Here is a 41,558-nt window from a genome sequence, read left to right as displayed (position 1 = left end):
GGTAGTTCAGTTGGTTAGAATACCGGCCTGTCACGCCGGGGGTCGCGGGTTCGAGTCCCGTCCACTCCGCCACTTATATTAAGCCTCAGTCGAAAGACTGGGGCTTTTTTCGTTTTGGTTACCCGACATCCCTTAACCCTCATTTCCATCATATTGAAATCTTGTATCGAGAGATATACTCCTTTCTTTTTATGATTTCTAGGCCCTTTCATGAACGAGTTGATGCGCAGTTCTGTGTGATTTCTAGTCCGTTTGGATAGTGATTCGCAATCATCCTAAATGTCTCTTTCTCATAAAAATACAAACTCGCTCATTGCTAAGTATTGTGAAAGTTTAGCTTTGATGTTTGCGAGGAGCCTAATTGCCAAGGAAAGAGAAGTGATACAGATGAAAACGGGTAAATTAAAAGGCTCGTCTATGAACACTATCTATCGGCAATAGTTAGTATCTATGAAAATGTAGCGTAGCGATTCTTCGTATATTTGATGGTATATCAAAGAATAAGGAGCCTTCGTTGTTGAAGGAGAGTCTGAAAATTAGCTATGAAAAAAGCAGCTACCTAGCTGCTTTTATCTATTAAGTTACGTGTCTTAAGAGTCCACTGGCTCCGTATGTTCCGGAGTGGTTATTGCTTGGTTGTTCTCTTCCATTTTCTTCTCTTCATCTTTTGCTTTTTCAATCATTGGGGTGATTGTTGAGCCTTGAATGAGGATAGAGAAAACAACGACGGAGTAGGTCATTACAAGAATAATCTCTTTTACATCGATTAACTTATCTTGAATCACCCAAATACCTGATGGAATAGAAAGTGCCATCGCTAGTGCCAGGCCTCCGCGTAAACCGCCCCACGTCAAAATACGCACTGACCATGGATTATATTTTCTGTAACGTTTAAAGCCTATGTAAGAAAGAAATACACTTAGATAGCGAGCTGCTAGTACAAGAGGGACTGATATAGCCATCATGATCCAGTCTTCTTTGTGGAATTCAAATAGCAGCATCGACATACCGATAAGTAGGAATAACACGCCATTCAAGAACTCATCGACGAGCTCCCAAAAGTGGTCAAGGTGGTCTTCACTCTCTTTCGAAAAGCCAATAAAACGTGTCCAGTTGCCAATCATAATACCAGATACAACCATCGCTAATGGTCCTGATACATGGATGTATTCAGCAAATGCGTAACCTGCCGTTGGGACACCAATGGTAAGTAATAACTCCATTGAGTGATCATCGGTGGCACTGATTAAGTAGTGGAATAGCAAACCGAGTACGAAACCATAAGTGATACCACCGATAGCTTCTTGGATGAAGAGTAAGGTGACACTACCTACAGTTGGTGCCTCAGTACCAAATGCAATCGTAAATAGAGTGACAAAGATAACCAAACCGAAGCCATCATTGAAGAGCGACTCTCCTTCAATCTGGGTGGAGATACGCTTGGGAGCGTCGAGCTTTTTAACTATAGCGAGTACAGCGATTGGGTCAGTTGGCGATATAAGTGCACCGAAAAGTAAGCAGTAGACTAAATCAAATTGGATGCCAATTAACTGACAAAACCCATACAGCGCAAACCCGATAAAGAAAGTGGAAAACAGGGTGGCTCCAAGAGCCAAAACGGTAATTTCCCATTTTTGATCCTTAAGGTTCGGGAGTTTGATGCCTAATCCACCCGCAAATAGTAAGAAGCCAAGAATGCCTTTGAGCAAGAAATCTTCGAAGTTGATCCTTGTGACCGTCTCCGTCGCAATTTCGGTGAGATGGAACCAGTTGTTTTGACCCGCAATTAAGATTAGAAGTGAAAGCACCATTGAACCTGCGGTAATCGCAATGGTGGTTTGCATCTTTCCTATCTTGCTGTTTACAAAAGCAATTAGCATTGCAGCTGCGGATAGAAAACATAAAGTATGATAGACCGACATAGAGCTCTCTATTTGTAACATTTTATGAATGGGATTCTCGACTGATGCTGCTTAAATAGCAAACATTTTTTCGCGATTATTTTGTAAGTTAAGAAGGAGATAAAATAATCATTAATTCCACGTTTAGACGTCTAGACTCCTGAAGTTTGTGTGATAGGATGGAATGATAACTAAAGGAATGAGGTTGTACTGTGGGAAGTAATGTAAGACAACAGATTGAAGCTCAATTGAAGCAACGTATTCTTTTGATTGATGGTGGTATGGGAACCATGATTCAGGGATACAAACTTGAAGAGCAAGACTATCGAGGAACGCGCTTTGCGGATTGGCATTGTGATCTAAAAGGTAACAACGACCTGTTGGTTCTAAGTCAGCCTCAACTTATCAAGGAAATTCACGCTGCATATTTAGGAGCGGGTGCAGATATTCTCGAAACCAACACGTTTAACGCAACAACCATTGCGATGGCTGACTACGAGATGGAAAGCCTAAGTGAAGAAATTAACTTTGCTGCTGCCAAGCTTGCACGTGAAGTTGCAGACGAATGGACCGCAAAAACACCCGATAAACCGCGTTATGTCGCAGGGGTTTTAGGGCCGACGAACCGCACTTGTTCTATTTCTCCTGATGTAAATGACCCCGGATATCGAAATGTTTCTTTCGACGAGTTAGTTGAGGCTTACTCTGAATCGACTCGAGCGCTGATTAAAGGTGGTTCTGACCTTATTCTTATCGAGACCATCTTCGATACTCTTAACGCTAAGGCTTGTTCATTTGCTGTTGAAAGTGTGTTTGAAGAGATGGGTATTGAGTTACCTGTGATGATCTCGGGGACTATTACTGATGCTTCCGGTAGAACATTATCAGGTCAAACTACAGAAGCGTTTTACAACTCATTACGTCATGTTAAACCGATTTCGTTTGGTTTGAACTGTGCGCTGGGCCCAGATGAGCTTCGTCCTTATGTTGAAGAGCTCTCGCGTATATCAGAATCTTTTGTTTCCGCTCACCCAAATGCCGGGCTTCCGAATGCATTCGGCGAATACGATTTGTCGCCAGAAGATATGGCTAAGCATGTTAAAGAGTGGGCTCAAAGTGGCTTTTTAAACTTAATTGGTGGGTGTTGTGGTACAACTCCTGAGCACATTCGCCAAATGGCACTCGCGGTTGAAAATATCGCCCCTCGTCAATTACCTGAACTTCCCGTTGCTTGTCGCTTGTCTGGCCTAGAGCCACTCGCTATTGATAAAGACTCTTTATTTATCAATGTCGGTGAGCGTACGAATGTTACTGGTTCTGCGCGTTTTAAACGCTTGATTAAAGAAGAGCTGTACGATGAAGCGCTCGATGTGGCTCGTCAACAAGTTGAAAATGGCGCTCAAATTATCGATATCAACATGGATGAAGGCATGTTGGATGCACAAGCTTGTATGGTTCGATTTTTAAACCTTTGTGCGTCAGAACCTGAAATCTCAAAAGTACCAATCATGGTCGACTCTTCAAAGTGGGAGGTTATTGAAGCCGGTCTTAAGTGCATCCAAGGTAAAGGCATTGTTAACTCGATCTCTCTCAAAGAAGGTAAAGAGAAATTCGTTGAACAAGCTAAGTTGATCCGCCGTTACGGTGCGGCTGTGATTGTGATGGCGTTTGATGAGATAGGGCAAGCAGATACACGTGAGCGCAAAGTGGAAATTTGTACCAACGCTTACCGAATTCTCGTTGATGAAGTGGGCTTTCCACCAGAAGACATCATTTTTGACCCAAACATTTTTGCCATTGCTACGGGTATCGAGGAGCATAATAACTACGCGGTGGATTTCATTGAAGCCGTTGGCGATATCAAACGTGATTTACCACACGCTATGATCTCGGGTGGTGTTTCTAACGTTTCCTTCTCATTCCGTGGCAATAACTATGTACGTGAAGCGATTCACGCGGTGTTCCTCTATCACTGTTTTAAAAATGGTATGGATATGGGGATTGTGAATGCGGGTCAGTTAGAAATCTACGATAACGTGCCTGAAACGCTGCGTGAGGCTGTGGAAGATGTCGTTCTTAACCGTCGCGATGATGCCACTGAGAGGTTGTTAGATATCGCGGCGGAATACGCAGGCAAAGGGGTAGGTAAAGAGGAGGATGCCTCTGCACTTGAGTGGAGAACTTGGCCTGTTGAAAAGCGTTTAGAACACGCGTTAGTGAAAGGAATAACCGAGTTTATCGTTGATGATACCGAAGAGGCACGTGTCAATGCTTCAAAGCCATTAGAGGTGATTGAAGGCCCACTCATGGATGGGATGAACGTCGTCGGAGACTTGTTTGGTGAAGGTAAAATGTTCCTTCCTCAGGTCGTAAAATCTGCCCGAGTGATGAAGCAAGCGGTAGCGCATCTCGAGCCCTACATCAATGCAGAAAAGCAGGTGGGACAAACAAACGGTAAGATCTTGTTAGCGACGGTAAAAGGTGATGTACACGATATCGGGAAAAATATCGTAGGCGTTGTATTGCAGTGCAATAACTATGAAATTATCGATCTTGGTGTCATGGTTCCTTGCGAAAAGATCTTAAAAGTAGCGCAAGAAGAGAACGTCGATATTATTGGTTTGTCAGGGTTGATCACGCCTTCATTAGACGAAATGGTGCATGTTGCAAAAGAGATGGAGCGTCTCGACTTTAACTTACCTCTTCTCATCGGTGGCGCAACAACGTCAAAAGCCCATACAGCAGTTAAGATTGAGCAAAATTACAAGCATCCAGTGGTTTACGTGAACAACGCCTCACGTGCAGTGGGCGTATGTACTTCTCTATTGTCAGATGAACGTCGCCCTGAATTTGTTGAAAAACTTGAAGCTGATTACGAACGAGTACGTGATCAACATAATCGAAAGAAACCGAGAACTAAACCAGTGACATTAGAAGCGGCTCGAGCGAATAAAGTTGCGATCGATTGGGAAGCTTACACTCCTCCAGTGCCTGTTAAGCCTGGTATTCATATCTTCGATGATTTTGATGTGGCTATATTACGTCAATACATCGATTGGACACCATTCTTTATGACTTGGTCACTTGTGGGTAAGTATCCAACAATTTTCCAACATGAAGAAGTTGGTGAAGAAGCAAAACGTTTATTCGAAGATGCCAACGAGTTACTTGATCGAGTTGAGCGAGAAGGCCTGTTAAAAGCGCGTGGAATGTGTGGCTTATTCCCTGCTGCGAGCGTGGGGGACGACATTGAAGTTTATGCTGATGAAACTCGTACCGACGTTGTGAAAGTACTGCGTAACTTGCGTCAACAGACCGAGAAACCAAAAGGATTCAACTATTGTTTATCTGACTACATCGCACCTAAAGAGTCGGGTAAACATGATTGGATAGGGGCATTTGCTGTCACTGGTGGTATTGGTGAACGAGAGCTTGCTGATGAATACAAAGCACAGGGAGATGATTACAACGCAATTATGATTCAAGCGGTGGCGGATCGCCTAGCCGAAGCGTTTGCTGAGTATTTGCATGAGCGTGTCCGTAAAGAAATTTGGGGTTATGCTGCGGATGAAGATTTATCAAACGATGATCTCATTCGTGAAAAATACCAAGGTATTCGCCCTGCGCCGGGTTATCCAGCGTGCCCTGAGCATACTGAAAAAGGACCGCTTTGGGAGCTACTTAATGTGGAAGAGAATATTGGCATGACTCTAACGTCCAGCTATGCAATGTATCCGGGCGCGTCAGTCTCTGGTTGGTATTTCTCTCATCCTGACTCACGTTACTTTGCGATCGCACAGATCCAAGAAGATCAGCTAGAGAGCTACGCCGATCGCAAAGGGTGGGATAGGATCGAGGCTGAAAAATGGTTAGGGCCAAACATTAACGGTTAAATTGATGTTTACCTCGTTCAAATGTAACAACTATTGAAACAACAAAGGGCTGCAGATACGCAGCCCTTTGTTTTATTAAGTTGAACTTACTTCTCAAACAACTCAGTGTGGAGTTTTTGTATGGCTTGTTTCGATACCGATTCATGGAGCAAGAAGCATAAGTTGTGAGGGCTAGCGCCATAACAAATCATGCGTAGGTTAAAGTCTTCTAGCGTGCCAAAAACCTGTTTCGCGTAGCCTTTACTCTCACTCATGTTGTTACCAATGAGAGCAACGAGGCATAGGTCATGTTCAACTTCTACCTTACATAGCTCTTCTAACTCTTCTCGTACAGCTTGCGGCAGCTGCGGCGCGCCGCCGGATGTATCGGTTTGATCAAGTGTTAACGATACACTGATTTCAGATGTCGTGATCAAATCGACAGAGATCTTATGCTTTGCAAGGATCTCAAAGACCTTTGCTAAGAAGCCGTATGCGTGGAACATATTGGCGCTGCGTAGCGTTACCATGGTTTGGTTACAACGCAAAGCTAGCGCACGGAATAACGGTGAGCTTTCGACTTGGTGGCGAATCCAAGTGCCCCCTTTTTCTGGATCTTTCGATGACCCTACAAATACCGGAATGTCGTGGCGCAATGCGGGTACTAGCGTAGAAGGGTGAAGGATTTTAGCGCCAAAGTTAGCCATTTCTGAAGCTTCACTAAAGCTGATCTCGGGAATTGGTGAGGCTTTTGGCGCAATTCGCGGGTCTGTTGTGTAGATGCCCGGAACATCAGTCCAGATTTCTAACCCTGCCGCTTTGACGCTCTCAGCAATTAAGGCGGCGCTGTAATCGCTGCCTCCTCGACCTAGTGTTGTTGTATTACCGGCTTCGTCAGATCCTATGAAGCCTTGAGTAACAACAACGGATTGTTGGCAAAGTGGTACGAGTTTATCTTGCGCAAGCGTCGAAATTGCTTCAATGTTTGGCTCCGCGCGACCAAAGTTGTCATCAGTACGCAGCACATCGCGTATATCAAAGCGCACTGCTTGAATGCCTCGCTCACACATTAACTGAGCTAGAATGTGCGTCGACATGAGCTCACCACATGCGACTAAATGATCGGTTAACTTCGCACTAGCTTGGATAGATGCAGCCTCGGCAAGGCTGGTTACGGTATCTAATATGGCATACACCTCGGCAGCAGTTTTTGTGCTGTCTTCGAGCTGAGTTAAAATGGCGTCATGAATATTGGCCAGATTTTGCAGCAGCTCAGTACGGTGCGTTTGATCCTGTACACCATTGGCGAGTTCCACCAATAGGTTGGTGACGCCAGAACAAGCGCTGATCACGACCAAGCGAGTATTTGGATTGTTTTCGATAATGGTGGCACAACGACTCATTGCCTCAAAGTTGGCAACACTGGTTCCACCGAATTTAGCTACGTTAAATGCGCTCACTGCGTTCTCCCACGACTTCCTAAAAAATTGTACATCCAATGTTTAGTGAGAAAAGGAACAGAGCAAAAAGAGAGGTATTTAGAATGCTATTTGAAAAATTTACCCTCAGAAGCCCTTCATCAGACTGCGCTGATGACAGTTGATGGGATTCAGCCCAATTCAACCGACAAGTCAAATCCTGCAACTTTGACTTACCTCGGCACTACTCCCCCTCAATGATTGGTGTTGGAATTGCGGTTCCACAAATCATCTACCTGGGTAGCGCTCCTCTTCTACATAAAGCTCAAACATTGAACGGTTTTGAGGCCTTAATGTCAATCAATATTTCAACCTTTATGGTGTTTTTTATTAACGATTTTGTGACACTGGTTTGACCTCCATACTTACGGCTAATTGCTGATAGAGGAAAAATCTATTAGGGTGAAGAACCCTACACCTGAGCCATGTTATTGAATAGAACTTTTAGAATGCTCAGGATAAAAGATAATCAAGGAGCTGACATGTCGATCCAAAGCTTTATTCCACCTCACCGTATTTTAATGGGACCTGGTCCTTCTGATATTTATCCTCAAGTGTTACAAGCACTAAGCCGTCCTACGGTAGGTCACCTTGATCCTCTGTTTATCGGTATGATGGATGAGCTCAAGCAGCTATTGAAGTATGCCTTTCAAACTGACAATGAATTCACTATTGCAGTTTCAGCGCCAGGTAGTGCAGGGATGGAAACCTGCTTTGTAAACTTAATCGAGGAAGGCGATAAAGTGATCGTCTGCCGTAACGGTGTATTTGGTGAACGCATGCGCGAAAATGTCGTCCGTGCTGGTGGTGAAGTTGTTATCGTCGATGATGAATGGGGGACGCCTGTTTCCATTGATAAAGTCGAGCAAGCACTCGAACAGCACCCAGATACAAAAATTCTTGCTTTTGTGCATGCGGAAACCTCAACTGGTGCAGTCAGTGATGCTCAAGCATTGGGTAAGCTGGCGAAACAGCATAATGCATTATCTATTGTTGATGCGGTGACGTCACTTGGTGGTGTGCCGTTAAAAGTGGATGAATGGCAACTGGATGCGGTTTACTCTGGCAGTCAAAAATGTTTGTCATGTGTACCAGGGCTCTCACCAGTGACGTTTTCTCCTGCCGCGATTGAAAAGATTCAAGCAAGAACAACACCAGTACAGAGTTGGTTCCTCGATCAGAGTTTAGTATTGGGGTATTGGAGTGGAGAAGGTAAGCGTAGTTACCATCATACGGCGCCAGTTAATAGCTTGTATGCGCTTCATGAAGCTTTATTGATACTGAAAAATGAAGGATTAGAAAACGCTTGGGCTCGTCATCAACTGATGCATGAAAAACTCAAAAATGGCCTACAAAAGCTAGGTTTTGAATTTGTTGTGGACGAAGCCCATCGTTTGCCGCAATTAAATGCGATTTACGTGCCTGAAGGAATTGATGAAGCAAAAGTTCGTGCTCACTTGCTAGAAACCTATAACCTAGAAATTGGTGCAGGCCTCGGGGCATTAGCTGGTAAAGCGTGGCGTATTGGCTTAATGGGTTACGGCGCTCGACCTGAAAACGTTGCACTGTGCTTAAAAGCGTTAGAAGAGTCACTCACTGAATAAAGCTATACCGCAATGAGATAAAGAAAAGCGAAGGCCATCCCTTCGCTTTTTTGTACTTATTACTCTGCTCTTGAAGTGGGGGCTGGTGAGGCAGAGATTGCTTGAGAAGGTGGTCGGTAATTGACGTCACTGAAATCAATCTTCGGGAACAAAAACTGCGCTTCAGCTCTGATTTGCTCCGCTTTACTTGAGTCATCTAAGCCTTGGTAGGCCAAAATCAAATTATTATAAAATGCAGGGCGAGGCTTATCTTTGATGATTTTTAGCGACCAATCGATATAAGGCTGAATCAAGGTTGCGTCTTGTTGGTACAGCCCAATGTTTAAAAACGTGCTATAGACATCCCAATCAAACCTGTCTTTCCAAACTACAGGGTTACTGACTTGATTCAGAATATCAGGGTTAGTTGGCCTAGTGGTCTCAAACTTCGTCAATACATAGTTCGTATGCAATGCGCTTACCATGTAAAACGTAAACGTAACGGGAATTACCAAACTAAAGACTCGCAGCAAGCTTTTGGTCACATTACTAAAGCCGACTTGTCGATAACGAGAGACGCGCTGATCGACCCAGTACAGCAGGATAACGAAGATCAACCAATGTACGAGAGAGTGGTAGAAAGGGTATTCCAGTTGTGAGTGCAATACGATAGGTATAAACAAGGCCAGCAACGCAAGACGAGTTCCGCGTTTGGCTTGATAGATTCGATACAGTACCAGTGCCATCGCTAAGAAGATGCCGAGTATTGGCAGCAAACCACCTTCTACTCCCCAGTAAAGTAGCTCGTTATGCGGATGATCCATGGCTGGCAAACCAGCTGGGTAATTCTCATTTAGGGCATGTTGACGAGCCGTATACAGCATGTACTCAGATTCAAACTTGCCATATCCATAGCCAGTAAAAGGCTTTTCAATCACCATGTCTAATGTTTGCGGAAAAGTATACGCTCGAGGAGACTCCATGTTTACTTTTTCTGCGGCTAACCCACTTCCATCAGGAAAGGCAAGATACATGACAACGACTGAGAGTGCGAGCCCAGTGACAAGCGACGTAACCCAGCGGATAAAGCGCCCTTTGGTCGCAAAGCGATACATGTATGGGATGACCAACAACACGGCGATGATCGATGCTAACCAACCAGTGCGTGAAGCCAACGCCACAATTAGTGGTAAGGTTAAAACTGGCACGGCATAGAGAAGATAAACATCGCTTAACTTACGGTCGTATTTGTAGGGCTGACGTGCAAGTAAATAGCTGGCAATCACCAATCCTGTCGCAAGAAAGCTGGCCATTACATTGGGCTGTTGGAAAATACCATAAGGACGATTGGCCACAGTGTCGTAGCCAAACGGATTGCCTGGTTTGAGATACAGATATTGTGTCAGACCAAAAATGGCTTCGATAACAACCGCAAGGACAATGAACCATAACAGGCGTTGGCGATGTTTATTACTGAAATGAAATTGTTGTAAGACAATAAAAAACAGGATGCCACACCACAGGCCAATGAGCTTATTGGCTGCCAAACTGCTATTCGCATTTGGGTACAGAATGGGCACCGTCATGATAAAAGCACTAATGAACAAGCCGATGGTTAATTTTGAGTAACGTAGCGCTCGATTACTCGAGAGTTGGTAGCACCCAATACCTAATGCAAAGCTAAAAGCAATCCAAGTTGTCGCATTGAAGGAAAGTGAAAGCCCTGAACCGCCGGGGTTGGGCATGAAAAAGTGCATTGCCAACACAAATAGTGTTGCCAAGGCAATGAGAAACTTGCGATTGAGGGGAACCTGTACTTTTTCGGGAGAAAGCTTTGTTCCACTTACATGTATAGTAGCCATAGTTATTGCGTTGTTTTGAATGAAAAAAGACCAGCACTTGCTGGTCTCGGTACTTTACCTGTTTTTTCTACTTCAACATAGGCTTAAGGAAGTGAGCTGTGTGCGAGCCCTCGATTTGCGACACATCTTCCGGTGTGCCTTGAGCGATTATCTCGCCGCCACCCTGTCCCCCTTCAGGTCCTAGATCGATAATCCAGTCCGCAGTCTTAATGACATCTAGGTTATGCTCGATCACCACGACAGTATTTCCGTGGTCGCGAAGTCTGTGCAATACAGTGAGCAACTGCTGGATATCATGGAAGTGCAGGCCGGTTGTTGGTTCATCCAAAATGTACAAGGTTTTTCCTGTATCACGCTTGGATAGCTCTCTCGCTAGTTTCACACGCTGAGCTTCACCACCGGAGAGTGTCGTTGCCGCTTGACCTAGGCGAATGTAAGACAAGCCAACATCCATTAGAGTCTGTAGCTTACGTGCTATAGCAGGTACGGGTTCAAAGAACGTTCGGGCGTCTTCGACCGTCATTTCTAGCACTTCATCAATGGTTTTGCCTTTGTAACGTACTTCAAGTGTTTCACGGTTGTAGCGCTTACCTTTACATACATCACATGGCACATAAACATCTGGTAGGAAATGCATTTCAACTTTAATGACACCATCACCCTGACAGGCCTCACAACGACCACCGCGTACGTTAAAGCTAAAACGTCCAGGCTTGTAACCGCGAGAACGCGACTCTTGTGTGCCTGCAAACAGTTCACGGATTGGGGTAAAGATCCCCGTATAGGTTGCAGGGTTAGAGCGAGGTGTACGACCAATTGGGCTTTGATCGATATCGATAACCTTGTCGAAGTGCTCTAGGCCTTTAATCGATTTATAAGGTGAAGGTTGAGCCGTTGTTGCTCCGTTGAGTTGGGTGTGAGCAATTTTAAAGAAAGTATCATTAATCAGCGTTGATTTACCTGAGCCAGATACCCCTGTAATACAGCTGAATAACCCAACAGGAATAGAGAGATTAACGTTCTTAAGGTTATTACCTGTTGCGCCTAAGAGCTCAACCGTTTTTTTCGGATCACGCGGCGTGCGATCTTTCGGTACTGCGATTTCTTTAACGCCACTTAAGTACTGACCTGTCAGAGAATTCGGATTTGCGATTATCTCTTCCATGGTGCCTTCCGCGACAACATTACCACCGTGTACGCCAGCGCCAGGACCGATATCTATGACATGATCCGCACAGCGAATAGCATCTTCATCGTGTTCTACCACGAGTACGGTATTCCCCAAATCGCGCAAATGAGTAAGCGTTTTTAATAAGCGTTCATTATCTCGCTGGTGGAGACCAATCGAAGGTTCGTCCAGAACATACATCACACCAACAAGACCCGCACCAATTTGGCTGGCTAAGCGAATACGTTGAGCTTCACCACCAGAGAGCGTTTCGGCGCTGCGAGACAGGTTCAGATAGTTCAAACCAACGTTAACCAAGAACTGCAGGCGATCGTTGATTTCCTTCATCACTTTTTCAGCGATTTGGGCGCGTTGACCCTCCAGTTTCAAGGAATGGAAGAATTCCAATGCATCAGCAATGCTGAGTTCAACAATCTCAGGCAGTGTCGTATCAGCAATAAACACGTTACGTGCTTCAAGGCGCAGACGAGTACCACCACAGCTTGAACAAGATTTAGTGGAGATGTATTTCGCAAGCTCTTCACGGACAGAGTTGGATTCTGTATCACGATAACGACGTTCTAGGGTATTCAGAATACCTTCGAATGGATGGCGTTTAACGCGAATATCGCCACGATCGTTGATGTATTTAAACTCAATCTCAGTACGACCTGAGCCCTTTAGAATGACATCTTGCGTTTTCTTTGGCAGAGAATTAAAAGGTGCATGGAGATCAAAACCATAATGATCAGCCAATGACGTGAGCATTTGGAAGTAGTAATAGTTCTTTTGATCCCAACCGCGAATCGCACCTTGTGCCAAGCTTAATGAATCATCTTGAATTACTCGGCTTGGATCGAAGTATTGCTGCACACCCAAACCATCACAAGTGCCACATGCACCAGCAGGGTTGTTGAATGAGAAAAGTCGCGGCTCTAACTCTTGCATGCTGTAACCACATTGTGGACAAGCGAAGTTGGCGGAGAAAATAATCTCTTCACCGTCTCCATCCATTGGCGCGACAACCGCAATTCCGCCTGATAACTCGAGCGTGGTCTCGAAAGATTCCGCTAAGCGCTGTTGCAGATCGGGACGAACTTTAAAGCGGTCTACCACGACTTCAATGGTGTGCTTTTTATGTAGCTCTAGCGTTGGAGGATCTGAAAGATCGCAAGTTTCTCCATCAATACGCGCACGAATAAAGCCCTGAGCCGCCAGGTTCTCAAGCGTTTTAACATGCTCACCTTTACGCTCTTTGACAATAGGGGCCAACAGCATCATTTTGCTGCCTTCTGGCATCTCTAGGACTTTGTCCACCATTTGGCTGATGGTTTGCGCAGCAAGAGGGGCATGGTGCGTTGGACAGCGGGGTTCGCCCACACGAGCATACAACAGACGCAAGTAGTCGTAGACTTCGGTAATTGTACCGACGGTTGAACGCGGGTTATGAGAAGTAGACTTCTGTTCAATAGAAATTGCGGGTGATAACCCTTCAATATGGTCGACATCGGGTTTTTCCATCAGAGACAAAAACTGACGAGCGTAGGCAGAGAGAGACTCTACGTAGCGTCGTTGGCCTTCTGCATACAATGTATCGAAAGCGAGAGAGGATTTACCGGAGCCACTTAGTCCAGTAATGACAATCAGTTTATCGCGAGGGATTGTAAGATTAATGTCTTTGAGGTTATGGGTTCGGGCACCGCGAACTTCTATTTTATCCATCGTTTTTGCTCTATGTATAACCAAGTGGGGCAAGTATTACATAGTGTGAGAAATGTGCAAAGAAAATTACTGGATAAAAAAACAGTAAAAATAAAAGCCCAACATAATGCTGGGCTTTAGAAACAATAATTTCGTACTACGACGATGCTTTATACCGCTTTTTGTGTTGCGTGTTTACCTAACTCTGAGGCTTTTTCATCTTTTAGATAAAGGTTTTCAAAACAGTAGTTGGTTGCTTCGATGTAACCTTCAACACTACCACAGTCAAAGCGTTTGCCTTTGAATTTGTAAGCCAAGACACAGCCCGCTTTTGCTTGTTTAAGTAGCGCGTCAGTGATTTGAATTTCACCACCTTTACCTGGCTCTGTGTTTTCAATCAGTTCGAAAATATCAGGGGTCAGAATGTAGCGACCAATGATCGCAAGGTTGCTTGGTGCCGTGCCTTTCTCAGGTTTTTCTACCATGTCGTCTACGCGGTAGATGTCATCTTTGATCATTTCACCAGAGATAACGCCGTATTTGTGAGTCTCATCTTCTGGGACTTCTTGTACGGCAACGATAGAACAACGGAACTGTTTAAATAGCGCCACCATTTGAGCTAGCACGCCTTCTTCTTCGTTGACACAAAGGTCATCAGCAAGAACGACGGCAAATGGTTCGTCACCCACCAGTTCACGCCCGGTCAGAATCGCGTGGCCTAAGCCTTTCATCTCGCGTTGACGGATGTAAGTGAAGTTTGCAGATTCAATGATTTCACGGATATCTACCAATAGCTCTTCTTTATTGGTACCGCTAATCTGGTGTTCTAGTTCGTAGTTCTTATCAAAGTGGTCCATGATAGAGTGTTTGCCACGACCTGTCACAATACACATGCCGTTCATACCAGCTTGAATTGCTTCTTCAACGCCGTATTCAATAAGCGGTTTATTCACGACTGGCATCATCTCTTTTGGCATAGATTTCGTTGCCGGTAAGAAGCGAGTGCCATAGCCTGCAGCAGGGAACAGACATTTTTTAATCATTGGGGGAATATCCTATCTCGTTATTATCAAGAATCTGCGCATAACTTTAACACGAGAGTCGTCAATGAATCATGAATAAAGTAGGAAAAAGTGTGAGACTCAGTGCGGAAAAAAGATGAGCGACTCGTCATTTCAGTCATTAGAGTCGCGGCATCGCATCATGACATTAAGTTTTGATCTGCCCACGCGATTGCTTGAACGCGATTCTTCACTGATAGCTTTTTGAATATCTGATACAAGTGCGATTTGATGGTGAATTCACTGACAAATAATTCCTCGGCCATTTGGCCGTTCGAGGCACCAGCTTGCAAGCAACGCAGTACTTGCAGCTCGCGAATGGTTAGGTCTACCGTGGCTGGGGCAGTATGAGTATTAATGACGTTACGGTAATAGTGTAAAAGTTGACTGGTTACATTACGCGGCAGCCAGTTTTGACCGTTAACAATGCCTTTTAATCCCTCTCCAATTTGCTCTAGCGTATCTTCGGAATAGAACAGCCCCTTTAATTGACCAAATGAAAGAAGCTCATCCGTGGTCAGCCTTTTAGGGACATTGAACACAACGGTTTCAAAGTTCTTCCATACCAGCGGTAAGTTTTTGATCGATTGAACGAGTGATTTATGTTCACTGAAGTCGATCAGTAGGATTTTGTTACGATGCTGTGGCTTAGCTTCCATGAGTGCTTCGGTCGAAATCACCGGGATGCTCATATCAATGTACTTTTCGAGTGCCGCCACCTTTTTTTCCGCATTATCTTCCATACTGATCAGAAATAGCTTTCTTGCGTAAGCCGACTTTCTCACGTGTTCAAATCTCCCAGTGTTCAATAAAGGCCATAAGTTGGCATTAAAGAGAGGTTATAACCATAGCTTTACTGAATAAATGCGTTCGAATTCAAAGCTTCACGAAACGATGTCTGCAACGCGAATCAAAAATGCTACAGGCGTAAGTTGAAATGCGATTTGGGTTCTAGTAGGTGACTCATTAGATCACAATGGTATTAGACTTTAATCAAAACATTAAAGCGTGCTATTCTAATGCGCTAAAATTTTATATATCCAGAGTGAAACGGAGCACATCATGGCCAGCCGTGGAATTAACAAAGTTATTTTGGTGGGGAATCTAGGTAACGACCCTGAAATTCGTTACATGCCGAACGGCGGTGCAGTAGCAAACATTACTATTGCGACTTCTGATTCATGGCGTGATAAAGCGACTGGCGAACAGCGCGAAAAAACGGAATGGCACCGTGTTGTGTTGTTCGGCAAACTTGCGGAAGTAGCAGGTGAGTACTTGCGTAAAGGTTCTCAAGTATACATTGAAGGCCAACTGCAAACTCGTAAATGGCAAGACCAAAGCGGTCAAGATCGCTACTCAACTGAAGTCGTTGTTCAAGGCTTCAACGGCGTAATGCAAATGCTTGGCGGTCGTGGTCAAGGTGGCGGCGCACCAATGGGCGGTCAACAGCAGCAGCAAGGTGGATGGGGTCAGCCTCAACAACCAGCTCAGCAGCAGTACAATGCGCCTCAGCAACAGCAACAACAGCAGGCTCCGCAGCAACCACAGCAGCAGTACAATGAGCCACCAATGGATTTTGACGACGATATCCCGTTCTAAATTCTGCTTATGCTTGAATCGAAAAGGCCGCGAATATCGCGGTCTTTTTTATTGTCACTATCTAATGATCTCAAAGGCTTATCTCAGCAAGGTTAGGCGTAACAATAAAACTTATCAATGAGTGTGATGTTCTTTATGCTCCAGCCTCTCACTATCAGACGAATCCGATTGTTTGATGAACTCTTATCAAGTATAAATATTTCAATAAGGTATATGATGAATAAAAAAGGAATTTGGTATTCATGAGGTATACCCCAACTCTTAAGTTAAGCACACGGCTGGTGGCTTTTGTCACCATGATCGTCATCTGCGCCATGTTTATCTTGTTTGTCGGTGGCACCCTCTCTTTTAAACGTCTTGGGCAGGAATATCTCACCCATTATTTAGAAGGGATCGTAGAGGTGGTCGATAAGGAGACGGAAGATCCTGACGCTGCTTATTCTATGCAGCGCTGGATGCCGAAAATGCTGCAGGCTTCCAATATTGTCGAAATGACATTGTCGACCAACAATGCGGTTGTTTATCGCTTCAAAGATACTTCTCATCAAATGGAAGCGTCAGTCTTGTTTGAGACAGAATACCAACTGACTCACAATCAAGATTACACGATTCATTTTAAAGCGATCCCGCCTTACTTAGGTTACAGCTACTCAATGCAGGCGCTTTGGTCGATCACGCTTGCCGTTATCTTGATCATCTTCTGTTTAATGCGCGGCGTTGCGTGGCTTAAGGAGCAATTAGAAGGCTCTGAAATGCTCGAAGAGCGAGGCAGGATGATCCTTGCTGGTCGGGTAGAGCAGTATGCAAAAGGCGACAAAAAAGAATGGCCTTATACTGCCAGTGAAGCGCTCGATGTATTAATTGAAGAGTTACAAGATGCGCGTCAAGAGCGAAGCCGATTTGATACCTTTATTCGAACTCAAACCTTCCTTGATAAGTTAACAGGTACAGCCAATCGAGTGCTGTTTGATAGCAAACTGGAATCGGCGTTACTAGAAAGTGGGGCTCGCGGCGCCGTTTTGCTAGTACGTATTCAAGACTGGAAACTGGTTGAAGAAGAGCAAGATAAGCAAATTACGGATGAGTTTATTGTTGAAGTTGGGAGTTTATTATCCAACTTAGTTCAGCGATACCCTGATGTTGTGTTTTCTCGTTATTACGATGCTGATTTTGCGTTATTTCTGCCGCATCAAAGTGCCAAAGATGTGGCTAATTTGGCATCACAATGCATTCGCCAGTTAGAAAAATTAATTCCGCCAGAGCCACTCGACCCAGACAACTGGTGCCATATAGGCATCACTACTTATAAAGAGGGTGAGCGACACAGCCAAATCATCGATGAGGCAGAGACAGCTTTGCGTAGTGCGCAACTACAAAATAACAATAATTGGAGTCGCTTCAAAAAATGGAACCACGATGAAGAAGCTCGCGGAAGTGTGAGGTGGAGAACGTTATTTGACACAGCACTTACACCAGAAAATGTGATACTCTACGCACAATCTGTGCACCCAATAAGTGACGCGACGCATAAAAAATCATTATATGAAGAGTTAACATGCCGGATTCGCGATCCTGAGAATGGTATTGTTAAAGCGTCTCGGTTTATTTCTGCGATCAGACAGGTTGGTTATGAAGCGCAAATGGATAAGTCAGTTATTAATAAATTCTTAAGAGAATTTAAGGATAATTTTGATAACTCAAGATCGTATGCGCTCAATTTGAATGTAACGCCTTTTTCTAACCGAGAGTACTTTAAATGGTTTCGTGATGAACTCTTACAGTTGTCACGTGAACAGAGAAAGTGTCTCAGTTTTGAGTTTGTTGAAGCACAATTTGTAAGACACTTAGACTTTATGCGACCAGTCGCTAAAATGCTGGCCGGTTTAGGGTGCCACTTAATGGTTGGGCAGGCTGGACGAACCATCGTCAGCACTCACTATTTAAAAGAAGTGGATATTCGTTACCTTAAACTTCATCGCAGTTTAGTAGCAAAAATCGACCAGCGACATGAGAACCAGCTATTTGTCCGCAGCATGCTAGGTGCTGCGGCAAACAGTAAAACTAAAATCATAGCAGTGGGAATTGAGAATCAAAACGAGCTCAACACGTTAATTGAGCTCGGGGTTTATGGTGGGCAAGGGCGCTACTTCTCTGCAGAGCAGCAGTTTCTTCCTCGTCCACAAGCATTGCCAAGTTCTCAATCAGAATCCCAAGTGAAATTGGGAAGACGAAATCGCTGGCGTAAAAAATAAAGATAATAATCATGGATTTCAAAGCACTACTCGACAAGCTCAAACGATCATCTGGTGGTGGTCGTTCCTGCTTTTTGGTTATTCAGCCAGACGCCGTTTATTTATCATCTTCAATAAAAAGTGGTCGCCCATACCAATTTGATATTTCTGAATCCAATTGGGAGAAAGCCGTAGAGCAAGCATTGAGCGTTGCTGCGAGTGCGTATGATTCTCTGACGGTTGTCCTTTCTCATAACTATTATCAGATGTATCAAATCGACAAACCTGTCATGCCGCGCCAAGAATGGCCTGCAGCATTACCGTTTTTGTTGAAAGAACTGATCTCTGAGCGTGCCGTTGACATCATTGCAGATGCGGTAGAGCTACCCAATTCAACCAAAGTGCAAGCTTACGTCTTATCACGAAAAATGTTGGATAAGATCGTGTTACTGGCCAGTCGCGCCCAGTTGCCATTAGAAGCTATTCTTCCTGAAGACGACATTTGGGGAGAGACCGCAGGTGAACTAGGTAACTTCCTATTATTACAACGCAGTGTGCGTGGTCACTTCCGTATTAGCGCTTTTGTCGAAAATACTATCGCATTTCATCGTTCGATTCGCAGTGTGACGCCACCGTTAACGGGGGTTCCGTCTAGCGAGTTACAGATGGATAGCCTCTCGTTAGAACTGCAACGTTCGATTGATTATCTTTCTTCTCAGTTGCGCCATGTGCAGCTGCATCAATTGAAAGTGTGTTGTGATGAGGAGGATGAGAGTGAGCTTGTTCAGTCTCTGAACTACCGTTTAAGCACTAAAGTCTCTCTGTTATTACCACCAGAACATGAGCTATCAGGACACGTTTTAGCAGATGCTGCTGCGGCTTCTAATACTCGACGCGTTAACTTATACCCTGATTACTTAAAGCCGAAAAAAGAGCTCCTGACACTAAGAAATATCGCGTTATCTTGGGGTGTCGCGGCTGCGGCCATTCTACTCTCTTACGGCTATGTGACTTGGCAGAGCAGTGGTTTAGAAGATGAAATTGCTATTGTAAAAAGCAAAGGCGATATCATGAAGTCAGAGCTTGAACGCTATCAAGTCAAGCTACGTAAGCATCAACCCGACAATAATAAGCTGGCAGCTAAAGCCCGCTTAGAGCGTGAAGTCAAGGCGAAGCGAGACTCGCTTAAAGCCGTCGGGAAATACGATGACTCGCAGCGCACGGGTTACTCTGGCGTTATGCAATCATTAGCTAAGCTAGGAAACCAAGAAATTTCTTTGTCCGAAATTCGAATCAATAACCATACCTTAGATCTGAAGGGACTGGCGAAAAAGCCGAGCTCAGTACCAAGTTGGGTTAACCAATTTAAAAATGAAATTAGCTTGGTTGGCCGGACATTTGACGACGTCAAAATTGGCCGAAATGATAAGGATATTGTGACGTTTGAACTAAAAACGCGCGAGGATAAAGAGAAATGAACGAATTCTGGATCTCATTAGAAGAGCGCTTTGGCGAAATGAGCGCGCGTGAAAAAGTGCTTATCGCGCTGTGTGGTTTAGTTGTCGTGATCATGTTGCTTTTTACGCTGGTACTGGAACCAAAGCTTAACGAGATCATCAGTAATGAGAGGCAACTAAGCAATTTAAAGCAAGCCAATCAAAAGATTGAAATCGACACGCTACGTATTCAAGCGCAGCTGAAGAAAGATCCAAACGCTGAGATTGATCGCGCGATATCTAACCTGCTAACAGAAAGTCAGCACCTTTCGATGCAGCTAGCGGAGATCATCGAACACCTTATTACACCTTCGCAAATGGCTGAGCTGCTGGAAAATGTATTAGAGCAGCAAAGTGGCATTCACCTTTTGTCTTTGCAAACTTTGCCATCTGAGCCAATTACGGAAGATAAAGAAGCATCGCAATACTCTGGTTACTACGTGCACCCTGTACGCATGGAGCTGACTGGCGACTACTTTTCTATTGCCAATTATCTAAATAAGTTGGAGAGCCTTCCTGCCAGTTATTATTGGCGCAGCTTTAGTTACAAAGTCGAAGAGTACCCGAAAGCGAAGCTTGTGTTGGAAGTCTACACACTAGGATCTCGAGAGGAGTTTATTGGTGGTTAAAAAACTCATCATCTCATTGCTTGTCATGGCTGCGGCAGGAACCGCTTGGGCGAACCAAGATCCAACGGCACCACTTGGCTGGGAAAAGCCTGCGGTTGAAACGTCAGCGAAACCAAAAGCAAAACAGTACCGACTGCCTACGCTCAACAGTATTGTGTGTAAGCCAAGTACTGCTTGTGTCGCGATTATGGATAACAAGCTTGTTGAAAAAGGCGAGCTATTTAAGGGTTATCGCGTCGCGAGCATTAATAGTGAATTTGTAACTTTAAAGCGTGGTAACCGTCAGTGGGACCTAGAGCTTTTTGGTTTAAACGTAAAAAAATAATAACCAGAGCCTGATCAGATATGCGCAAATTAGTTGTAGGAATAACGATTGCTTCTTTAATGGGATGTTCAATGGGTCACCGTGACCCAGTGGAAGTCAAAGAAGCGCTCAATGAATCTATCAATCAAGCGAACAGCCGCACGTTAGAAGAAATTCCTTCTTCTGTCGAAGCGGACCTGATGCCTAACTTAGACTCGAATGTTGCTTCAGAGCAAGGCACCTCGAAGCGTTTCCGTATTCAAGCGAATGCGGTCGATGCACGAAGCTTTTTTGCCTCGCTAGTCAAAGGCACTGAGTACAGCGTGGCGATTCATCCAGCGGTACAAGGTAATATCACCGTCAACTTGTCAGATGTTACGTTGGATGAAGTCCTGAGCGTTGTACAGAACATGTATGGCTATGATGTGGTGAAGTCTGGCAAAGTTATTCAAATCTACCCTGCTGGTATGCGTACGGTAACCATTCCTGTTGATTACCTCCAGTTCAAACGCTCTGGTCGATCATTGACGAGCATTGTCACGGGCTCAGTGACCTCGGCTGGTACGTCTAATTCTGGCGGTAGCTCAGACAGTTCTGACTCATCAGACTCTGACAATGGAAGTAACAGCGGCGATAGCTCGACGACTTCTACGGGCGGTACGCGCATCGAAACCATCACTGAAAGTGACTTCTGGCCGATGCTGCAGCAAGCCGTTGCGAATCTAATTGGTTCAGGCAAAGGACAAAGCGTTGTCGTAACACCACAAGCTGGAGTGATTACGGTTCGAGCGTTTCCAGATGATATTCGAGAAGTCCGTGAGTTCTTAGGTGTATCGCAGGAGCGCATGCAGCGTCAGGTCATTCTTGAAGCTAAAATTCTAGAAGTGACGTTGAATGATGGCTACCAACAAGGCATCAACTGGTCGAACTTATCGGCGTCAATTGGTAACTCGGGTAGTGTCGTAGTGAACCGCCCTGCGTCGGCATTACCACCGTTGGATGCGATTGGCACGCTATTGGGCGGTCAAACCAACGTGACTATCTCTGATGGCAACTTCAATGCTGTGTTGAGTTTTATGTCTACACAAGGTGACTTGAACGTTCTTTCGAGCCCTCGTATTACCGCTGCCAACAACCAAAAGTCGGTCATCAAAGTGGGTACCGATGAGTACTTTGTTACCGAGCTATCGAGCAATGCAGGCAACGGTGAAAACTCAAATGCCGTTCCAGAAGTGGAATTGACACCATTCTTCTCAGGTATCTCTCTCGATGTGACTCCGCAAATTGATAACAAAGGCAATGTGTTCCTGCATGTTCACCCTGCGGTTATTGAAGTCTCGGAAGAAGTGAAGAAATTGAACTTGGGCGGTGAGTTCCAAAACATCCAATTGCCATTGGCAAAAAGCTCTATTCGTGAATCTGACTCGGTTATTCGTGCTAAAGATGGCGATGTTGTGGTTATCGGCGGTTTGATGAAACAGCAAAATCGTGAGCTTGTTTCTAAAGTCCCATTCTTAGGCGATGTGCCCGCATTGGGGCATTTGTTCCGCAACGTAAATAACGTGACTGAGAAAACAGAATTGGTCATCTTGCTAAAACCGACCGTAGTTGGTGTGAACTCTTGGCAGAAAGAGCTAGAGCGCTCTCGTGATCTGCTGCAAGAGTGGTTCCCAGATGCGCAATAAGCGCGGGGAAAGGTTCCGTTTTTCAATGAGTTTGTGATTCGAGTATGTACTTGTCACATTTTGGATTTCGAGTTCAGCCTTTTTCGTTAACCCCAAACACAGAAATGTTCTTGGGGTTAGTCCCTCACTATGAGGCGATCCAAACCATTTTAGCCGCTGTGCAAATGGGAGAAGGGGTGATTAAGGTGACAGGAGAAGTCGGCACCGGAAAAACCATGGTGTGTCGTAAGTTAATTGAGCAGATTGAATCTGAAGTCGAGCTGATTTACTTACCCAATCCAGTTTTGAATGGAGAGCAGTTGCAGTTTGCTGTCGCCAGAGAGTTAGGCATCGAGAACGATGACCCGCTACGTATTGTTTCTCTCATTCAAGAACACCTGATTCAAGTGCATTCTGCGGGAAAGAAAACCGTCTTGATCGTCGATGAAGCGCAAGCTCTTTCTCCACAAGCTTTAGAAACATTGCGTCTGTTCGGTAACCTAGAAACGGAACAAGATAAACTCATTCAACTGGTGTTATTCGGACAACCTGAGTTGGATGAGCGGTTAGCCAGCCACGAGCTAAGGCAGTTTCGTCAACGTATTACGTTTAGTTGTCAGCTGCGTCCTCTTTCTATCGATGAAGGCGTGGCTTACATCAATAATCGTTTAGACAAGGCAGGCAATGGAGCGCACATTTTTTCTATTGAGCAGAAAAAAGCGATTTGGCGTTCATCCATGGGGATTCCACGTTTGATCAACCAAATTAGCCACAAGTCGTTGCTTGCGGCATTTAATGATCGTTGCACACTATTAAAAAATCATCACGTTTACGCAGCTATGCACGATACGTTTGATGCCCGTAAACCTAAGTTTAAAACACCCGTATTTTGGGGATGGAGTCAACCTTGAGTGCCATCAATAAAGCATTATCAGAACTCGCTGAAAAAACATCACCGTCAGAGCTTACTCGTGCGGACATTCCCAACGTTTCACGCAGTAAACCTTGGCTTTGGCTCGTTGCCGGTTTCTCGTTAAGCCTTGCGGTGGGCAGCTGGGCGGTCTCTCGCGATCCTATCCCTTCAGGCGAGCTTTCACCAGTTCAAACAGAAACCATGCCATCGTCGTCAGTGAATGCTTCGTCAATCACATCATCAGAGCGTACTCATTCGCCAACGAGTAAAATGACGCCCGAAACAGCCCATGTGGTTTACACGAAGCCAGTGACACAACCGGCTGCGCAACAACAGCTTCATATGCCAGAGACCGATAGGTTCACCCCAAGAGCGGAGGTACAGGCGGTCTCTGAAGATGCAGTGCTACTCGCGCAAGTGGCAACGATGCCAAGCGATGAGCAATCTAATCATGTAATCCGCACGACAGCAGAAAACAGTTCAATGCGTATTGAGCAGGTTGAGCTGACGCACCGACAGTTATCTCTTAAAGCGGTTAGCCGAGCGGAAAAAGCACTGGATGCTAACGATATGCAAACGGCGTTGTCGGCTTATGCTGAGGCGTTACGTTATGAGCCAATGAATGCAGACACGCGTCAAAAATTATCGGCGTTGTACTTTGGCAAAGGCGACACGCGTAAAGCGTATGAGATTATCCAAGAAGGCATCAACCTTGACACGAACAACCAAGTACTTCGCTTGGCCTTGTCTAAGTTGTTAGTGAAAGCCAATCAACCTGAAGCGGCGCTGAGTCCGCTTGTGCATTTGCCTCCAAGACCAAGTCGAGATTACTTGGCGATGCGTGCGGCATTGGCACAAAAACACAAGCAGAATGATATTGCGCTTGAGAGTTATCAACTCCTTACTCAGCGTGAGCCGGAAAATGCGCGCTGGTGGCTAGGTTTAGCGATTCAACAAGAGCGCGCGCTGACGTTTACCGCCGCGATCAACTCTTACAACCAAGCTCTGGGTAAAGTTGGCATTTCGAATCAATCGCAAGCGTTTATTCGTGACCGTTTGAGCATCTTGAAACAGCTGGAGAATGCACAATGAAAATTCAGTTGAGAAAACGCTTAGGCGATCTTCTGGTTGAAGAAGGTATCGTCTCTGAAGAGCAAATCCAGCAAGCACTAAACGCACAACGTAGTACCGGGCAGAAGCTGGGTGATGCGTTAATTGATCTCGGCTTTATTACTGAGAAGCAAATGTTGGACTTCTTGTCCCAACAACTTGGTTTGCCATTGATCGATCTTGGTCGCGCCCCTGTGGATGCGGAAGCGGTACAGATTCTACCTGAGGTACACGCACGTCGCTTACGTGCGATGGTCGTTGCTCGAAATGGGGACACGTTGCGCGTTGCCATGAGTGACCCTGCGGATTTGTTCATCCAAGAGTCACTGATGAATTTGCTAGGTGAATACAACCTTGAGTTCATCGTGGCTTCAGAGCGCCAACTTATTTCAAGCTTTGACCGTTATTATCGCCGCACTAAAGAGATCGCTTCTTTCGCGGAACAGTTGCATGAAGAGCATAAAGACGAGCAAAGCTTCGATTACGGTATTGATGGAACCGACAGTGAGGAAGTTACCGTTGTAAAGCTGGTTAATTCCATGTTTGAAGATGCGGTACAAGTCGGGGCATCGGATATTCATATTGAGCCAGACGATCAGATTTTGCGCTTACGTCAGCGTATTGATGGTGTACTGCATGAAACCATCCTGAATGAAGTAAATATCGCATCGGCTTTGGTTCTTCGATTGAAGTTGATGGCGCACCTAGACATCTCTGAGAAGCGCTTGCCGCAAGATGGCCGATTCAATATCAAAGTGCGTGGTCAATCAATCGATATTCGTATGTCGACGCTACCAACGCAATACGGGGAGTCCGTAGTAATGCGTCTGCTTAACCAGTCTGCTGGTTTGCGTCCATTAGAAGAGTCAGGTTTGCCGCCAGATTTGCTTGCTCGTTTACGTCGACAGTTGGCTCGTCCGCACGGCATGATCTTGGTGACGGGGCCGACAGGTTCAGGTAAAACCACCACGCTTTATGGCGCATTAAGTGAGCTCAACGAGCCAGGGAAAAAGATCATTACAGCAGAGGATCCGGTCGAATACCGTCTGCCTCGCATCACTCAGGTACAGGTAAACAGTAAGATCGATCTGACTTTCTCGCGTGTGCTTCGAACCTTCTTGCGTCAAGACCCAGACATCATTCTTGTTGGTGAGATGCGTGACCAAGAGACGGTAGAAATTGGTCTGCGAGCTGCACTAACGGGTCACTTAGTATTGAGCACTCTTCACACCAATGATGCTGTCGACAGTGCGTTACGCATGATCGATATGGGCGCACCGGGTTACTTGGTTGCCAGTGCGGTCAGAGCCGTGGTGGCGCAGCGTCTTGTTCGCCGTGTTTGTCCAGACTGCAAAACAGAAGACCATCTAGACGAGTCACGCCAACAGTGGTTAGCTGGGCGTTTTCCAAACCAAGTAGGGACCACTTTTTATAAAGGTGTAGGCTGTCAAAACTGTAACTTGACTGGTTATCGAGGCCGAATTGGTGTGTTTGAAATGCTCGAACTTGAGCAAGAAATGATGGATAAATTGCGCGCAAATGATGCGGTTGGCTTTGCCCAAGCCGCGCGTCGCTCAGAAAACTATAAGCCACTGCTTGCTTCTGCAATGGAACTGGCGCTACAAGGTACCGTCAGTTTGGATGAAGTGATGACCCTAGGTGAAGGTGACGCTTCTGGTAAGACTGATCCCATTTTCATATAGGTAATTGAATGCCAACTTTTCGTTATCAAGGCCGCACGCTAGACGGCTCATCCACTAACGGCAAAATCGAAGCAGTGAACTCAGAGGCTGCGGCGGAAGCATTGATGAACAAAGGGATCATCCCGCTCAATGTGCGGTTAGAGAAAGAGTCGGCAAAAAGCCAAATGAGCTTGTCTAAGCTATTTGTGCCAGCCATTCCATTGGAAGTGATCATTCTTTTCTCTCGCCAGTTGTTTAGCTTAACTAAAGCGGGCGTACCGTTGCTGCGTTCTATGCGTGGCCTGCTGCAAAATTGTGAAAACAAACAGCTCAAAGAGGCACTGGAAGATGTCGTTTCTGAACTGAGTAATGGCCGAGGTTTGTCTTCTGCGATGCAGCAACACAGCAAAGTATTCAGCCCACTGTTCGTTTCTATGATCAATGTAGGTGAGAATACGGGTCGACTCGATCAAGCGCTATTGCAACTGGCAAATTACTACGAGCAGGAACTCGAGACTCGCAAACGCATCAAAGCGGCGATGCGTTATCCGACGTTTGTCATTATCTTTATTACCATCGCCATGTTTATATTGAACATCTTGGTGATCCCTGAGTTTGCATCGATGTTTACGCGCTTTGGTGTTGAGTTACCACTGCCGACGCGTATTTTGATCGCTACTTCTAATTTCTTTGTTAATTATTGGGTGTTGTTGATTGTGGCAATGATTGGCGCGTTTGCGGTTTTCAGAGCCTGGGTGGCGACGGCTGATGGTCGGGAAAAGTTCGATAAGTTTCGGCTTCGGCTTCCAATTGTGGGCGATATCGTTAATCGCGCGCAGCTTTCCCGTTTTGCTAGAACCTTCTCGTTGATGCTGAAATCAGGCGTTCCACTTAACCAGTCTTTAGCTTTAGCCGGGGAAGCCCTAGGGAACCGCTTTTTAGAAAATCGAATTCTTGAGATGAAATCCGCGATTGAAGCGGGTAGCACCATCTCAGTGACTGCTATCAACAGTAAAATCTTTACCCCTTTGGTGATTCAGATGATTGCAGTAGGGGAAGAAACCGGTCGTATTGATGAGCTGCTGCTAGAAGTGTCGGATTTTTACGATCGAGAAGTCGATTACGATCTAAAAACACTAACCGCAAGAATAGAACCGCTACTTTTGGTGATTGTCGCCGGCATGGTCATGGTGCTAGCACTGGGTATCTTCCTGCCAATGTGGGGAATGCTAGACATCATCAAAGGCGGCTAATAGGTGGTTGAAAATCAAAGTCGAGCGACGCTAATCGTTTTTGGGGTAATTGCTACCATCATTGCTGTTGGCTTGGCGGTCAAATTACGTCCTGTTACCGAGCAGGCGCAAGTGACCGGAGCGAAGTTGGCGAGAGTTTGGATGCAAGATAGTGTTCAGCGTTATCGTCAAGCTTGGCTCGTAAAAGGCGAGCCAGAACATATGCTGATGGATGGTTTTAATCTCACGATGACTGAGGGCGGGCTAGTATCTCCCTTTACTCAACAAGGTGTTTTAGATTGTGGTTATTGGCTAGCAGTGCATTATCCACAACGTAAAATAATGACCAATAAGTTAATAGATATCAGTGGAGCCATCAAAACTGATCGTTATGTCTGTCACTATACTTATGAAAATGGCCAGTCGATTGTAGTTATTTCAACAGCTAATCAACTGAAAATAGACGTCGAAATGTCGGCGGAGTGAATTTTTTGACACCTAATCACTATAATTGGTAATCAAAGTCGGTATAATGCAATCATTACCATAAGTAAGACGCTGTAATAGAGGGTAAACAATAATGTGTTTTTCTCATTGCAGCATGAACTGAATAATGGCGAATCGTCATTCTGCTCAAGCGGTAGATACAGTATCCACTTCACGGTCAGTTTTAGTGAACGTTGCTGCCCCAAACCGTTTTGACAATATCCAAAATGGTCGCGTGACCTAAACGAAACTTTGCAGTTGTACTGCATGCTTACATAGAGAGAGTAAACAATGAAAAGACAAGGTGGTTTCACCCTTATCGAATTGGTAGTGGTAATTGTAATCCTAGGTATTCTAGCGGTCACTGCAGCACCACGTTTCCTTGATTTACAAAATGATGCAAGAAAAGCGTCTATTCAAGGGTTGAAAGGTGCTATTGATGGTGCAGCGGGAATTACATATGGAAAAGCGGTAATTGATGGAAAAGATAGAGAGACTGGCGCTGACGTCGAAGGTATTACTGCTGATTTCGGTTTCCCTGTGGCTGAAGCAGGTGGTATTGATAAAGCTGTTCAGGGGCTAAGCGACGATTGGGCTTTAGCCGTTGTTTCTGGGGGTAAAAGTGTAGTTGCTACATTTATTTCAGATACTAACAAAAAAGGCTACCATGCTAATAATAATGAAGAAAATATAACTAAAGCCAACTGCTATGTAACCTATAATGAAGCTACTGGTACGGGGGCAACGCAACAAGCTTCGACATCAGTTATTAATACAGGCTGTTAATATAGCATAAAGGCCAGCTAGCCTGGCCTTTATCTCTTTATTTTGATTAAGTACATATGCGTAAATCATCGGGTCTTAGTGCAATAGAGTTTGTCGTTGTGCTGATTATCTTAGGTGTGATCGGTTATGTAGTATTACCAAGATTTATCAGCTTCGAGCCAGAAACTTACGAAGCAAAGTGGGAGCAAACTAAGCAAACCGCCGAGCACGTTTCTGAAACGCTGAGCAATAAAGAAACTTACGATCGGATTGAAGAAGAAATCGATAGATCGAAAAACTAACCTAGAGCAATCTTGTTTGCTACGTAAAAGAAGTGTGATTTTAGTCCAAAATCACCATGCTTTTTTGCTTATAATTTAATCGCTTGTTGTAAGCCGAAGGTTCCTCAGTATGAAGTCGCGCTCAACGATATCAGGTTTTACTCTCATTGAGCTGATCATGGTAATCGTCATCCTCTCTATATTATCGCTTTATGCATCCAGTCGATTTATACGCACTGGTATTTCTGCCGTCGCAATTCAAGATCAAGTCATTTCTGTTGTTCGCCAAGTCCAGGTGAATCGCATGCAATCAAATGTCAGTAGTGCGGTAGGAAATAACGATTTTATTCTATCCATAGCAACCAATTGTATTGGTTCAAAAGCCTCTTGCTCATCTCAGTCCAGTAGTCGTAGTGATTGGGTCGAAGACAGCAGTGTTACTTTTTCTCCTGTTCAAGAGGTTAAATTTGATCTTCTAGGAAATCCGACCCCTTCTTCGGTCACTATCTCTATTAGCGAAAACAATAGCTCTCAAACCTGTACGGTCACAATTAATGAGCAAGGCTACGTAAGTAAAGGTGGCTGTTCATGACGATGAAATGCAAAAAAACGCTTCGAGGAATGACGCTTATTGAGATGATTATTGCGATCGTCTTGATGGGAATCGCAATGGTGATGTTTTCGACAGCATTGATACCACAAATTAAAGATGCTTCCACCTCCCATTATCAAAGTCGAGCCATTGCTTTAGGGCATAGTATGATGTCGCAAATTTTGGCCCGCAATTTTGACCATTATTATGATGACAATGGTGGCATGCTCCGCTGCGGCGAAAGCGGGGCAGACGCTTGCTCACCTCTTGGAAGAGATGGAGAGACTTCGCCCTCTGCTTTTAATGACGTTGATGACTATATTGGTTGTTGGTACACCGAAAATACTCAGAATAGTTGTCCGTCAGGGATCGAAAAATACCAACTCTCAGATGTTGTCGGTAATAGTGCAGACAGTAGTTATATCAATTTTCGTGTAGAGGTAGTGGTAGAAACGACAGAGTACGAAGGAAGTGTCCCTAAATTGAAGCAAGTGAAGCTAGATATATTTGCGGGCCCCTCGTTAGCGATTTCATTGGTTGGTTACAGAGGCAATTACTGATGAGTCAAAGAGGTTTCACTCTCATAGAACTCGTGCTGACCATTGTTATTGGTAGCATCATCATGCTGGGGATTGCGGGTTATGTTCAAGTTGGGATGAAAGGGTATGTTGATGCGAGTTCAAGACAAAGAATTCAGACCCAAGCTCAATTTGTGCTAGAAAAAATGGCGCGTGAAATTAGACACGCAGTGCCTAATAGCTTTGATATTAAAAACAGTGCTGAAAAATCTTGTTTGTCTTTTATTCCAACATTGAACTCCGGTTATTATTTTCAAGAACCGACCAGTGATGACTTGTTGTTTATTACAGGGGGAGATGTTCCTGGTGGGACTTTGAAGGCGTCTGAAAATATTCGTTTTGTCATCAACCCTACACGGTTTACCGATTTGGTTTCTGATGATTTAGTTTCTGGAGCGGTAAGTAGCTATTTAATAAAAAATGACCTCCCTTTAAGGACGGATGATAAAAATGGCAATGCAAACTTTTATAGATTTACACCTAATCAAAATATGCCGTTATTAAGTCAATCAATAGCTCACCGTATATATCTATACCAACTAGCCAAAAAAGTAGAGTACTGCATTATTAAAACGGGTGTTAATATTGATAGTTTAACCAGAAATAGTGTTGTAGTAGAGAATATCAAAGCAAGTGAAAGTCATTTTGATTATACGAATGTGAGCTTGCAGACTGGTGGTATTGTTTATCTCAAATTTGCTTTTGAACAAAATGGTGAAGTTAGCACTTACCAACAAGATGTGCAGGTGTTAAATGTCCCATAAACATAAAAGTAGTGGAAATGTTCTTATCGTATGCCTCTTTGTGATCATTGTTATGGGGTATCTTGGCGCGACGCTTACAAAAACGAACTGGTCTAATCAAAACTCAATGACTCGTGAGTTTTTAGGGACACAAGCATGGTTTTACGCTCAATCTTCAACAGAGTGGGCTCTTACTGAGATTTACCCGCTGAATGAGCCTAGCTCAAAAGTTGGAGATAACTGTAACAACAAAGTAAATGGCAAAGCTCCAAGCTCAGATAGTGTAAATTACGGAAGTTGCCGATTAGTTTCACTTGTGTGTGACGGGGGTGATAAAAAGCTAGATAACCAAACTTTTTATCGTATCGAAGCTGCGGTCCAGTGTGGTTCTGGATTGAGTTTGGTTGAACGCAGACAAGAGATTTGGGTTAAGGATTAGAACAATGAAGTTAAGCTTAAATAATAAATTCATTCCATTCATATTGTTATTAACATTTCTTGTAACAAATAGCGTTAGAGCTTCTAGTGACACTATTACGATCAATGATTTTCCTTTTGTTGCGCAAGGGCATGGTAATGGAAATAGCTTCTGTAATGGATATGGTAACGCTAGTTATCTTAAGGTCTATAATGAAGCTACAATTTGGGGGACTGAAGGATTAGATTTAAATTTTTGTTATGGTTTTCAATATATGTCGGAAACTTCTTGTGATAATAACGATGGTAGTTTGAGAAAATGTAATGTCAGTTACCAACAGTTATCACCTAAAAAATTAAAACCATTTAAAGGAGCGACAGGTAATAAAAAGATTCATTGTAATAGTAGCACTAGTATTTATCGAGAAAATATTAAGTCCTTTAATGGATACCAAAATTGTAATGCTTGGTTTTCTTCACCTTTGCACAAGATAAAAAAAATGAATATGTACGGTAGTTCTACAGTGCATTTTTTTAGTGGGGAGTACTGGATTGATAAACTGACTATGCAAAACAGATCTAAAATCGTCATTCATGGTAACGTGAAGATACATTTAAAGAATGAAGCAGAGTTTAATGGAGCCAGTATTGAGTATGCAGATGAAAATTCACAATTAATTTTTGTTTCTCGAGACTCTATAACACTGAATGATAGCTATTGGCCGGTTCACAAGAGTTCAACATTAGAGGGGTATTTTTATGCAGATGAAGATATATCTCTCCACAATGGTTCTGTTATTCTGGGAAAAGTAAACTCTCGTATATTAACTTTGACTGACAGTAGTAAAATTAATAACGAAAATATAATTCCCAAACAGTGTGAATACTTACCAATGGAAGACTTCAATGCTAATGATATTAGTAACTGGTCTGTTATTGGTTTTGGACAAAGTATTAAACCTAAACCGTCTGGTGGTCGATTCGTTTTAAACTCGTCTCAAAAAAATCAAGCAACAGCATCGGCATACAACTATCTATTCCCTTCGAAAGATAACTACCTTGAAGTGGAGTTTGACCACTATGCGCACTCCGGCTCTGGGGCTGATGGTGTGGCATTGGTTTTATCTGATGCTAATGTGCCGCCACAAACTGGGGCATTTGGTGGTCCACTTGGCTATGGTGTGAAACCTAACATACAGGGCTTTGCTGGCGGTTGGCTTGGGTTTGGTATCGATGAATACGGCAACTACTCAAGAGAAGGTAGCTTTGAGGATAGTCATTACCGACCAGGATTTAAGCCAAATACAGTCGCAATTCGTGGTTCTGGGATTAAGAACGGGTCTGGGCAATGGATGGGAGGTTATCGCTATATCAAAGGTAACCACAATGTTGGTGACTTAGATAGACGCCGCGATCCAAATCATAGATACAAAGTTATCATTGATTCTAAACAACAAGGTAAAGTCTACATTACGATTCAGCGTAAGATAGGTAGTGCGAACTCTTGGACAACATTGATCTCCAAATTTGATGTTATGAGAGGTTTTGGACAAACCACGCCTCCAGAAAATTTCCGCGTGTCGATTACCGCCTCGACTGGTGACATTACCAATGTACACGAAATGGATAACTTCCAAGTTTGTGCGGATAAGTATCAAAAAATAACACAAGGTATTCATCACTTCGAGTTTGATTACACGGGGACGGGAAGTATCTGTCAGGCCTCAAAGATTGAACTAAAAGCTTGTATGGATGAAGCATGTAAAGATACTTACCCAAGTTCAATTATTGCTAATAACCCTGATGCGGATGTTAAACCGGTTACTGTGACATTATCTCCACCATCATCATCCACACATACCTGGAGAGATGGAGATGTTGTGACATTTTCTGATACGAAAGAGCTCTACTTGCAAGCGCATAAATCTGGTCACGTGAAGTTAGGTATAGCAAAAAGTAACATCATTCAATTTGGATTCCAAAACGCGAAGTGCCGTGTGGGTGGTGTGCTATCTGAGGAGAATTGTAATCTTCTTTTCAATGGCGATGCGTTAGGTGTTGAGATTCCAAATAAGGTAGCGGGCAAAGCATTCTTTGATGAGAACGGAAGTACTAACTATCAACCAGAAAGGCAACCTTATTTAGCATATTGTGGATCTGCACAGCAATCTAATAGTGATGGTGAAGATCGCAATATCATATTGTCATTGGAGCAAGTTGAGCCTAGTGAGCGCAGAGTGTCGGTTCCTGCGAAGGTTGCATTTAAGGACCGAAATGGTGTTTTTAGCGGTGAAGTGAGCGTTGCACCAGGAAAGGCAGTAACAGTAGAAAATGTTTACTTTAATGATAAAGGGCAAGCTGAATTTAACTTGAAATATCCTGAGGTAGGGAAAGCGGTTCTTCGTGCTCAAATCCAAGGCGAAACCCAATCACAAGGCGAAAATAGCTTTGTGAGTTTTCCTGCATACTTAAGCTTATCCTCAACGGAAGGGGATTGTGCTAGTAATTCATGTAGCAATGGCTTTGTTGCTGCTGGAGACACGTTTGATATGGTTGTCAGTGCTCATCAGTTTGATGGTTCACTAGCTAAAAATTATCAACAAGATGGACTCACAATTAGTCATTCAGTGACATACCCTGCAGTTGGAGGTGTATCGTTAGGCGTACTAGGGGTCGATAAGTACAACCATACGATACCAAAAGATGGAGATATCACGAGTAAAGTAACGATTGAACAAACCGTATCTGAAGTTGGGGCGTTTAAGTTTGTTGTTACTCCTCCAGAGCTTTATTTGGGGGCCGATGATTTCACCATTGCTCCCGCTCAAAAGATCTTGGGGCGTTTTTATCCTAAGTACTTTAAGGTTTATCAAAGCAAAGACGCTGATTGGGCATATCCGAATGGTCAAACATTCACATACATGGCACAGCCTTTTGGGGTCAGTAAGCTATTTGTTGAGGCGTTAAATGCCGATAAAGGTAAGGTTGTTAACTATTCTTTCTTTGATCGTGAGCTGTGGGCTTTATTCAATATTGTTGATTTAAGTAGTCATAAAGACCGTTTTGAAGCGTTAAAAACGTATTCAGGAACGTGGAAAAATGCGAACGGAAGTGCGTTAGTTGAATCTCGCAGTGTAGGTGAATATACAGGCAGCGCTGCTGATGGGTTAATTATGACGAAAGGCAGTAATACCAACTATCCCGATGGGCCGTTTAACTTAAACGAACTAGGACAAAACACGCAGCTGTCAATTGCTGGGGCAAGTAGTGCAGACCCAGTATTGGTGTTAGACAGAGAATCAACATTGAAGCCTCAACCCGACATCCGCTTTGGTCGTGTTGATCTAGATGATGTTGGTGGTAACCAAGGCACGACATTACATGTGCCACTCCGAGTTGAATACTGGAATGGTAGCCGCTTTATTGCTAACCCTGATGACAGCCAAACTAAAGTGTTTGGAGAAATTGAAGATGACTCTCAGGTGCATATTTGGCCGACAGATCAGAGTGCAAAAGATGTAATTCTAGGCGACGGTGGTACCGTTTCTTCAGGTTCTTCTCGCTCTATTACTGCAACTCAAGCTGAACCATACCGTCAGCAAACACGCGTTTGGTTAGATCTTGATGATTCAAAAAATGGCCTACCTTGGCTCAAGTACAACTGGGATAATAAGAAAGCTGGTGAAGAAAACCCATCCACCGTCGTCACCTTCGGTATTCATCGTGGTAACGATCGCGTGATTTACCGTGGTGAGCCAGGGTTAACCGGACAGTAACAACTTAGGTTTTTGCCCTTAAGTTAGGAAACTGCAAGAAATTGAGGCTTTCTGCTCATGTTTGTGTACCAATACCTTGCTGTGACAGCGAGGCATTGGTACATTTAGAGCAATTTTTGTCTTCTATATTTTTGCAGGATGAGCGAAGAGTATGTTTAAGAAACTTCGTGGCATGTTTTCTAACGATCTATCTATCGATTTAGGTACAGCCAACACTCTAATTTATGTAAAAGGGCAAGGTATTGTCCTTGATGAACCTTCTGTAGTTGCTATTCGTCAAGATCGTGTAGGTTCTGCAAAAAGCGTTGCTGCAGTCGGTCACGCAGCAAAACAGATGCTTGGTCGTACACCTGGCAACATTTCCGCTATCCGCCCAATGAAAGACGGCGTAATCGCTGATTTCTACGTAACCGAAAAAATGCTTCAGCACTTTATCAAACAAGTGCATGACAACAGCATCCTAAAGCCAAGCCCACGTGTTCTTGTTTGTGTTCCTTGCGGTTCTACCCAAGTTGAGCGCCGCGCAATTCGTGAATCAGCACTCGGTGCTGGTGCGCGTGAAGTTTACCTAATCGACGAGCCAATGGCGGCAGCAATTGGTGCTGGTCTGCGCGTGTCTGAGCCGACAGGTTCAATGGTGGTCGATATCGGTGGTGGTACAACTGAAGTTGCCGTTATCTCTCTAAACGGTGTGGTTTACTCATCGTCTGTACGTATCGGTGGTGACCGCTTTGATGAAGCCGTGATCAACTACGTACGTCGTAACTACGGCAGCTTGATTGGTGAAGCAACGGCTGAAAAGATCAAACACGAAATCGGTTCTGCTTACCCTGGTGATGAAGTTCAAGAGATTGAAGTTCGCGGTCGTAACCTTGCAGAGGGTGTACCACGCAGCTTTAGCTTGAACTCAAACGAGATCTTAGAAGCGCTTCAAGAGCCGTTATCTGGCATCGTATCAGCAGTCATGGTTGCACTTGAGCAGTGTCCACCGGAGCTTGCTTCAGACATTTCTGAAAATGGTATGGTTCTAACCGGTGGCGGTGCGCTACTGAAAGATCTTGATCGTCTATTAATGGAAGAAACCGGTATCCCTGTGGTTATCGCGGAAGATCCACTAACGTGTGTTGCGCGTGGTGGCGGTAAAGCACTAGAAATGATCGACATGCACGGTGGCGATCTGTTCTCTGAAGAATAAAGGTTTAGGTGAAGCTCATGTCGGGCTTCACCTTCATTTCTGCTCTCTCTGTAATTCAAACATGCTCCATACCTAAAAGTATTTACTTAAGTATTTTTAGGTTGCCAAGTAAGGCTCAATAATCATGGAAGCAATCAGGTCAAAAACAAGATGAAACCGATTTTCGGCAGAGGTCCATCTCTGCAATTACGTCTGTTTTTTGCTGTCATCGTGTCGGCGAGCTTAATGCTGGCCGATAGTCGTCTAGATACGTTTTCCAACGTCCGATACTTATTGAACAGTATGGTTGCGCCCATTCAATACGCAGCCAATTTGCCTCGCAGCATGTTCGATGGCGTATTTGAACGTTTTAATACTCGTCAGGCATTAGTTGAAGGCAATCGCAACTTAAAGCGAGAAGTGCTACGCCTGAAAAGCGAGCTAATCTTGCTCGATCAATATAAAGAAGAAAACCAACGTCTACGCAAATTGTTAGGCTCTTCATTTGTCAGGGATGAAAAGAAAGTCGTAACTGAAGTGATGGCGGTTGATACTTCACCTTATCGTCATCAAGTGGTGATTGATAAAGGACAAATAGACGGGGTGTACGTCGGACAGCCAGTGATCAACGAAAAAGGCATTGTTGGTCAAGTCACGTTTGTCGCAGCGCATAACGCACGTGTTCTGTTGCTAACGGATGCGAAAAATGCGATTCCTGTCCAGGTGATCCGTAACGATATTCGAGTGATCGCGTCGGGCAATGGTGAAATGGATGAAATCCAACTGGAGCACATTCCAACCAGTACTGATATTCAGGTTGGCGATCTATTGGTGACATCCGGCCTAGGTGGGATTTATCCAGAAGGGTACCCAGTCGCGACGGTTACCAATGTGGATCACGATACGCGCCAAGAGTTTGCGTCAATCAAGGCTGAGCCAGTTGTAGAGTTTGATCGTTTACGTTACCTACTGCTGATTTGGCCGAATGAAGATCGTCAACACAAAGTGCTGCGATCCAATGTGGATGAAGGGCTAGAGCAAGAAGAACAAGAGGTAACTGATGGCCAATAATGTAGTGAGTAGCCGAATGGTGATTGGTGTCAGTTTCTTCGTTGCGCTGGTATTGCAAACCATTCCGTGGCCAGGTGTGTTAGATGTTTTACGTCCATCATGGTTGTTCCTTGTCACGTGTTATTGGGTGTTGGCACTGCCGCACCGAGTGAACGTTGGAACCGCGCTAGTGCTGGGCTTATTATGGGATATCTTGATCGGTTCAACGCTTGGAATTCGCGGCATGATGATGTCGATTGTCATCTATCTGGTGGCGTTGAATTTCCTATTGATTCGTAACATGGCATTGTGGCAACAGTCGATTTTAATTGCCTTTTTTACTGCGTTATTGGAAGTTTTGATATTCTGTGGGGAATATTTGAACCAGGACGTAGTATTTAATCCATTATCTCTGTGGACGGCGGCAATAAACTGTATACTTTGGCCATGGATGTTTTTATTAATGCGACGAGTTCGTCGTGCATGGCACGTAAGGTAAAGCGGTGAAGAAAAGCTTATCTCTCGTTCTCGCTTCGGGTTCTCCGAGAAGAAAAGAGCTGCTTGCTCAACTAGGTTATGACTTTGAGATCGTATTGCCTGATATTGAGGAAGCTAAACAGGCTCATGAGCAGGCACGAGAGTACGTGCTGCGTCTTTCTTTGGAAAAAGCTCAGGCAGGCTTAGCATTAGCTAAGCCTGATTCCGTTGTGTTGGGCTCTGACACGGTCGTAGTATGCGATGACCGTGTGCTAGAAAAACCAAAAAGTTTTGAAGATTCAAAGCGTATGCTTGCTGACTTATCCGGTCGTCGTCATCAAGTGATGACTGCGGTGAGCGTCATATCATCGGAACAACAACATTCAGTGGTCGTCACCACTGACGTGTGGTTCAAGCAACTGACTCACGAAGAAATCGAACAATATTGGCAGTCAGGAGAGCCATGCGATAAAGCTGGAAGTTATGGTATTCAGGGACTCGGAGGGCGATTTGTCACCCGAATCGAAGGCAGTTATCACGCTGTAGTAGGCTTACCTTTGTTCGAAACCGATCAGCTAATTCAAGAATTTTTATAATTGTTTTGAGGTGTGCACATGAGTGCAGAATTGCTGCTTAACGTGACCCCGAGTGAAACTCGTGTGGCCATGATTGAAGGTGGAGTACTACAAGAAATACATATCGAGCGCGAATCGCGTCGCGGCATTGTGGGCAATATATACAAAGGCAAAGTCAGCCGAGTACTGCCAGGTATGCAAGCGGCTTTCGTCGATATCGGTTTAGATAAAGCGGCGTTTTTACATGCGTCAGATATTGTCCCGCATACCGAATGTGTGGCAGAGAACGAAAAACAGCAGTTTCAAGTCCGTGATATCTCTGAGCTGGTACGTCAGGGGCAAGACATTGTTGTACAAGTGGTCAAAGATCCGCTCGGTACGAAAGGCGCGCGTTTAACGACGGATATCACCTTACCTTCGCGTTATCTTGTTTTTATGCCGGGGGCCAGTCATGTCGGTGTTTCGCAGCGTATTGAGAGTGAGAAAGAGCGCGAGCGTCTGAAAAAAGTGGTGAACCATTACTGTGATGAGCACGGTGGTTTTATCATTCGTACCGCAGCGGAAGGCGCAGATGAAAAAGAGCTTTCTCAAGACGCGGCATTTCTTAAGCGCTTGTGGCTAAAAGTCATGGAGCGTCGTTCAAAATACAAAACGCGTTCAACGCTTTACGGTGAACTTGGTTTAGCCCAGCGCATTCTGCGTGATTTTGTCGGCACAGAACTCGATAAAATCATGGTCGACTCCCGCCTCGAATATGAAAACCTGAAAGAATTCACTTCTGAGTATGTACCTGAGTTAACAGACAAGCTTGAGCTTTACGAAGGTGACAAGCCAATCTTTGACATGTACGACACCGAGAATGAAATTCAGCGTTCTTTAGAGCGCAAGGTTGAACTAAAGTCGGGTGGCTACTTGATCATCGATCAAACTGAAGCCATGACAACCATCGATATCAACACTGGTGCATTTGTTGGTCGTCGTAATCTTGAAGAGACCATCTTTAATACCAACATTGAGGCAACGCAAGCTATTGCTCGTCAGCTGCGTTTACGTAACCTCGGCGGTATTATCATCATTGACTTTATCGATATGGCGTCTGAAGAGCACCGTCAGCGAGTGCTTACCTCATTGGAAACCGCACTGGCTAAAGATCGAGTAAAAACCAACATCAACGGCTTTACTCAGCTCGGCTTAGTCGAGATGACGCGTAAGCGCACACGAGAAAGTATTGAACATATCTTGTGTTCTGGCTGTCCTACTTGTGAAGGCCGTGGTAGCGTGAAAACGGTTGAAACCGTGTGCTTTGAGATATTACGCGAGATTACTCGTGTAAACCGTGCTTACGACGCCGATAATTTTGTTGTGTACGCATCGCCGTTTGTTGCTGAAGCGCTGTTGGGTGATGAGTCTCATGCATTGGCTGAGCTCGAAGTATTTATTGGCAAGCAAGTGCGAGTTCAGGCTGAGCCCCTGTACATTCAGGAACAGTTTGACGTCGTAATGATGTAATTTGGAACATTTGTGAATTCTGGTGTTAACCGTTTTGGGCGTTTTTGTGCGTGGAGTTTAGTTACTGTACTGGTGTTATTGGCCATATTAGTAACCACACTGCGCGTCACATTGCCACAACTTAACCACTTCCAAGATGAGATCAAAACCTGGGTCAAGCAGGACACAGGTTTTGACTTTTCTATCGCCAACGTCGCAGGGACGTGGCGCAATAATCACCCCTCCATCGCGCTACTCGGTTTAGAAGCGAACCTGCCGAATATTCAGGATGCACGCTTTGCCGTTGAAGAAATCCAAATTGAATTCGATCTCATTCAATCTCTTTTGCAACTCAAACCGGTGGTCGCAGACCTCACCATCCATAACCTCGCTCTGGATATTCACACCGTAGACATTCTGCCGACCTCTAGTCGTCAAGAGCAGGAACCGAGTGTGGACAAGAGCGAAGTGAAGCTCATCGACCAACTCGACTCACTTCTTTTACGTCAGTTTGAAGACTTCACCATTACCGACTCACGGATTTGGTATAAATCGGTATCTGGTGAGACTCGCCGTTTAGATATCGAGCAGCTCCGTTGGAGCAACCAAGGCAAGCACCACTTAGCCGAAGGCACCGTGAACATTGCCGATGTTCGTCTGAATTCATTGTTAGTGAGCGCTAACTTTAAAGATCATGGTTCGCTACGTGATGTGTCTGGTGAGTTTTACGTAAGTGCCCAAGATGTCTCGGTGACGCCTTGGTTAACCACTTACATGCAAGAAGAATCGGGTGCTGAGTCGGGTAAGGTCAGCTTAAACACTTGGCTGACGCTGAAACACAGCCAACCGAATGATGCGTATGTTGAACTGTTGCCTTCTGAGCTGGTGTGGAATGAAAACGGTCGTCATGAGCTGTTTATCGAGTCAGGTATTTTCAATCTTCGACCAGATAAACAAGGTTGGAAAGTAAATGGTCACTCACTTCGGATCCGAACCGACAACACCCCTTGGCCGGAATTAGACGCAGCGTTTGATTGGCAACCGAATGGTTGGACGCTCAACCTTTCTCAACTCGATATCGAAGCACTTATTCCGCTCATCAAATTGGCTCCAGAGTCGGAATCGACCAGTGATCTTATCAACAAACTGGCACCGAAAGGCCGAGTTGAAGATGTTCGCTTGTCCATGAGCGGTGGCTTAGACACGTTACGCTACTCCGCGGAACTGGATGAACTTGCGATGACGCAATGGGAACTGCTACCAGGATTCCATCATGTACAGGGCAGTGTATCTGGTGATTTAGATCAGGCAAAAGCGAAAGTAACCGTCATTGATGATGTATTTCCGTACGGTGATGTATTTCAAGCTCCGCTGAATATCAAACAAGGTGAAGTCGATATTATCTGGCAACAAGATGAGAGCGGCTGGCGCTTGTGGTCTGATAAAGTGACGGCAGCGACACCAGATCTTCAAGTACTAGGAGCATTCCGTCTTGATTTTCCAAAAGAACAAAGCCCATTTTTATCGTTTTATGCTGAAGCAGATCTCTATAACGCAGGTGAAACATGGCGTTACCTGCCGACTCTGGCACTCGGACAAGACTTAACGGATTACCTATCGACTGCGATTCAAGGTGGTAAAGTTAATACGGCTAAGCTGCTGTGGTATGG

At 44.6% G+C, this 41,558-nt stretch carries 32 protein-coding genes and 1 riboswitch (1 of these 33 only partly in view); of the genes, 26 read left to right on the top strand and 6 right to left on the bottom strand.

What is annotated here, in order from left to right:
• Nucleotides 1-590: 590 nt before the first annotated feature.
• Nucleotides 591-1,922 carry a cation:proton antiporter gene (locus tag F7Y48_RS21325; RefSeq protein WP_041852885.1) on the bottom strand — a complete coding sequence of 444 codons (1,332 nt, stop codon included), beginning with the start codon at nt 1,920-1,922 and terminating at the stop codon, nt 591-593.
• A 191-nt stretch (nt 1,923-2,113) separates the two neighbouring features.
• On the opposite strand from F7Y48_RS21325, the gene metH reads away from it, so the two are divergent.
• Nucleotides 2,114-5,794 (top strand): methionine synthase, encoded by a 3,681-nt coding sequence (gene metH, locus F7Y48_RS21320; RefSeq protein ID WP_316685366.1) that lies wholly within the window; start codon nt 2,114-2,116, stop codon nt 5,792-5,794.
• Between the two features lie 86 nt (nt 5,795-5,880).
• Here the strand turns inward: metH and lysC are convergent, their stop codons facing one another.
• A complete protein-coding gene (gene lysC / locus F7Y48_RS21315) occupies nt 5,881-7,233 on the bottom strand; it encodes a lysine-sensitive aspartokinase 3 (protein ID WP_047009174.1) in 1,353 nt (450 codons plus the stop codon).
• 101 nt (nt 7,234-7,334) lie between these two features.
• Nucleotides 7,335-7,513: riboswitch (Lysine riboswitch) on the bottom strand.
• A 220-nt stretch (nt 7,514-7,733) separates the two neighbouring features.
• Here lysC and F7Y48_RS21310 point away from each other — a divergent pair.
• Nucleotides 7,734-8,855, top strand: a complete 1,122-nt coding sequence (locus tag F7Y48_RS21310) for a pyridoxal-phosphate-dependent aminotransferase family protein (protein WP_047009173.1) — start codon at nt 7,734-7,736, stop codon at nt 8,853-8,855.
• Between the two features lie 59 nt (nt 8,856-8,914).
• Here the strand turns inward: F7Y48_RS21310 and F7Y48_RS21305 are convergent, their stop codons facing one another.
• From F7Y48_RS21305 to F7Y48_RS21290, 4 genes are all read right to left on the bottom strand, one after another.
• On the bottom strand, nt 8,915-10,696 hold the full coding sequence (locus F7Y48_RS21305) for a PglL family O-oligosaccharyltransferase (protein ID WP_258508268.1): 1,782 nt from the start codon (nt 10,694-10,696) through the stop codon (nt 8,915-8,917).
• A 67-nt stretch (nt 10,697-10,763) separates the two neighbouring features.
• Nucleotides 10,764-13,586 carry an excinuclease ABC subunit UvrA gene (gene uvrA, locus F7Y48_RS21300; protein ID WP_053809097.1) on the bottom strand — a complete coding sequence of 941 codons (2,823 nt, stop codon included), beginning with the start codon at nt 13,584-13,586 and terminating at the stop codon, nt 10,764-10,766.
• 149 nt (nt 13,587-13,735) lie between these two features.
• Complete coding sequence (gene galU, locus F7Y48_RS21295; protein WP_005397418.1) at nt 13,736-14,608, bottom strand: UTP--glucose-1-phosphate uridylyltransferase GalU; 873 nt, start codon at nt 14,606-14,608, stop codon at nt 13,736-13,738.
• A 158-nt stretch (nt 14,609-14,766) separates the two neighbouring features.
• Nucleotides 14,767-15,411 carry a LuxR C-terminal-related transcriptional regulator gene (locus F7Y48_RS21290; RefSeq protein ID WP_047009170.1) on the bottom strand — a complete coding sequence of 215 codons (645 nt, stop codon included), beginning with the start codon at nt 15,409-15,411 and terminating at the stop codon, nt 14,767-14,769.
• Nucleotides 15,412-15,688: 277 nt separating this feature from the next.
• Between F7Y48_RS21290 and F7Y48_RS21285 the strand changes: the two genes are divergently transcribed.
• The 24 genes from F7Y48_RS21285 to F7Y48_RS21170 all read left to right on the top strand — a co-directional run.
• Nucleotides 15,689-16,225 carry a single-stranded DNA-binding protein gene (locus F7Y48_RS21285; RefSeq protein ID WP_012841367.1) on the top strand — a complete coding sequence of 179 codons (537 nt, stop codon included), beginning with the start codon at nt 15,689-15,691 and terminating at the stop codon, nt 16,223-16,225.
• Nucleotides 16,226-16,467: 242 nt separating this feature from the next.
• Nucleotides 16,468-18,477, top strand: a complete 2,010-nt coding sequence (gene csrD / locus F7Y48_RS21280) for an RNase E specificity factor CsrD (protein WP_316685365.1) — start codon at nt 16,468-16,470, stop codon at nt 18,475-18,477.
• An 11-nt stretch (nt 18,478-18,488) separates the two neighbouring features.
• Nucleotides 18,489-19,934: an MSHA biogenesis protein MshI gene (locus F7Y48_RS21275; protein WP_124009111.1), complete on the top strand. Its 1,446-nt coding sequence runs from the start codon at nt 18,489-18,491 to the stop codon at nt 19,932-19,934.
• A complete protein-coding gene (gspM, locus tag F7Y48_RS21270; RefSeq protein ID WP_054868338.1) occupies nt 19,931-20,581 on the top strand; it encodes a type II secretion system protein GspM in 651 nt (216 codons plus the stop codon). Before F7Y48_RS21275 ends, gspM begins: the two co-directional genes overlap by 4 nt.
• Nucleotides 20,574-20,906, top strand: a complete 333-nt coding sequence (locus tag F7Y48_RS21265) for a hypothetical protein (RefSeq protein WP_046873588.1) — start codon at nt 20,574-20,576, stop codon at nt 20,904-20,906. Before gspM ends, F7Y48_RS21265 begins: the two co-directional genes overlap by 8 nt.
• A 20-nt stretch (nt 20,907-20,926) precedes the next feature.
• Complete coding sequence (mshL, locus tag F7Y48_RS21260) at nt 20,927-22,570, top strand: pilus (MSHA type) biogenesis protein MshL (RefSeq protein WP_046873589.1); 1,644 nt, start codon at nt 20,927-20,929, stop codon at nt 22,568-22,570.
• Nucleotides 22,571-22,614: 44 nt separating this feature from the next.
• Nucleotides 22,615-23,460 (top strand): ExeA family protein, encoded by an 846-nt coding sequence (locus tag F7Y48_RS21255; protein WP_046873590.1) that lies wholly within the window; start codon nt 22,615-22,617, stop codon nt 23,458-23,460.
• Nucleotides 23,457-24,554: a tetratricopeptide repeat protein gene (locus tag F7Y48_RS21250; protein WP_258508269.1), complete on the top strand. Its 1,098-nt coding sequence runs from the start codon at nt 23,457-23,459 to the stop codon at nt 24,552-24,554. Before F7Y48_RS21255 ends, F7Y48_RS21250 begins: the two co-directional genes overlap by 4 nt.
• Complete coding sequence (locus tag F7Y48_RS21245) at nt 24,551-26,275, top strand: GspE/PulE family protein (RefSeq protein WP_114323983.1); 1,725 nt, start codon at nt 24,551-24,553, stop codon at nt 26,273-26,275. The genes F7Y48_RS21250 and F7Y48_RS21245 overlap by 4 nt, the downstream gene beginning before the upstream one ends.
• 8 nt (nt 26,276-26,283) lie before the next feature.
• Nucleotides 26,284-27,507: a type II secretion system F family protein gene (locus tag F7Y48_RS21240; RefSeq protein WP_048626840.1), complete on the top strand. Its 1,224-nt coding sequence runs from the start codon at nt 26,284-26,286 to the stop codon at nt 27,505-27,507.
• 3 nt (nt 27,508-27,510) lie between these two features.
• Nucleotides 27,511-27,972, top strand: a complete 462-nt coding sequence (locus F7Y48_RS21235; RefSeq protein ID WP_005397399.1) for a hypothetical protein — start codon at nt 27,511-27,513, stop codon at nt 27,970-27,972.
• Between the two features lie 291 nt (nt 27,973-28,263).
• Nucleotides 28,264-28,758 (top strand): type II secretion system protein, encoded by a 495-nt coding sequence (locus tag F7Y48_RS21230; RefSeq protein WP_158159797.1) that lies wholly within the window; start codon nt 28,264-28,266, stop codon nt 28,756-28,758.
• 56 nt (nt 28,759-28,814) lie between these two features.
• Complete coding sequence (locus F7Y48_RS21225) at nt 28,815-29,039, top strand: type II secretion system protein (RefSeq protein ID WP_012841374.1); 225 nt, start codon at nt 28,815-28,817, stop codon at nt 29,037-29,039.
• Between the two features lie 109 nt (nt 29,040-29,148).
• Nucleotides 29,149-29,610 carry a type II secretion system protein gene (locus tag F7Y48_RS21220; RefSeq protein ID WP_167426218.1) on the top strand — a complete coding sequence of 154 codons (462 nt, stop codon included), beginning with the start codon at nt 29,149-29,151 and terminating at the stop codon, nt 29,608-29,610.
• A complete protein-coding gene (locus F7Y48_RS21215) occupies nt 29,607-30,170 on the top strand; it encodes a type II secretion system protein (protein ID WP_046873596.1) in 564 nt (187 codons plus the stop codon). Before F7Y48_RS21220 ends, F7Y48_RS21215 begins: the two co-directional genes overlap by 4 nt.
• The gene (locus F7Y48_RS21210) at nt 30,170-30,952 is read left to right on the top strand and encodes a PilW family protein (RefSeq protein ID WP_256952644.1); all 783 of its coding nucleotides are present in this window, start codon (nt 30,170-30,172) and stop codon (nt 30,950-30,952) included. The genes F7Y48_RS21215 and F7Y48_RS21210 overlap by 1 nt, the downstream gene beginning before the upstream one ends.
• Entirely contained in the window at nt 30,942-31,370 is a 429-nt protein-coding gene (locus F7Y48_RS21205) for an MSHA biogenesis protein MshP (protein ID WP_256952645.1), read from the top strand. Before F7Y48_RS21210 ends, F7Y48_RS21205 begins: the two co-directional genes overlap by 11 nt.
• A 4-nt stretch (nt 31,371-31,374) precedes the next feature.
• Nucleotides 31,375-35,124, top strand: a complete 3,750-nt coding sequence (locus F7Y48_RS21200; protein ID WP_258508270.1) for a DUF6701 domain-containing protein — start codon at nt 31,375-31,377, stop codon at nt 35,122-35,124.
• Nucleotides 35,125-35,275: 151 nt separating this feature from the next.
• Entirely contained in the window at nt 35,276-36,319 is a 1,044-nt protein-coding gene (locus F7Y48_RS21195) for a rod shape-determining protein (RefSeq protein WP_005381144.1), read from the top strand.
• A gap of 150 nt (nt 36,320-36,469) precedes the next feature.
• On the top strand, nt 36,470-37,369 hold the full coding sequence (gene mreC / locus F7Y48_RS21190) for a rod shape-determining protein MreC (RefSeq protein WP_005396268.1): 900 nt from the start codon (nt 36,470-36,472) through the stop codon (nt 37,367-37,369).
• Entirely contained in the window at nt 37,359-37,847 is a 489-nt protein-coding gene (gene mreD / locus F7Y48_RS21185) for a rod shape-determining protein MreD (protein WP_012841380.1), read from the top strand. The genes mreC and mreD overlap by 11 nt, the downstream gene beginning before the upstream one ends.
• 4 nt (nt 37,848-37,851) lie before the next feature.
• Nucleotides 37,852-38,421, top strand: a complete 570-nt coding sequence (locus F7Y48_RS21180; RefSeq protein WP_258508271.1) for a Maf family protein — start codon at nt 37,852-37,854, stop codon at nt 38,419-38,421.
• Nucleotides 38,422-38,439: 18 nt separating this feature from the next.
• Nucleotides 38,440-39,909 carry a ribonuclease G gene (gene rng, locus F7Y48_RS21175; RefSeq protein ID WP_005381138.1) on the top strand — a complete coding sequence of 490 codons (1,470 nt, stop codon included), beginning with the start codon at nt 38,440-38,442 and terminating at the stop codon, nt 39,907-39,909.
• Nucleotides 39,910-39,921: 12 nt separating this feature from the next.
• On the top strand, nt 39,922-41,558 hold the 5' end (the start) of the coding sequence (locus F7Y48_RS21170) for a YhdP family protein (protein WP_316685362.1). It continues 2,245 nt past the right edge of the window; 1,637 of the gene's 3,882 nt are visible here — the first part of the coding sequence; the start codon lies at nt 39,922-39,924; its stop codon lies off the right edge, out of view.

This window comes from Vibrio sp. 2-1-2a (assembly GCF_032648565.1).
Taxonomy (GTDB): domain Bacteria; phylum Pseudomonadota; class Gammaproteobacteria; order Enterobacterales; family Vibrionaceae; genus Vibrio; species Vibrio diabolicus.
This window is presented reverse-complemented; position numbering and strand designations above follow the sequence as displayed.

Excerpts from the sequence above, each read along its gene's own strand:
- F7Y48_RS21325 (WP_041852885.1), bottom strand. The coding sequence starts at position 1,922 with ATGTCGGTCTATCATACTTTATGTTTTCTATCCGCAGCTGCAATGCTA.
- F7Y48_RS21310 (WP_047009173.1), top strand. The coding sequence starts at position 7,734 with ATGTCGATCCAAAGCTTTATTCCACCTCACCGTATTTTAATGGGACCT.
- F7Y48_RS21305 (WP_258508268.1), bottom strand. The coding sequence starts at position 10,696 with ATGGCTACTATACATGTAAGTGGAACAAAGCTTTCTCCCGAAAAAGTA.
- uvrA (WP_053809097.1), bottom strand. The coding sequence starts at position 13,586 with ATGGATAAAATAGAAGTTCGCGGTGCCCGAACCCATAACCTCAAAGAC.
- galU (WP_005397418.1), bottom strand. The coding sequence starts at position 14,608 with ATGATTAAAAAATGTCTGTTCCCTGCTGCAGGCTATGGCACTCGCTTC.
- F7Y48_RS21285 (WP_012841367.1), top strand. The coding sequence starts at position 15,689 with ATGGCCAGCCGTGGAATTAACAAAGTTATTTTGGTGGGGAATCTAGGT.
- csrD (WP_316685365.1), top strand. The coding sequence starts at position 16,468 with ATGAGGTATACCCCAACTCTTAAGTTAAGCACACGGCTGGTGGCTTTT.
- F7Y48_RS21275 (WP_124009111.1), top strand. The coding sequence starts at position 18,489 with ATGGATTTCAAAGCACTACTCGACAAGCTCAAACGATCATCTGGTGGT.
- gspM (WP_054868338.1), top strand. The coding sequence starts at position 19,931 with ATGAACGAATTCTGGATCTCATTAGAAGAGCGCTTTGGCGAAATGAGC.
- mshL (WP_046873589.1), top strand. The coding sequence starts at position 20,927 with ATGCGCAAATTAGTTGTAGGAATAACGATTGCTTCTTTAATGGGATGT.
- F7Y48_RS21255 (WP_046873590.1), top strand. The coding sequence starts at position 22,615 with ATGTACTTGTCACATTTTGGATTTCGAGTTCAGCCTTTTTCGTTAACC.
- F7Y48_RS21245 (WP_114323983.1), top strand. The coding sequence starts at position 24,551 with ATGAAAATTCAGTTGAGAAAACGCTTAGGCGATCTTCTGGTTGAAGAA.
- F7Y48_RS21240 (WP_048626840.1), top strand. The coding sequence starts at position 26,284 with ATGCCAACTTTTCGTTATCAAGGCCGCACGCTAGACGGCTCATCCACT.
- F7Y48_RS21230 (WP_158159797.1), top strand. The coding sequence starts at position 28,264 with ATGAAAAGACAAGGTGGTTTCACCCTTATCGAATTGGTAGTGGTAATT.
- F7Y48_RS21225 (WP_012841374.1), top strand. The coding sequence starts at position 28,815 with ATGCGTAAATCATCGGGTCTTAGTGCAATAGAGTTTGTCGTTGTGCTG.
- F7Y48_RS21220 (WP_167426218.1), top strand. The coding sequence starts at position 29,149 with ATGAAGTCGCGCTCAACGATATCAGGTTTTACTCTCATTGAGCTGATC.
- F7Y48_RS21215 (WP_046873596.1), top strand. The coding sequence starts at position 29,607 with ATGACGATGAAATGCAAAAAAACGCTTCGAGGAATGACGCTTATTGAG.
- F7Y48_RS21210 (WP_256952644.1), top strand. The coding sequence starts at position 30,170 with ATGAGTCAAAGAGGTTTCACTCTCATAGAACTCGTGCTGACCATTGTT.
- F7Y48_RS21205 (WP_256952645.1), top strand. The coding sequence starts at position 30,942 with ATGTCCCATAAACATAAAAGTAGTGGAAATGTTCTTATCGTATGCCTC.
- F7Y48_RS21200 (WP_258508270.1), top strand. The coding sequence starts at position 31,375 with ATGAAGTTAAGCTTAAATAATAAATTCATTCCATTCATATTGTTATTA.
- F7Y48_RS21195 (WP_005381144.1), top strand. The coding sequence starts at position 35,276 with ATGTTTAAGAAACTTCGTGGCATGTTTTCTAACGATCTATCTATCGAT.
- mreC (WP_005396268.1), top strand. The coding sequence starts at position 36,470 with ATGAAACCGATTTTCGGCAGAGGTCCATCTCTGCAATTACGTCTGTTT.
- mreD (WP_012841380.1), top strand. The coding sequence starts at position 37,359 with ATGGCCAATAATGTAGTGAGTAGCCGAATGGTGATTGGTGTCAGTTTC.
- rng (WP_005381138.1), top strand. The coding sequence starts at position 38,440 with ATGAGTGCAGAATTGCTGCTTAACGTGACCCCGAGTGAAACTCGTGTG.